Genomic DNA, 57,671 nt, shown 5'->3' with positions numbered 1-57,671 from the left:
TCCAAGTCCAGTTCCGCCGAATCGCCGCGTTGTTGAAGTATCGGCTTGCTCGAATTCATTGAAGATCGTTTCAAGCTTATGCTCGGGAATTCCAATGCCCGTGTCACGTACACCAATCCGTAGCGTTACGTTTCGATCGGTTAGCTTCACCAAGTTCACTTCCACGACGACTTCGCCTTGGTGTGTGAACTTGACTGCGTTGCCGACTAAGTTAATCACGACCTGTCTCAGTCGCCCGATGTCGCCGACGGCAAACCGCGGAACCGCAGGCGCGACGCGGAATGCAAGTTCCAAGCCTTTCGAATGAGCCTTTAGCCCGAGCGTCTTCATCGTATCGCCAAGCGATTCGCGAATGTCGAAGACCCGCCGTTCGATCTCGAGTTTGCCCGATTCAATTTTCGAAAAATCAAGAATGTCGTTGATTACGGCCAGCAGCGATTCCGCCGATTCGCTGACCATCGATAAAAAGTTTCGTTGACTTGGCTTTAGTTCCGTATCGAGCACAAGGTCAGTCATGCCGATGATGGCGTTCATCGGCGTTCGTATTTCGTGAGACATGTTAGCAAGGAAGTCGCTCTTGGCTCGGTTGGCCTTGTCGGCACTTTCCTTTGCACGCAGGATTTCGCGGTCAGCTTTCTTGCGTTCGGTGATGTCATGACCAATGCCGACCACGCCAATCACTTCGTCTTCGGTGTTCAGCAGGGGCACCTTCGTTGTCAGCAGGCAAAGTTCGTCGCCGGACTCGCTGCGATGAGATTCCTCGCGATCGAGCAAAGGTTTTCGACTTCGCATAACGTTCTGATCGTCGGCGACGTAATGGCAAGCATGCTCGGGTGGCGAAAAGTCGTAATCTGTTTTGCCAAGAATGTCGTCTAAACTTTCTAGCCCCAGTAGTTTTAGAAGGGCCACGTTCGCCACGACAAACCGCCCTGCCCTGTCTTTGACGTAGATCAGATCGGGAACGTTGTTAATGATCGTTCGAAGCAGGTCGCGTTCGCGAGCGAGTTCTTTCTCGGCGATGATCTGTTCGGTGACGTCGCGAGAAATACCAAACGTTCCCAGGATGTGCCCTCGCGGATCCTTCAGCGGGACTTTAGTGGTTGCGCAATACGTAACTCGCCCATCGTTGTGAGTTTCGCATTCCACTTCGGCAAGGATGGGCTCGCCGGTTTGCATCACCATTTTTTCATCGGCGAGTGCCTTCCGAGCATGTTCTTTCGAAAAGAAGTCCGCGTCGGATTTGCCAATGGCGAGCGATGGATCATCAACGCCGAACTTTCGTGCGCAGCTTTGGCTAAGTCGAATGAATCGACTGTCAGCATCCTTGAAGTAGATGGATTCCGGTACGGTTTCCAGTAGTGTCGATAGCAGAAACTTCTCGAACTCGATTTGGTGCTCTGCGTCCTTCTGGTTCGTAACATCCCAAAACATGACCTGGATGCCAACGACGTCGCCTCGAGCGCTGTGGACAGGAGCTTTCCACACCTCAACATGGATTTGTTTGCCTTCGCCGGCCTGATGTCGTTCGACGTCGTGATATAGCTTTCCTGAATGGATGACCTCCTGGTCGTCCTCCATATATTTCTTAGCTAGGTCCGCTGGGAATAAATCGAAGTCGGACTTACCGATCAAGTCCTCGACCGGTTTGCCAATTTGTTCGCAAGCTCGGTTGTTGGCGTACTGGATTCGACCCTTGGCATCCTTTCGTAACACACTTAGCGGTAGGCTTTCCACCAGCGATAGATAAACAGCCTCGGAATCTCGCAGTGCCCCTTCGAGGTGATGTCGATCGGTAATGATTCGAATCAGTCCGCAGCAGCTCGCGACATCGCCATCGTTGTCATCTCGCACAATCGTTTCGGCAATCCATTGGGGCGAGGATCCCTTTCCAACGACACGATACTCAAGTTCGATTCGCGGCTTGCGGGCGATCTGTTTCCACATCGCTTGAACGTGATTGCGATCATCGGGATGGATGAACTGTAGCCGTTTGTCTAAGTCACCTAACAGTTCGCTAGCCGGGCATCCCCATAAGGTCTCGGAAGCCGGTTCGAGCCAAGTGAAGCTGCCTTCAAGTGTCCCGGTCCACGTGAACTCGCGAATGAAGCTGCGGAGTAGTTCCGGGCACCCCAGCGATGGCGGTGGGGTATGGGATAAATGATTGTCACCGCGTGCTTCGCCATCCGATGCAATCGGTTTCGGGTCGGCATTGGGATGATTCATCGCGTCACCGTCAAGGGATTTGGGAACGTGAGATAACGAGTGGGTCAGGCATGGTGCTTCCGTAGTCGACTCACTCATCATAAACCGTCGCCGTCAGTCCGTCGCTTGCGGAACCAGCCGAATCGAATCAAAACGGACAATCGTAGGCGAATCAGGCCGTACAAGCTGCAAATCTAAGTAGACCACGCTGCTTAGATCAATTTTGCGACCTGTCGGACCCTGCATCTGGTCGCACTTAATTTCAATGGGAAGGGTTTTGCCCGGTTGCAATTGAAAGATTTGACGATGCACATCGCGAAAGACGCTGCCGTGACGCGCATCGATGATCTGGACCGCCAACTCGGCAAACTCACCCTGAAACGACGGGGCCAACGTGGCATCAATTCTTAAGCTGTCCATTTGTGACCAGTCCCTGACCATCTCGTACATTGTTGCCGTTGGGTGCTCATGAACTTGATATGCCACTTCTAACGCATAGTTGCCGCTGGTGACGTTGCTCCGAACCCGCTTGCCCATGCACTTCGCAAAATGCCAACGTTCAAGTTCGGCCGGTCGCTCAAACGAACTGAGCATGGGGAATTCTCGAGGCATCGCGTAAGCATCTGCAAGAGTCGCTGTGGGACCCCACCAAGCAACCGCGAACGGCAGCATCGAAACTCCAAGAAACAGGCTCGCGCTAGTGCGTGAGATGAGCCTCCATTTGCGAAGTCCCCAGATCACGAGTAAACCCAGCGCTGCGGAGATGCCCATGGAATCAGCCACTGCATCGTGTAGCGATTTCGAACGACCGAAATAGCCCTGCATGTATTCGCTACCGACACCGACCACCACAAACAATGCGGCAATGATGAGGCTGCGGATCACCCAAATCCGGAACGACTTTGCGGGATAAATTTGGTGGACACACGCAAACGCGAATAGAGTCAACGCGGAAAACAACGGTGCGTGGACCATGTCGCCGATCGCTGGCAACATCCGCCCGCCCCGGGGCATTGGGACGAGCAGCGCCATCGTCGTCAGGCCAATCACGACCACAAACATCATGGCGACGACGAATCGCATTCGAGTAGTCGGTGCTGCGATTTCGTTCAAGGCATTGTGTCAGTGGAAGGAGCACGGTTTCAAAGCGATCATAGCTCGGACCTCAAAACTGACAACCCGCACTCATCATGCCTCGAACGAGTGAAACACTTGATTATCCACCAGCCGGTCCATTCGCCGCTGAGTCAACATAGGTGACGTGAGTGACATCAGGTTCAATTCGCCACGGCGATAGTGCAAACGCGCGTGGCCGGACGACAAACCCACCGCATTCCATCGGCCGGTGGATGGGTCTCGGGCTAGCCAAGGGCATCCACTGCAACCGCCCCCAAAGTTCGTGGCCAATACCGGCGAATAATCATCGCTGGGGCCACTGCTGCGTCCAAACAAATATTCTCCTTTGGATGCCCAAAGCGATTTTCCGAAATCGAATTCGGCGCCCGCTGGATACCCCATGATCGTCACCTCATTGTCGTCAAAGAAGTGGTTCGTTTCCGGCGGTACGATCGGGATGGTCGCGCCGATGATATCGCCGATGTTTCGGTCGACATAGCAGAATCCGATGTCGTCGTTGGTAGCCGGGTTGTCAAGATACGATTTGGGAATGTAGCAGGCCGTAACGTTGCATGAGATCGGCTCACCCGACGTGTAATAGTCAAAGCCTGGGTAAAACTCGATCGCCCGCGACCAATGCCGCTTATTAGAATCGAACAAGTTGTGAGCACACGTAGCGACCAAACTGGGGCCGGCGATCCAAGCGGATCCAAACGCTGGTTGATCCCAGCTCGCATGATCGATATGAATCACCATACGACCAATCGCTCGCAGTTGATCGTTCGCAGAATCCGAGGTCTTTGTTTCGCTTGATCGCGGCGACGAGCTTTGATTGTTGCGGACCGACGCGCCGGCAAGGGACCAAGACTTGTAGTAGCGATCAAGCGGCCCATGCATCAGAACATTCGGGTCCGGGAACATTCGCGATGGCAAGACATTAAAAAGCGGTGGCGGTGGAGTCATTCCCTTGAAGTATTGTCCCGGTTTCGCTGCCGCATTTCGACTAGGAACGGCGTATGAATTTTGAGCATCGCTTCCTGGCTTAAGCGGCTGGACATGGTCGCCCTGTTTCAGTCCCGCTAGCGGCATCTGATAGGACTCATCCTTGAGGGGACTTCCCCGCATCAATTCATATCCACGCGGTGTCAAGGTCGGGTGGTCATAGGGACCAAAGTCGTCCACATTGCGGCTTTGGCGACGTCGGCGCGAACGGTCGTTGGGGTCAGACATGTCGCGTTGGCCCTTGTGGGATTGGGTGGCTCAGGCTTGACCGCATCAAGACGGTTAAGGTTGAGATGGGTGGCGGTGGACAGAATCAGGCTACATCACTGACGAATCTTAAAGCTCAATCGTTCCCGGAGAAGTGAAATTGATCGGGACTGTTTGAGTCGTCATGAAGCATTTGGTCTCACGCGGGGGAGGATAAGATTCGTTTGACAGCGGTTTCGCTGCGTTCGGTCGAAGCAACGCAGAACTGCGAGACCTGCGTTTTCAGTGCCGATTCCTTTGCGTATTTGAAAACTGCGGTCAGGACACCTTAACGTAATTGTTTGTCGACATCGTTTGAGTGATCGAGCCAAACAAGTTATTCGCGGCCTGAACTGCTCGCTACAATCGAAGGGAGTCTTAATGTTAACGTGCTCGTCTTGGCACCAACTTCAACCGGGTAAGCAAAATGAACGTGACTGAAATCGCCAACGTATTCGGTTGGTGCACGATCATAAATTCAGGGCTACTGATGTTTTCAACCATTGTCATGGTTGTGAATCGCAAGTGGATCGCTCGAATGCATGCACGCTGGTTTGATCTCACCGAAAGCGAACTTTTTTCGCACTACTTTCGCTACTTGGCGACCTTCAAGTTGATGATTTTGTTCTTCAACCTCGCACCCTATATCGCGCTGCGAATCGTATCGCGATAGTCAATTGATCGACATGTTTTCGTAAAGCTCAGGCTTAAGCTAATTGCACTGTCTTCTCTACCCATTGGAAAGAATCAGATGAACCGAAATTCGAAATGGAAATGGACATCCGCCGTCGTTGCGTTCGGTGTCTTGGGATTTCTGGTCGGCAGTCCGCTAGCACCGTTGCTAGCTGACGAAGATCGACGGAGCCAACCGCTCGAGCAAGAGGAGCAACCGCAACCTCCACCCGAGATGGATCAACGATCGCGTGGTCAACAGTCGCCGTCGCCGTCGTTGTCGCCGCGACGGCCGATGGATGAGAGTAGTTACCAGCGAAGGCAAGAGCGAGCGAGGTCTAGTGATGGTCAGGTTGGTGACAACCGATTCAACAACGAGCTATTTAACGGCGAGCGAATCAACAACGAGCGGTTCAACGGTGACAGGTTTCAAACAGATTCGTTCCGTGATGAAGATGGTGGACGCGATGGGCGTTCTGATAAGGTGAGACGTAATCAAGGGCGACCGAGCTTAGGTCCGCATGCCGAGCACCGTCCCCAAGAACACCGCCCTCAAGAACTTCGTCCTCAAGAACTTCGTCCTCAAGAACTTCGGCCCATTGATCCCAGCCGTCGCGACCAACCTCGCGACCCGCAACGTTGGGGAGAACATACTCATGTCGAGCCCTCGAGAGCTCCGGACTTTGAAACCGACTCTATCGGACGCCAGCATCGAGAACTCGAACTACGCATTGAAACGATCGAGTTGGAAATGAACGCTCGCAAGTTGCAACTCGCCATGATGGAGTTGGAAAACCAACCGGTCGTCGCTTCGCTCGACGCGATGGATTTTGCGGTCGAACATCTCAGTCCAAGTGACGCCATCGAGGTGCTGACAAGCTCACTGCAGGACATCGACGAACCCGCCGTGCGCAACGTTGCCCGGCGGCGATTGATCGAAATGCACCTCAAACTCGACCAACGTGAACCGGCGATGGACTTGTTGCGGACGATCATTACAGCAAAGTGATCGCGTGGCGTCCTTCACTGTCTCACCAAACGCGTTGGATTTCGCATTGTTTTGATTCCTGGTTATGATGCGTCGCTTGAAGTGCCACTCCTTATGAGATTAATAATGCGAACGACGATAGTTTCTTTGTGCTTGCTGTTGGCGAGTTTAGCTGTGCCCCCCCTCTCGTTGGTGAAGGCAGCGGAGTTGCCCGAAGGTGGCGTACCTCTGATCTCGACTGAAAAAACCGGAATTGATCAGCTCAACGTTCGGTTAGGGGACGGGGAATTTGGCACTTACGAACGCGGTGAAGTTCAACACGAAACCTTCAAGCGTTCGCTTCGTATCGAGTTGACCACCCAGCCCGACAATACTTGGGACACAGCCTTTGGGATGCCAGCGACTGCGTCAGTCCAAAAAGGCGATGTGATACTGGTCGGATTCTGGATGCGCGGGAGTGCGGCAAATGGTGTCGGCGGAGCCGTCGCTGAGTTCGTGTTTGAAAAATTCAGCAACCCCTACACCAAGAGCATCCAGTTTCTCGCTGAAACACCCAGCGATGGATCGTGGCAGGAATACTGGGTTCGCTTTCGTAGCCTAGAGGACTACGACGTGGGGCAGGCAGGCTTCAACTTTCAAGTCGGCTACCAACCTGAAGTGCTCGAGATCGCTGGTCTGCAAGCTTGGAACTATGGCAAGGACTTTGATGTTGATTCTTTGCCCAACACCGAACTGACTTACGCGGGGCGTTCGTCTGATGCCGCTTGGCGAACCGATGCTTCCAAGCGAATCGAAAAACATCGCAAACGCGATTTTAGTCTGCAGCTTTCCGACGCTACTGGGAAGCCATATTCCGGTGCGAAGGTCCACGTCAAGCATCACCGTCACGCGTTTGATTTCGGATCCGCCGTTTCGGCTCCGATGCTTGCCGGCGACGGCGAGGACAACGATCGGTTTCGTGATACGTTCGAACAATACTTCAATGCGGGAACTATCGAGAATGGATTGAAGTGGCAAAGTTTGGATCAAGAGTGGATCCCACGCGAATCGGTATTCAAAGCGTTAAGGTGGATGAAGTCGAAGCGAATTCCCGCTCGTGGGCATGTGATGGTTTGGCCCGGTTACCGGAATTTGCCCAACTGGATCCCTTCGATTATCGACAAGCCCGAAGTGCTGTCCAAAGTTCTTGACATGCATATCCGCGAAGTCGGTTATGCCACCCAAGGGCTGGTTCGCGATTGGGACGTGTTGAATGAAGTCTTCGACAATACCGAAGTGACCGCGGCGCTTGGTGACGAAGCGATGATTCATTGGTTCAAGGTCGCTCGCGAAGTGGCTCCCACAGCCGACCTTTATTACAACGATTACGCTGGTCTTGTCCGCGGTGGGTTCCCCACCACTCACAAAGTGCACTTCGAAGACACTGTTCGTTACCTCAAGGAAAATGGCGCACCGATCGATGGTATCGGTATTCAAGGTCATTTCGGTGGTTTGCTTACGCCGCCGGAACGCTTGGTCGCAGAACTAGATCGTTGGCACTCGCTCGGTCTAAAAGTGTTGATTACCGAGTACGATGTCGAAGTTCCCGGTGACACTCTAAAGGCCGACTTTACCCGCGATTTCATGACCGTATGTTTCTCTCACCCGGCCGTTGTTGGTGTGCTGACGTGGGGCTTTTGGGAAGGTGCTCACTGGAAGCCTGAAGCAGCGCTATTTGCCAAGGATTGGACGCCAACGGCAATGGGCAAAGAATGGGTTCGGTTGACGAAGGACGAATGGACAACCCAAGAGAACCTTGTTGCGGATGCCGACGGCCAGATTCGCTTTCGTGGGTTCTTGGGTGAATACATTGTCACCGTCAATGGAAAGCAATTGACCGTCCTCGGAAACGAAGATGGCACGATGGAGATCATCGATATTGAATCCGAAGATTGACTTGTACGATGTCGTTGCCGTCGAACAACTTCGCCGGCAACGACGCCTGGACCCTCAGTTGATCCGTCAACTGCGTAATCGTTTCCTCAAGCGATTTGACTCCGACGAAGCCGCTTTGGAAGGATTTCCGGAGGCCAGTCGCATTTCGTTGCACTCGTTGGAATTGTTCCGGCGATTCGAGTCTGGCATCGATGGAGCGACGAAGTTGCTATTCAGAACGTCGTCTGATTTGTTAATCGAGTCGGTGTTACTTCGGATCGCGACAGGGCGGAACACGTTATGCGTTTCAAGTCAGGTTGGCTGCGCTGCTGCTTGCGGGTTCTGCGCTACCGGGAAGATGGGAATCGCTCGCAACCTAAGCGTCGCTGAAATTCTTGATCAGGTTCAGCAATGTGGGCAAGTTCTGGCGAGCGAAGGTCGGCGGTTGCAGAACATCGTGTTCATGGGAATGGGGGAGCCTTTCCACAATGAGTGCAATCTCTTCGCGGCCGTTGAAAGGCTGGTTGCGACGGATCACTTCAATCGCTCACCGGCTTCCATCCTCGTTTCGACTGTGGGTGTTGCCGATGCGATGTTAAGGTTCGCCGAGCAGTTTCCGAAGGTAAACCTAGCATTAAGTTTGCATAGCGCTAGCCAGGAAAAACGCGAGCAGATCATTCCGCTGGCAAAGAAATATTCGCTGCAGCAATTGCGAGAAACGTTGGTGGAAATCAACCAAGTTCAGCAACGCGAGTTCATGATCGAGTATCTAATGCTTGCGGGAGTGAACGATTCTACGAACGACGCGATAGAGCTGATTCGGTGGCTTGAACCGATGCAAGTGCATGTCAACTTGATTCCGTATAATCCAATCCAAGACGCGCCGCACCTGCACGGATCGTCTTCCGAAGTGATCAACCGATTTGCAACATTGCTTAAGGCAGAGGGTCTCAAAACGACGATTCGCTATTCTCTTGGCAGCGACATTGCAGCTGCCTGCGGTCAGCTAGTGCGGTCCGAGAATCGGCAACGTGTCATGAACCGCATGCCGCAAGATCAAGGTTTGGCTTTCACCAAGGCTTGCGAGTAACGTTGCCTCGTGTTGCTGTTTTCCGTAAGTTTATGATTGTCAAATCAAGGAGCGATACGAGTGGACACGAAAAACAGAGGGCAATCCCGACGTAGGTTTCTCGGTTCCGGGGGAAGCATCGTTGCCGCTGCGCTGGCAATGCGTTTGAGGTGTCCAGCGGTTATCGCATCGCCGCCGCAAGACGGGCGATTCCAGTTGAGCCTGCATCCGTATTCAGTAAAGTCGCTATTTGATTCCGGCGCGATTAGCTTGTTAGAGTACCCCGCGTTTGCGAAGAGCCAATGCGGAATTCACAATGTCGAATTCGCAGCAGAAAACTGTGACGAGCTCTTTGCAGATCCGAGCAAGGCGGACGAAATTCGACGTCGGGCAGAGGATGCGGGGGTCAAGATCCGAGCATTCCTATGCGATTCAAATCATGGATTGGATGTAGCAGAATCAAGTGAGGGTAGGAAATCGCTTCGGCATCACTTGCGATGGGCGGAAGTTGCAGAGACCTTGGGGTGCGATTACATCCGAGTCCGAGCCGGCACAATCGGCAACAAAACGGAGCAGCTTGACATTGCTGCGGATCAGATTGGCCGCTTCTGCGATGCGATTGCGGACCGGAACGTGAAAGTTCTTATCGAGAACATCACCGGGTTCTCACGCGACCCGGATTGGCTCGTGCAATTGGTTGAAAAGATCGGTCGTGACCGTGTCGGCCTCATCGCCGACTTTGGCAACTTTGATGGTGATTTATACGATTCAATGCAGCAATTACTGCCCTATTCGAAATCCCTATGCACCAAGTCTTGGCAATTCGACGCTCAGGGAAATGAGACGAAGATAGACTTCCAGCGGATGATGCAAATCATTTCTACGTCAGAATTTTCCGGATGCATTGCGATCGAATACTTAGGCGGCGAGCCAGTAACTGGTGTTCGCCAAACCGCCGAACTGATCCGACGGTTTGCTGCTGCTTCTTAACGTTTGCAATTTGGATTGCAGATTGGCGAGGCGAGCCACGCGCGGTTACGCCTATTCGTCCGCAACGTTGACGAACACCTTTAACGCGGTTTTGTCCTCGACAAGCAAACGCATCATTTCGGCGTAGTTCTCGAGTCCGTCGACCGGATGGGTCAGAATCTTCTCAAGCACTCCGGGGTACATCATTTCGCCCAACGCCAAATCCTTGATGCCCATTTCGAAGTGGTTTCGATTGCCATTGACGCTACCAAGCAACAACTTGTTGCCGAGTACCCAGTTAAGGTTGATGCTATCCGATGGAACTTGAATAGCCTTGTCGCCGCCAGTGATGCTGGCCCAGACAACGACGCCGTTGTGGCCAAGATGCTTCATGGCTTCGAAAGCAATCGAGCTATTTCCGGTTGCTTCAATGATCAAGTCCGGTTTGCCTGTCTTAGCAACAAGTTGTTCCATGGAAGTGTCGGCGGTGCTGACATACTCGGCTTCGATGCCACGGACGATTTCAGCTTTCAGGTTGGGAGCTTTTCCGCGAGCGAGCGTGTAGACCTGGAGTCCCTTAAGCTTCAGCACAAGAGTCGCCAGCAAACCAATTTGGCCGGCGCCTAATACATAGGCAACCTTCGGGCTCCACACCTTCATGCGTGATTGAGCCTCGTAGGCTTGGTGGACTGCCTTGGCGGCGCAACTCATCGGTTCCATCAGAACGTGCAAGTGCTTCAGGCCTTCGGGGACGCGGACGATGTACTCTTCTTCATCGACAAAGTACTCGGTCAAAAAGCCATGTCGAAGGTTGATGCCACGCTCGTAGTAGGTTTCTTCGCTGGTCATGTCGTTGGTGCCAATCAGGTCGTAGATTGACCCGCCTGGCCGACGAACGGTAGCGGTTACGAAGTCGCCCGGTTTGACTCGCTTAACGTTTTCGCCGACGGCTTCGACGATCCCGAATGATTCGTGACCGATGACAAGGTGCTTGTCGCCGTCCGGGGCCGCTCCGTACAGAGCTTCGTTGATTTCACGGTCGGTTGCATCAACACCCACTTTCAAGACTCGAACCATGACGCCTAAGCCACCTGCTACTTGATCAAGGGTGGGCTTGGCAATTTCTTCCATGTGAACGCTGTTAGGCGTGCCGGGAGTGACGGCGACGGCTTTCATGATTGAACTCGGGATAAGGTTGGGTTGGATGGAATGGATGGGGTGCGGATGTGCAGCGGTTGGTGGTTTTTACCACATGTCCCGCGATTGGGTGAGGATCGTAGCACGGCGATGCATCCTTCACAGAGGGACAACCGGCCTGTAGCTGGCTTAGTGCGACAAAATACACCCCAATAGCGCCGCAAATCGCACGAATGGCGCGTTCGTCCACCGTTCGGACTCATTTTTCGCAAGCACCGTTGTCATAAATGCCGGTTGGTCACACAATAAGGGGCAGGCCAGTGCTCCGATTCAGTGTTCCAAGACGCGGCCTCTCGAGTCCATGTCGCCTCTTGAGTCCATGTCGCCGTTTGAATTCACCATGACTAATAAACCACGAACCGTTGTCCACGAAGAGTTGCGATCCGTCGATCGTGAGCTTCTGCTGGCGATGCGTAGTGGAGATGCCTTTGACATCGGTGATCTAACTGAATCGCTTGGAGTCACCGCCACCGCGGTCAGGCAGCGAGTCGAGCGATTGCTTGAACGCGGTTGTCTTGTCCGCGAAAAGGTTGTCTCGGGACGCGGGCGGCCAACGTATCGATACATCATGACCCTTGAAGGACATCGACGCGCGGGAGCCAATCCAGCGGATTTGGCGGATTCCATGTGGCGGACGATCATTGAAATCGAAGATGAAGAACTTCGCGAGAGTTTGCTCCAAACGGTTGCGACGAAGCTGGGTCAACGATTTGCTAATGTGATGGATGCGCATCGAAGTGAAACGCAATCCGAAGTCACCTCCCTGCAACATCGATTTGATCATCTATCCGAAGTGATGGCGTCGAATCACATCGCCGCCTCGGTTTCGTGCGATGGGAATTTGCCGGTATTAGATATTGAGTCGTGTCCGTATCCGTCACTGACTGAAGCGTCGGACGACCGTGCCATGTGCAAGCTTGAAGAGAAAATGCTTTCCGAGGCGCTGGGACATCCGGTCCATTTAAGCAGTTGTCGACTCGACGGCGATCAATGTTGTCAGTTTTCCGCGGGGCCGATCGCAACTGCCATCGCGGACACTGGTCAGGACAACCAATCCTCGACGGCCACCGTTTGACTTGGTTGTTCGCTTCCTTACCACAATCCTATACGTTCCATTTCATTCCCAACTCAACTCAGTACTTTTAACCTCAATCGCCTTAGGCGAGCTTAAGAAAATGAATCACGTTCTCAAAATTGAAAACCTGCAAGTTTCCGTTGGTGATAAGCCCATTCTTCGTGGGGTCAATCTGACAATTAAACACGGCGAAACACACGCCTTGATGGGGCCCAATGGAAGCGGCAAAAGCACGCTTGGATTGGCAGTCATGGGGCATCCGGGTTACACCGTTACCGGTGGCTCGATTTCGCTTGATGATGAAGATGTGCTTGAAATGGGACCTGATGAACGTGCTCGCAAAGGCATCTTCATGGCGTTCCAGCGTCCGATGGCGATTCCGGGTGTAAAGATGGCAGACTTCCTTCGCCACGCCACCACGAATGTTCGTCGACCCGATCGCAAAGAGGGCGAAGAATTGATTCCAATGCGTGAGTTCCGTAAGGAATTAAAGGAGAAGATGAGTCACTTGAAGATGGATGTCGAGTTCGCTCGGCGTTACGTCAACGACGGGTTCTCGGGCGGGGAAATGAAGCGAGCTGAAATTTTGCAATTGGCGATGTTGCAACCGAAGTTCGCCATCCTCGATGAGACGGATTCGGGGTTGGACGCTGACGCTGTTCGATTGGCCAGTGAATCGATCGCTGATATTGGTCACCAAAAGATGGGTTTGCTGATCATCACGCACCACGACAAGTTACTTGTCCACAATCCGCCGCAATACACCCACGTCATGTTGGGCGGAAGGATCGTTGAAACCGGCGGACGAGAATTAGCGCAAGAGCTTCACGATCAAGGTTACGACCGAATTCGTAAGGCGTACCCGGAAGCCGATGCCGCCAACGAAGAGATGCTTGCCGAAGAAGCCGCAGTTTAATCCTGGGGTTTGGCAACGCACGAGATCAAACACTTTTATAACGCATAGAAAGCATTTTTCATGGCAACCGATATTCAAGAAGCTGGATCTGAAGCCGACAGCATTGGCGAGATCAATAAGTACAATTTCCGAACCGAAACCACGGGTGTGTTCAAGGCCGCAAAAGGTCTTAGCGAAGAAGTGGTTCATCAGATCTCTGATATCAAGAACGAACCTGATTGGATGCGGAAGTTCCGTCTTGAATCATTGCAGAAGTTCAACGAGCGTCCCATGCCTACATGGGGTGGCGATATCGACATCGACTTCCAAGACATCTTCTATTACCTCAAGCCGACTGATCATCAGGGCAAAACTTGGGAAGACGTACCACAGGAAATCAAAGATACGTTTGATAAGCTTGGTATTCCCGAGGCTGAGAAGAAGTTTCTTTCGGGTGTGAAAGCGCAATTCGAGAGCGAAGTGATCTACGGATCACTCGAGGAAGATCTGGCGAAACAGGGAGTGTTGTTTACCGACACCGATACTGCGGTGCGTGAGCATCCAGAGCTGTTGCGTGAATACTTCGGCAAGATCATTCCACCCGACGATAATAAGTTCGCTGCTCTTAACAGCGCGGTTTGGTCCGGCGGTTCGTTCATCTACGTTCCTAAGGGAGTTCATATCGATTTCCCATTGCAGGCGTACTTCCGAATTAATGCCGAGAGCATGGGGCAGTTTGAACGAACACTCATCATCGTTGATGAAGGGGCGAGCGTTCACTACGTCGAAGGCTGTACAGCACCGATGTATTCGACCGAATCATTGCACAGTGCCGTGGTTGAAGTGATCGTCAAACGAAACGCTCGTTGCCGTTACACGACGATCCAAAACTGGGCTAACAACATCTATAACTTGGTCACCAAGCGTGCTTACGCGTACGGCGATGCCACCATGGAATGGGTCGACGGCAACCTAGGTAGCAAGTTGACGATGAAGTACCCAGCGGTACACATGATGGAACCTGGCGCTCGAGGTGAAATCTTGTCGATCGCGTTCAGCAGTGCCGGTCAGCACCAAGACGCGGGAGCGAAGCTTGTTCATGCGGCTCCAAACACTACCGGCCAAATCATCAGCAAGTCGATCAGCAAGAATGGCGGTCGAAGCAGCTATCGTGGTCTTGTGAAGGTCGAACCGGGCGCTCACAACAGCAAGAACAGTGTTGTCTGCGACGCGTTGATTCTTGATGACGAAAGCCGCAGCGATACGTATCCGTACATCGAAGTCGCCGAACAAGATGTTCAGATTGGTCATGAAGCCAGCGTTTCACGTATTGGCGAAGAGCAAATGTTCTACTTGCTTTCGAGAGGTTTAACCGAACAGGAAGCCAGTACGATGATCGTTAATGGTTTCATTGAGCCACTCGTCAAAGAACTGCCGATGGAGTACGCGATTGAAATGAATCGTTTGATCCAACTGCAGATGGAAGGTAGCGTCGGTTAAGCCTTCGCACTGTTTCCGTTTCACTGGTTGCCACGACTTCGATTTGGCCTACGGACCGACTCGAAGCATGGTAGCTACCCCGCATTCTAAAATTTACTTCGACTCATTTTTGTCATGACGCAAACCGCACAACTTTCTTTTGACGCCGCTGGTTTCGATGCGTTCATCGAATCTCGCAACGAACCAGACTGGCTGACTGATCTACGCCGAGAGGCGTGGCAGCACGCTGATGCAATGGATTGGCCCGCTCGACGCCACGAAGAGTGGATTCGTACGGACATCCGAACTTTTCAAATTGGTAAGTACGCTGCCCCATCGAATGGTGCAGTCGTTGACGTCGCAACGGACGATGTCCATCAATTGACTCACGGAGTCGAACTGGGTGGACGGCTGGAAACCGTTGACAGTCAAATCGTTAACGAAACACTCGACCCGGAACTTGCCGCCAAAGGTGTGATCTTCGGTTCGTTGGAACGAATTTGCCAAGAACATCCTGAAGTTGTTCGTCCTCACTTGTTCACGGCGTTTGATCCCGACTACGACAAGTTCGCGGCGGTTCATGCAGCGTTCTTCGCAGGTGGTCAATTTCTATATGTGCCTCGCAATGTTGTCATTGAAAAGCCTATTCACATCGGTTCGGTGATGACGGATGGCGGTTGCGATACGACTCACACCTTGGTCGTACTAGACGAAGGTGCTGAAGCCACTGTTTTGCACGAATCCAACAGCGTCACGGAAAACGCTGGCGGATTACACATGGGTGCGATTGAGCTGATCCAGAAACCAGGTTCGCACCTTCGTTACGTCAACCTCCAGGAATGGGGCCATAAGACATTCCACTTCGCTCATCAAAAGGCGCTGGTCGACAAGGACGCGACGCTTCAGTGGACGATTGCTGCGATGGGATCAGGTTTGAGCAAGGTGAATCAATCGGTTGATTTGATCGGTCCTGGTGCCGACAGCCAAGTCAACGGAGTGATGTTTACCGAAGGCCGACAGCACTTGGCCTACCACACCCAGCAGTATCACCGCGCGCCCCATTGCCATAGCGACTTCCTTTACAAGGCAGCCCAGCAAGACAAGAGTCGCACGGTTTGGCGGGGGATGATCAAGGTCGACAAAGACGCCCAGAAAACGGATGGTTATCAACGCAACGACAACTTAGTGTTGTCTCACCATTCGCGTGCCGATTCCATTCCTGGTTTGGAAATTGAGGCCGATGACGTACGCTGCACTCACGGCAGCACGACGGCGAAAGTCGACGAAGAACAAATTTTCTACGCTCGATGCCGTGGGTTCACTCGCAAGGAAGCCACACGCATGATCGTAACGGGATTCTTCCAGCAAATTTTCGATCGGATTACCATCGAGAGTGTGCGTGATGCGTTAGGCGCCGCCATCGTTCGGCAGGTTCGCGAGTACGATTGATTCGTTTGATGATCGCATCAGCGAAAGTGAATGGTCTGGTTCGCTTTTGCGTTGCTAGTATCCACCCTAAAATATTTCCAACGCGTAAGATATTACAGCGTTCAAAGACTAACCGACGACTATTCGACTACGGGAGTTTCCCCAGCATGGCATTAGCAGAAGACAAAGTGCGTGAAGCGCTCAAACAAGTGATCGACCCTGAGCTCTACGTCAACATCGTGGATCTTGGATTGATTTACTTAGTGGACGTGAAGGACGAGAAGGAAGACGGTCGTCACGACGTTTACATCGAGATGACGATGACGAGCCCAATGTGTCCGGCTGGACCACAATTGGTTGCCGGTACCAAGGGAGCCGCCGAAGGACTTGAAGAAGTCGATACCTGCGAAGTGAAGGTGGTGATGGAACCGGCCTGGACTCCCGAAAAAATGACTGACGATGCACGTGATCACTTGGGCATCTTCTAGGGATGGGGTAGCTGCTGGGGCATGCCAAGTTTGACGCATCAGCGTCACTATGCCACATTCGTTGGACTGGCACTTGTTTTGTTGTTCTCGGGGAGTGTTTCAATGCGGATTTTTGTGGGTGAGTACGTTTGCGGTGGCGGACTCGCGGAACTTCCCTTGGAAAAAATACCCAGAAGCCTTCGGCAAGAGGGCTCGGCGATGTTGCACGCTGTGGTCAGCGATTTGTCTGAAATCGCCGAAGCCGTGATTCCTGTCGATCCTCGCTTTGATGCTGATGAATTGGTTCCCGGGCAACAAATTGTTACAATCGACCCTAGCAAGCCACATTGGTCTCAATGGGTCGAAGCCGCCCAGTCTTGCGACGCCGCCTTGATTGTCGCACCCGAAAGCGATGGGATTCTCGCGAAGTCCGTCGCTATGCTACGCGCTGGCGGAGTAGACGTGATCGCAGGGAGTGGCGACTTTCTTCGGACCGCTAGCGATAAATTGCTCACGGCGAGAGCATTGATTGGTGCCGGTGTGGCGCACCCTATTTATATGGCGACCTCGGACCGTCGGTATGCCGAAGAGTGCAAAGGTTTCAGCAAGTACATAGTGAAGCCGCGCGACGGATGCGGGACCCAAGAGCTGCGAACATTTGATTCGCTCGAAGAAGCCAACGCGGAACTTCATGAAAGTTCGCTGTTGCAGGCTTGGATGCCAGGTCGCGCCGTGTCGATTGCTATGGTGGCATCGCCTACGCAACAAACGTTTTTGCCCGCGGTCTCGCAGAATCTTTGTGATGTTACATGCGAGTACAACGGGGGCCAGGGGCCTTTAGACGACGACGCACAACGCCGCGCTGCAGCGCTTGCGATGCGGGCGATTGAAGCCATGCCGCCTACCGTTCGTGGTTTCGTTGGAGTTGACCTGTTACTCGGTGATGATCCATCGGCCGATTACGTGATTGAAATCAATCCGCGTCTAACGACGTCTTACGTTGGGCTGCGCCGTATGATTCACGGCAATATTACCGCTAGGTTGTTTGACCTAGAGTCCGGGCCGATCACGTGTTCAACCAGTGTTGATACCGTTCGTTGGACTCCCGAGGGTACGGTTTGGGTCAACGATATGGTCACGGAATCAACCTAGACCTCGGCGGTGCTTTTTATGGTGCGCTTCCTTCGACCTCTTGCGATTTGAAACGGTAAGTGAAAACGTTGGAAGACACTGGGCATTGCGATACCGCTCGTGTTGTCGGCATTGACATCGGTGGTGCAAACTTGAAGGTCTCTGATTTGCTTGGCAATGCGGCAAGTCAGTTTTTTCCTATGTGGTCTGATTCCGATCGGCTATGCGATGCTTTGGCCGACATGTTGGTTCCGTTTGAGTTTTCGTCGCTTGCAGTAACGATGACAGGCGAGCTTGCCGATTGTTTCTTTGATCGCCGCGAAGGTGTCTCCAAGATTGTTGACTCGGCGGTTGCTGCATCCAAACGATTTAACGCCGATGTTTGTTTCTATACCGTCGAAGGCGAATTCGTGGGTGGTTCGGCGGCAAAGCAGAATCCCGATGCGGTTGCCGCATCGAATTGGCATGCTTCCGCAAAATGTATTGCTGAAGAGTATTTCGGAAACGACATCGCCTTACGCCATGCCGCTTCGAGCGGCGCCGTTGATGACGCAATGGTCGTGGACGTTGGATCGACGACCACGGATATCGTTCCTATCAAGGCGGGTAAGGTCGCTACGGCCTCGTGCACTGATTTTGATCGCTTGGTCGAAGGTTCGCTTGTCTATCTCGGTTGCGGCCGAACTCCGGTTTGCTCATTGGTTTCAAGTTTGCGTTTCCGAGGACGAAACGTGCGCGTGATGAATGAAGTGTTTGCGACGATGGACGATGTAATGCTGATTCTTGGTAAAAACAGCGAAGACGCCCAAGATTGTCAATCGGCGGACCAGCGACCAAGAACAATAGAGATGGCCGCGAATCGAATGGCTCGCATGATTGGGCTAGATCACCGTAGGGTCGACATTTCTCTGGCACGTGATTTGTCAGCCCAGGTGATGACTGCAGCTCAACACGAAGTTCAACTCGCTTTTGACGGTATCGATAATGGTGGCACGATTGTGATGATTGGACACGGCGGGGAACTGCTGCGCGTGCCAGCGGATCGCGACGTGTTGAGACTTGGCCAGATTTTTAACGCGGAAGTCTCGCGGTGCTTTCCTGCGTACGCGGTCGGTGTTTTATTGGCTAAGACAATTCGGAGTCGTGCGTGATTCGGGTGGTTAAGGTCGGCGGTAGTTTATTGCTTAATCCAATGTTGGTTGATACGCTCCAAGATTGGATTGGATGTCAGGAACCAGCGACGAATGTGTTGATCTTTGGTGGCGGCAAAGTCATCGATGCGATCCGCGAGCTCGACACGGTTCATTCATTGGACCCGGTTGCTACTCACTGGCACTGCATCGATTTGCTTGATGCAATGTTTCAGGTTGTTAGTGACTGGTTTCCCGCGTGGGAGGCAATCAGGTCACCCGAAATGTTGCAGGATCTGAGTGAGCAGAACTCGGCTGCAGCAACACGTTTGGTTCGGGTGGGAGCGTTCTATCGCCCAGGCGATGATTCACGTTTGCCTCAGGATTGGCGAACGACGACGGACTCGATCGCCGCTCACTTGGCCATCAGGCTCAATGCAGACGAGCTAGTGCTATTGAAGTCGTGCGATATTCCCAACGAGTTCACTGCGGCATCGCTTGCCGCTACTGGAATTGTCGATGCCGCCTTTCCCTTGATCGCCCAACACGTCGCGAGAATACGACTTGAGCGACTTCAAGGATAGAGTTCCGACACGACAGATCACTGAGGAATCGCTTTTGCGATTAGTCGTCGGTGCTTTCGGATGTCCTACCGAGCAGGCGCGCTCGGATTCTGCTTCCATGGGGTCGGGCGTTCTTTTCGGACTTGTACAGTTCCATCGCCTCGTCGATTTCACCGGTTCGCTCGGCTGCACGCGCTGCGTTGTAGACCGCCGAGTTTTCCCACTGAGAACGCTGTTCATCATCGAGAACTCGTTTGACGAGCCAGGACTTTGAAGTGTCGTAACGACCATCGTCATATTGAACCAAGCTGATCCAATAAGTGGCGGTGCGCTTGCTCATTCGCATCATCACCTGAGCCTGTTGGACTTGACGTTCGTAGATGTCGGATGCGGTTCCTAATTGGCGGCGAATGCCATAGGCCTTCTGCAGTTCAACATCGATAGCCAAGTCTTCGAGCTCAAATTCAGGCGCACGTTGAGTCAGGTAAAGCGGCCGAGCACCCTGGATGTTCTCTTCTTCGATCGAGTCGAATTGACCGTGTAGATGTTGCCAACGTGCCTTGGCGAGTTGCTTGGAAGACGGGATTTCGCCTTCCAAGATTGCCCAGCGAGACCGGTACCAAAACTGGAACATCAAATCACGTTCGGCAGCTTTTGCGATGTCTTCGGCATAGACCTCGGCCTGCAACGGCACTTTCCACAAACGCACACCAGCGATGCCCCGTACATCGTCGATTTCTTTCGCTAACCGGTCAGCATCCACATAGGTGATCATGCGACGTTCGCCGGTCAGACCATTTTGAAGTTGTTTCATACGTGGACTGATGGCTTCAGGTACCACGTTCAGCAGCGCGATCGACTGGCTTATGTCGGACTTGGAATAGGGGTAATCGAAAAAGCCTGGTACATTCAAACGTCGAAGCACCGCTGCATCACTGCGAGCTTGACCGAGTGTCGCAATTCCGGCCTCGGTGGGCAGGGGAATCGGAATTCCAAGCTCGGGTTCGTACAGGTAAATCTCTTTGCCAATCAATACGCCTACTGACCAAGGTTTTAGCGATCCGTCTTCGTCATTGGCCAAAGCCAAGATGAACGCTGGGATATCAGCTTGCCGGCAAAGCTGAGTGAATACGCCTGCTAATTGCCATGCATCCCCGGTGCCTCGCCATAATGTTTGATATTGGGTTTGACGGTAGCCTGGGGCACGGAAGGTTAGCCCCTTCGTCAATGTCGGGGCTGGCGGTGCGGGTGTGGTCGGGACTTCAGGTTCGTACGCAATATTGCGTACACACCAATCGAAAAGGCGGTGGGTCGTTTTCAGCTTAAGGATTTGCCTCTCGTCTAACTTTCCCTCTAGCGATTTGAACCAATCGGCAAATAGGGGATCGTCGTGAGAATCAACATCGACCCAGGAAACAATTTGTCGGGCGAGATAGCTGTCTCGAAGGTGGGGAAGATCAGTTCCGACAAAGGTCGTACGCTCGACTCGTTGTGCCCGAGTTTCGTCACTTAGCCATGGCTCGTAAGTCGAAACTAATGGGGTGATGTCGGCTTGCTCTGAATCTTTCCCGCGAGTGGATTCCTCTTGCCAGCGGTTAAGGTGATAAGTGATTTGTCGCCGAGCCTCGCGGTCATTCAGTTCGAACAAACGTCGTAACAAATTATGCGTTGCACCCAAGTGGTCTTGGACGCTGCGAGATTGCATTCGGTTTTGCCGCTGGGCCTGAATTTCGCGAACCGCGTCGCTGTCGTCCGAGCAGCCACCCGCCAATAGAATTGCGACCGCGAATAACGACATCGCAGCGAGCACCGCAGCTCTTGACTGATTGAGCAACCCCAAGGGGGCGCGGCGAGTTGCTGGAGTCAAAAACAGTGCTGCCATCAATTACACAGGAGGGGTCAAAGTACTGAAGCAGGAGTCACAAGCTGGAAACGGTTTGGCGCAGTTTGAGCAGCCGGTCGATGGTCGCTTCAAAGCGATCGAGCGGGATCATATTGGCACCGTCGCTGGGCGAGGTGTCGGGGTCAGGATGAGTTTCGAAAAAGAGGGCATCCGTACTCATTGCTACGGCGGCTCGGGCAAGTGGTTCGACCATTTCTCGGTTTCCACCCGTCGCACCTCCTAATCCGCCGGGCTGCTGCACGCTGTGCGTGGCATCGAACACGACCGGGACTCCCAAAGCTCGCATCAGTGGTAGCGACTGCATGTCGTTGACCAGTCGTCCGTAGCCAAAAAATGTCCCGCGTTCGCACAACATCACGCCCCCCTTTCGACCCGCGGCTTCCGGGTTCGGAGCCGAACTGGCCGGATTCGCATGAGGACTCTCGGCGAAGGATCCTCGGGCTTTTTCGACCACATATTTCATATCGCCCGGCGACATGAATTGACCTTTCTTGACGTTGAGCGGACGACCTGTCTGAGCTGCGGCAACGATCAAATCAGTTTGCCTAGCCAGAAAAGCCGGGATTTGAAGCAGGTCGCAAACCTGAGCTACCGCGTCGGCCTGATCCGGCAAATGGAGGTCCGTGGTTTTGGGCAGACCGCTTTTTTCGCCAATGCGATCAAGCATCTTCAAACCTTCGTCGATGCCTGGGCCTCGGCGAGCCGTCAGGCTGGTGCGATTGGCCTTGTCGAACGATGCCTTGAACACAACGTTCACATCGTCACGATCATTGATTCGACAGAGCACATCAGCAATCTGCATCGACAATTCATAGGTCTGCAGCACGCAGGGGCCTGCGATCAGGAGCAGCGGTTCGGCGTCACCGCAGCGATAGGGACCAATCGAAACAGGATCAACGGTTGAGGGGGTGGTTTGGCTCATTCCCGATTCTGGTCGAATTGCTGGGTCGAGCGAAAGGGGGAACCTGATAAAAGCTCGGCGGGACTTAAACGAGCAACTCAATCGCCGACGGTTCCACTCTGATCTCTATTGGAAGCTTTCCGCCATAATCGCCATCGAGTTGGAACGGTACGCGATGTGACGAGTGAACGCGTAGCGTCGTCGCTCGGAAACGAACGACATCGGGGAACTCGAGGTGTCGTCCCAAGCGGATTCCGGCGACGTAGCGTAAGCCGCTTAGGATGCTTCGGCCTTGAAACGCGATCACGTCGAGAAGCCCATCGTTCGGCTTCGCATGAGGTTCGATTGTCATGCCGCCAGCGTAAACAGGCAAATTGAATGCCATCGCCCAACCGCATTGGATCGTTCGCGTGGAATCATTCCCACCAACGTCGTCTTCTTGGCTATCGTCGCTTGGGGGAACTCCTTCGGCTTCGATCATGATAGGGGGAAAACGATAGTGCCGAATCGCTCTAAGAATAGGACGCCAGTAATCGAACCGGCGGATGTGACCTCGCCTTGTCAGATGCATCGCACGAATGACTTCACCGTCAAAACCACATGTGACCATGCTCAGGAAAGGTTTTTGACCAACGAAACCAAGGTCGATCGGCGTGGAATGACCGTGATAAATTTTGTCGAAAACATAATCAGCGTCGGCGCGAAACCCAAATTGTCGGGCTAGTAGATTCTCGGTGCCCATCGGCATGGGAATCAACCGAGCCGGGGCAACGTTATCTAGGGTTTGTAAGACAGCCAATCGCGATGCAACCAACCCAATCGTTCCATCGCCTCCAGCGGCAACCACAATGGGCTTCACCGTTTGACGCAGCAAGGCATCCAGTTCGGCGACGTTGGCGGTAACGCTGGCGGAGTTGTTGGCTTGGCGAAGCCGAGAGATCAGCCGATCAATTTGGTCGCGATTCTTACCGCTACCCGCTTTAGGGCTGGTGAATAGGACGACGGAGGGCAGAGGCATGGGCATGCAGGATCGGAAGAGATCGGAAGAGAGGGCTCGTGAAGCCATAGGCAGCCCGAGCAGAACGCTTCAATGGGGAAGTTTCCAACAGGAACGGGGAAGCTCCCAACAGGAACAATGAGCAGTGATGCAAAATATTAGAGCCTTTTATCCGCACTGTGCTTCGCTATGACCTACCGTTTAGCGGTCGAATTCCGGTTTGGCTGGGCCGTTCAGTGGCAAAAACTCTGAGTTAAATCGTCGCAATTATTGCAATCGCTACGACCGACCACTGATCGATGCTCCTTAGGTTTCTTGTTTTCCATGTCGAGACAAACTCGTGCAATTCATTCGTCGCTACTGGGGTGCCAGTCTAATTTTGTTGATGGTCGCGGTTCACGCTGGCGTGATTGGGTACGTGCGCAGTCGCGTCGCCAGGCTTAGCGATGTCGAATCAACGGCTTTTGAGATTGGCGAATTTCGATTCCAGAGCACAAGCGATATCGCGACTGTTTATCACTTTCGTCTTCACGCGGTCGTTGATCCATCCAAGATTCATCGAGGACGTGAGCGTCTGACCCAGGTGCGCATGGAAATTTGTGAAACTTCCGAGCAACTCCTGCGGCAAGCGGACCCGTCTTGGCTAGACGATCCTTCGCAGACACAGATCCGCGAGCGTTTGATGGAAATCGTCCGTTCGCATTTGGAAGAGCCTCTGGTTCAGCGCGTGATGATCACCGATTGGTTGGAATTGCCTGTCGGAAACGTTGATCTAAACCTTCATTCGGCGGATGCCACCTAGCAGGCAAATTGGGGTGGCTGAATGGCCGCAGCTAGCTTCGGTTCTGGTTGCAGAACGAAGTTTTAGCCAAATTGCGGCTGAATCTGGCTTGTGGCCGCTTGGCGAGCATTGGTAGTTAGCAGATGGAGAACAGTCCCGGCATCGATTGTCGGAGGGTTCTCGTCGTGAAACTCCCCTTCCATGCTCCCGGTTTCGTCCACGCATGCAGATTTTAAAAGCAACTGTCAAACGTTCCCAATGTGCTCGCTGGCCGATCGTCTCAAGCGATTCTGTGTCGATCGTCGCGTTGTTTGCGTGCGTTTTGATCGCGGGGGCAACCTTAGCGACACCCGTCGGAGCACAGTTCGGTGGTGGCGGAATGGGCGCCGGCGGCGGAGGCGGGGCTCAAGCTCCTGCACCCGACACCAAGCCAAAGTTCCGCGAACATATTCATAGCCTCGATGGCTTGGCTGTGCGACGCGAAAAAGGTGACGCAATCGTGGCCGAGGTGCGCATCGTCGGCAACCGTCGCGTAAGCATCAACCGCATCATGCAAGAACTGCAAACGCGGGCGAGTCGCTTCTACGATGACGACACTGTCCTGGGTGACGTTCGTCGGCTCAACGACATGGGGTCCTTTGACCATGTCACCTACAAAACCGAAGAAATCGCCAAAGGCGAAATGCGTGTGACTTTCACGGTTCACGAACGCGAAATCATCACTCAAGTAATCTTCCACGGAAATCGTGGCTGCAACGATCGTGAGCTGAATGGACGTGCTGGACTTGCACCCAACGATCCTCTCAACGAATTTTCGATCGAATCCGCTCGTCGTCGCTTGATCGACTATTACCAAGGCGAAGGCTTCAACCAAGTCTCGGTGCTCAGTTCGGTGGGTCTGCAAAACGACCCGAACGCTGTTGTGTTCCGAATCAATGAAGGTCCTAAAGAACGAATTCGTGAGATTCGAATTGAAGGATCCACCATCGTCACCGAAGCACGGCTGAAAAAGATCATCAACTCAAGAGGTCCGATGGCCGGTGTGATCCGATGGATCAACAACACCGCCGACCTGCAAAAGATCAACGAAGACGTTGACGTTCTAGCGGCTTATTACCACAACTTGGGATTCCTAACGGCGACCGTGGGACGTCATCTGGAGTACGACGAGTCTGGTAAGTGGATCACGGTAACGTATGTGGTCAACGAAGGACCGCGTTTCCGAGTCAACGAAATTCAAATCATTGGCAATGAATTCATCACCGAACAATCATTGCGAGATCGCCTGTCGCTAAAGCCGGGTGACATGTACGACGGTTCAATCCTTCGCCGCGATGTTGGTGAGGTGATCTACGGTTACGGCGAACTTGGGTTCATTTACGCCGAAGTTGATCCGCAAACCGTGATGCGAGATGAGGACAACGTTGTCGACCTGATCTACAAGATCTCGGAAGGCGACCGTTGGAAAGTGGGCGAAATTCGAGTCAACATTGACGGCGAACCCCATCTCATGCGAGAGACAACGATGTTGAACTTGGTCGACTTACGTGAAGGTGATTGGATCAATCGCCGCACGCTTGAAACGAACCGAAGTCGACTCGAACGAAGTCAGTTACTGGAAGTCAACCCGCAGATCGCGGATCCTCCCGACATCAAGGTGGTCCCAAGCGATGATCTCCCCGCGGATTACTAGTCGCCCTGCGGCGAAGTATGTTCGCCGCGACGACTCCATTGTTCGGACTTTTAACGCACTACTGAAACCTGTTCCCTGCGATACGACGAAGCGAATGCCCCAGTTCCTTAGCTCGACGACACAACGCTTACGATACCAGCGATCGGCTACAGCTCGATCCGCAGGTTGGATCGTGTTGTTTGCATCGTCCATGATCGCGGGATGTGCGCAGTTCGCCGCACCGTTAACACCGTCGACGTTTGGCACATCAACACCGGGTTACACCACACCGGGCTACACCACACCGGGGCACACAGCTTCGAGCCATTGGGCACCTGAAGCATCAGCTCTCGGACAGCTAGAAACCACTGCGTCGGATGACGAAACCACTGCCAGCGGGCAAGCATCCGATCGCTACGTGGCTCGTCAGTTTCCGGTGACCCAACAACCTTCGGCCTATCAGTTTTCTGCACCGGAAGGACCACCTGTTCCCGCCGACAAGTTTGTTCTGCCGCCGACAACCCCTCCGTCTCGCGAGTCGGCCTACGGCACAGCACCGTCGTTGAATCCGCCGTCGGTTCCAAACAGCTACCAAGCTGGCAAGCCTCAACAATATGAGCCACCAGCAATCACGCCCCAGGGTTCCAACTACCAAGTTCTGCCTCAACAACAATACCAGGCTCAACCCCAATACCAGGCTCAACCCCAATACCAGGCTCAACCTCAGTATCAGACTCAACCCCAATACCAAGGGCAACCTCAGTACGGCAGCCAGCCTTACACGCCACCCCAATCCAACTACCCCTATTCTTCGGCACCTGTCACACAGGCTCCGTCGCAACCGGGCGTCACCTACGATCCATTTGCGGGGACCGGGAACACGGGATTGCCCGACCCCTATGAAACCGTTGCGCCTTACAGCGCCTATCAGGGGCCACGTGTTCGCAACGCTGATTTGATCATCAACGGTTTTCCGGCTCGAACCGGACGGATCATGTTCGGGGGTGCGGTCAACAGTGACGCTGGCGTAACCGGACAGATCACCGTGGACGAACGCAACTTCGACATCATGCGTTTCCCTCGCTCGTTTCAAGATTTGTTTAGTGGCACAGCCTTCCGCGGTGCAGGGCAAACCTTTCGAATCGAAGCGGCGCCGGGCACGGACTTCAAGCGATACACGATGCAGTTTGTCGACCCCAACTTGTTTGGGTATCAGCCCATCAGCATGTCGCTCAGCGGATTCTTGTACGATCGACGTTTCAATGACTGGGATGAAGAGCGGCTCGGTGGACGAGTTGCGTTTGGCTATCGCATCACGCCTGACTTGTCGATCAGTGCCGGCATCAGCGGTCAAAATGTTGACCTCGATTCACCTCGCACCGGGCCTGTGGCTCTGACAAGTGTCCTGGCGGACGACAACCAGCTCTACGCGGGCGAAGTTTCGCTGACGCACGATACTCGCAATAGCCCGATCCAGGCCAGCCAGGGCCACTACTTTCAATTCAAATTCGAAGAGACCTTCGGAGACTTCGATTACGCTCGATTTGAGACCGAATTTCGACAGTACTGGTTGGTTTCTGAGCGAGCCGACAAGTCAGGTAAACAAACCATTTCCTACTCGACCCGACTCGGATTCAGTGGTGAAGAAACGCCGATTTTCGAGAACTTCTTCGCTGGCGGCTACGCAACACTTCGTGGATTCGATTTTCGAGGTGCAAGTCCGGTTGCCGCCAACGGAGTTGAGGTCGGTGGTCGGTTTCAGTGGCTCAATACAGTCGAATACATGTTCCCAATCACAGCCGACGACGCCTTCCGCGGCGTCGCGTTTGTTGACTTTGGAACCGTGGAAGAGGACGTCAAGATCGACAGCGACACGTTTCGCGTCGCACCGGGTCTAGGATTGCGAGTCGCAATCCCAATGCTCGGTCCCGCACCGCTGGCATTCGACTTTGCCTATCCGGTTACCAAAGCCGATACCGACCAACGACGAGTCTTCAGCTTCTACATGAGCCTGATTCGCTAAGCGGAAAAGCCTAGACCAAGCCGGTCAACGCACCGTCGCCGCAGAAGTCTGGGTTGCCGAATGTCTTTTCCGGATAGCCCATCGCTTCGGTGATGCTAAGCAGCAAGCGATTGTGCGGCACGCTCGGGTAACTGAGCGCGCGGCCCATCTTGAATCCAAGACCACCACCAACCATTACAAATGGAATGTCGTCTCGGGTGTGCGAGTTTCCTTTGCCGAGCTCGTTCGTCCAAACAATGGTTGTGTTGTCGAGCAAGCTTCCGTCGCCACCGGGTTCCGGTGTTTCGGAAAGTCGCTTCGCAAGATGAGCGATTTGTTCGCAGTACCAAGTGTTGATGCGAATCAAGTTCTCGTACGCTTTTTCGTTGTTGTCAGGTTCGTGCGAGATCGCATGGTGCCCTTCGTCGATGTCCAGCCAACGCATTCGCGCGTTACCGACACTGTTGGTGATCTGGACGGTTGCGACGCGGGTGAAGTCTGCTGCCAAGCTGTTGACCAGCAATTCGGTTTGCATGCGGCTGATTTGCGGCATGTTGTCGTTATCTTCGCGAACGTTCGGCGGCAAATCGGGAACCGCATGCCCTACGTTGGATTCGTTCTCGGCGTGAGACAGTTCGCTTTTGAGTTCACGTTCGACGTTGCGAACCATCTCGACATGTTGCTGCAACATGTGTCGATCTTCGGCACTTGCCATCGATTCAAGTTTGCGGAAATCGTCACTCAGATCATCCAGGACACTGGCCAGCAACTTGCGGTTCTTGGTTTGTCCATAAAGTTTGTTGAACATCTGGTACGGGTCACTAATGGGTGTGACGGGTTGGTTGGGCCCGGCGTACGACCAGCGAGTCCATGTGTCCGCACGCTCGGGGACCATCACACCGAACTCCAACGATCCAAAACGGGTCTGGGTGGTGGGGTCGGCCTGCAACTTGTTCTTGAGGTGTTGGTCAAGCGAAATTCCCATCGACCAACCGGCGGGAGTGTCGCTGCCGCCTTGAATGTCTCCGGGGAAAAGTTCGACACCGGTCAACAAGCAACCGATCCCCCGCATGTGTCCATCTCCATCCCCTTTGATCTTGTTGTCGATACCGTTGACGGTCATCAACTGATTGCGGAATGGTTCCAGGGGCTTAAGAATTCGTTTCAGTTCACCAAGTTCTTCGGTCTTCTTTCCGTCTTTTTCTTCGTCAGGCCAAAAGTGCTTAGGAATCACACCATTGGGGCTGAACACGAAAACCAAACGTTGCTTCCGATTAGCATTGCTAGCCGCCCAGCCGAGGCTAGGAAGCGCAAACGCGAAATTAGCAGCAGCAGCGCTGATACCGAACTGGACCATGAAATCGCGGCGGGATGTTTGCTCTGACACGACAGGAAACCTTGCGAAGGGTGGGAAAGGAAGGAAGTGGTGTTCTTGAAGCGACTAACTAGGTGTCGGCTCGGGTGCAACAGATTGATTGGCGACTATTTCAGCAATTGAGACGATCAATTGGCGAATGTTGAACCCGCTGTTTTGAAACGACTGAGTAAGTTCGTCGGACAAATTGGGGCCAAAGGCTGCAATCGGTTGCTTAACGAAGTGCTCGAAAGCAGCTTCGACAAATGAACGATGACAATCGGGGCTACCGGCTAAGTAGTCACCCAGTTCCCGAACACCATCGAACGTTGCTGTTTCTCCGGTGCGGGTAATGTAACTGCCGCTCGCATCGATTGGCTTGTCGTTTTCCATTTCACGGTATCGACCTGCCGCATCAAAATTTTCGAACGCAAAGCCAACTGCGTTGATTTTCGAATGGCATACTTGGCAACTGACTTCACCCGTTTGCAAAGCAACGCGCTCACGCGTTGTCAGGCCAGGATGCAGGTCAGGATTGAGCGGTGAAAACGCTGCGTTGGGTGGTCTCAGGACACGACCCAAAACATGTCGCGTCATGAACACGCCGCGGTGAACGGGGGACGACGTTCGGTGATAGGCAAGTTCGCTCATCAACAACGGATGCGAAAGTACACCGACGTGGCGAATCGGATCATGGACGCTTCGCATCAAACGGCCCGATTGGCCATCGGCAGGCTTCCACGCATCGCCATAGAAACTCGCTAGTCGTTCGGTGGTAAATGACCAGTCGGACTGCAGCAGTAATCGGAAGTCGCTTGATTCGCTGTAGACGACTTCTTCGAGCATCGCGTCAAATGACTCACGCAAATCGGCCACCAAAGCGGCGTCGAAGTTGGGGTATGTCTCTTTGTCTTTCGTGATCTCATCGATTTGTGCTAGGTCGAACCACTCATAAAGGAATTGACGAGTCTTTGATCGGCAACGTGTGTCATCGACCATTCGCCACGCTACCTCAGTCACCTTCTTAGGATTCTTAAGCTGATCTTTTTCCATTTCCTTTCGCAACAACGGGTCCGCTGGCAATGAATCGAACAGGGTCAAAGCCAAGCGTGAACCGATGCGATAGGAATCAGGTCGATCTTTGTCGAGCAAGGGATACAAGAATCGCGGTGACTTGATCGTGTAAAGACAGACAATGCGAATCGCTTCGGCATCATCTTTGATTTCATCGACAAAGCGATCCACGAAGTGCTTTTCCATTTCGCTATCCAACGGTCGTCGAAACGCTGTGGAGACAATTTCTTTCAAGAACTTTCTCAGCACCTGGCGATTTTCGTTGGGGTCTTTCTTGTGTCGTCGTTTGTACTGTGGGTACAGTTCCGCGATCGCAACATCAGCAAACTCAACGGCCGCGGCGGTTGTGGATTCGTCCCAAGAACGATTGATCGCGGTCCCACGTTCGTAACCGTAGCTGCGGTCGTCCGGTGGTAGTTTTGCCTGCAGCGGAAAGACAGGTGGTTGGTTGCTGGGAGCGAGGTACTTCGCGGGCACGATTTCTTCGACGCCACCGGGACGTACCCATGAGAACGAAATGTAAGCAGGTGGTTGCTCTGTCTTTCGTTTTCGTTGGCGTAGTTGTAATTCGATGGGATAGTCCCGTCCGCCCGTCAGGAACAAAGAGCGACGAAACTCTTCCTTGCCCGCCGACTGAACGTGGTTGTCGATGAGTTCACGATCGCGACTTCCGAAATCCAAGGTGAACGAGCAACTGCTTTTCACGATCAGTTCGTAACGACCCGATTCAGGAACACGCAGCGATCCGCTCCAGTAGATAAAGTACTCTTCCGGATCGATCTTCTTTGCACCTTCGCTGTCTTCGGGGCTGGGGCCTTTGAGTCCGAAATCAAAATCGATGGTGGGATCAACTCGCTCGATCGAAAGTTTCTTGTCATCCCAATGGCTGTTGTTGTAGTAGCGGCCTGACAGGCCTTGCTTGTCATCACGCCAACCGGCGTCCCCGAAGCGTGCATACAAGTCAGCTAGGCTTTGGCGAAGCTGGTTGCCGGTTAGCCGAGCCAGTACTGCGCGGGGCGGACGGCGGCGAATTTGCGCCGCTTCGCTGTAAAACTCGTGGTGAATGTAGGACGCGACGGCGACAGCATCCTCAGCAACGCATTCGTCGGGATCCTCTTCAGGCATGGTTTCGGAGATCAATTCCGCCAGTTCGCCGACGGTGTTGTCGCCCGTCAATGGATCGGGATAGTAGTCCTGATTGCCCTGCCCTTCACCGCCGTGACACATCACGCACTTTTCTTGATAGATCTTCGCACCGATTGCCATCGTTTCATCGTCATCGGCTAAAGCTATCGTCTGGCACAACGCAAAGGATGTTACCGCTGCGATGATGCACAGCATCCTCTGACACCGCGGCTTCCAAGCGAAGTCGACGGGAAGGACCTTTGATTGCGGTCTCGGATTAAAATGAAAAAACGTCATGGAGTGCTCTGGCGAATTTTGGCTGGCCCAATTCATCGGTTGCGGTCTATTGCGATTCGGTTTTGGATTGCAAAGCAGTCGACACCTGAAAACGCTTCGTCTGTCTTAAGTTTGTACTTGACAGTCGAGTTCAGGAGGATGATTGGTGAGGCGTCAAGCCTACGAAGGATTGGGGACTTACAGGTGGGGCACCGCACTGATTCTAGGGCTCGGCCGATTCGTTTTTGCCGGACGGGCTGTTGAATGAAGTGGGTGTAAAAAGTCGCGAAGTTACCCTTAGTATATCGTCAGTTGGCGAGAACAGTAGCAACTGGTTCCCCCGCTTTGGCCGAGAATTTTTCTCCGTGATCGTTTGGGCTTGCGTTCGGGGGACTCTTCGCCATACTTACCCGCTTCGTTCTCGCGAAAATCCAACCCTTGGACAGATCAGGTAGGGCCCAGAAACGGGTGTTAATTCGTTTTTTCCCGAAATTGACATTCCTGGGCGAATCGCGAGCGTGGAAGCTTCCTTCTGATAATCGGCGTTAGTTAACGCCATGCATCCTCTTGCACCCCCCCGCCAATCGGCCGGGCCGGTGGCCGAGCGGATGCCGTAAAACTGAATAGATATAAGGCTAGGACCGATGGCAGATGTTCTGCAGGTAGAAAAACGAGAAAAAGTGGGATCGGCTGCAACTCGACGACTGCGTCGTGGCGGTTTGGTGCCTGCTGTACTTTACGGGCACGGCGAAGCGAACGAGCATTTGTCGGTTCCGGTCAAGCAGGTTCAAACCATGCTTCGGCACCACAGCAAGACGGTCACGCTCGAAGGAGCAGTCAAGGAAACCGCATTGGTTAACCACGTGCACTACGATCCTTTGGGTATCGAAGTTTTGCACTTGGATTTGATTCGCGTGAACTTGAAAGAAGAAGTTGAGGTCGCTGTGCCTCTTCACACGAAGGGTCAGTCTCGCGGCGTTCTTAGTGGCGGCGTTTTGCTTGAAAACTTGCATGAAGTTGAAATCAAGTGCTCCGCTGGGAACATTCCTGAGTCGTTGGTTATCGACGTCGAAGAGCTTGATTTGGGTCAGTCAATGACTGCCTCGCAAATCGACTTGCCAGCCGGTGTGAGCTTGGTGACCGACGCCGATGCAGTGGTTGTTCACGTCGAGAAGCCTCGCGGTGCGGCAGCAGAGACTGACGAAACTGCAGCCTCCGAGCCTGAAGTAATCGCCAAGGGCGGTGCTGACGACGACGAAGCCTAAGCTTAGGCGGTTGATGTGAAGCTCATCGTTGGACTGGGTAATCCGGGTCGCAAGTACGATCAAACTCGGCACAACGTCGGCTTTGTAACACTCGCTAAGGTTGCTTCACTGACCTGTGCTTCGCCTTCGAAAGTTCGTTTTGAAGGTGATTTCGCCGAGGCGATGTGGGCGAATCAAAAGATTGCATTGCTGTGGCCGCAAACGTTCATGAACTTGAGCGGCCAGAGCGTTCGGAAGGCAGTCGACTTTTTTAAGTTGGTTCCGACCGATGACTTGTTGGTGATTTGTGACGACCTTGACCTGGACGTGGGCCGGATTCGCATTAAGCGAAATGGCTCCGCAGGCGGTCAACGCGGTGTTGCCGACATCATTCGTCATTTAGCCAGCGAAGATTTCGCGAGGCTGAAAGTCGGGATTGGCCGTCCTCCGAAAGGTTGGGACACGGCGGACTATGTGCTCGGGAAGTTTGGCTCTGCAGAAGCAGACGCCATTGAGACCGTTACCACGACCGCAGCCAGGGCCGCCATGGACTGGGTAACCGATGGTTGCTCCGACGTGATGGCAAAGTACAACCATGTGGGCAAACCGCCCAAAAAAGACAAATCAAAGCCCCGTCCGCAATCAGATTCCAGCGAGCCGTCCGGCCAAGCTGGTCTTTGAAGTCCGTCGAACTGGGCCGATGACCCGAAATCATCGTAAATTACGGAAACAATGGGCTCATTTGATCGAATGGGCCTGACGAAATTGGACTCGCTCGTTAAGATTTCCGCTGACGAACGGCGTCCATCCCTTACATCATCCCTCTAGCGATCCAGTTTTACTGAAAGACAGGCGAATCGTGGCGAAGAATACTTACGAAACCCTGCTGATCCTCGACAGCAATCAATACGCCCGTGACCCGGGTGGTGTCAGCAAACAGGTTGGCGACATCATCACTGAAGCCGGTGGCGAAGTACTCGTCAGCCGTTTGTGGATGGAGCAAAAGCTAGCTTACCCCATCGATAAGCACCAAAAGGGCCACTACTGGCTGGTGTACTTTGAAATGGAAGGCGTCGATTTGCCAAAGATCGACCGAGCGTTCCACCTTAGCGAACCTGTCCTGCGTCAGTTGACTTTGAAGCTCGAGCCAAGATTGATTGAGCCTATTTTGGCCAACGCTCGCGGCGAATCCATTCGTGTCTCGGCGAACACCGAAAGTCTCGGTGCGGACGACGAAGACGATAGCGACGACGACACCGACGCGTAGTCCGATTGGACGCGAGTTGGTGAAGCAACCCAAGCGTGTTTACTTTTCCGTCGTTGGAGCATTCCTATGGCCAGCTATAACCGAGTTGTCCTGGTTGGTAACCTGACCAAAGACATCGAGTTGCGGTACACCCCAGGTGGAACCGCCGTGGCTGATGTTGGGCTCGCCGTAAACGACAGGCGAAAATCCGCCAGTGGTGAATGGGTCGAGGAAACCACGTTTGTGGACATCACAATGTGGGGCCGTACCGCTGAAGTTGCTAGCGAATACCTGGGTAAGGGCTCGCCGATCCTCGTCGAAGGAAGGCTTAAGCAGGAATCTTGGGAAACCGACGGGCAAAAGCGAAGCAAACTTAAAGTGATCTGCGAGCGAATGCAGATGCTAAGTAGTCCGGGATCAAGTTCGTCCGGAGGCCGGCAGTCGGGCGAATCAGGCGGTTCGCAACGAGCGTCAGGATCTTCCGGGAATGACGGTTCAGACCGCGATAACGCTGGTGCTGCAGGTCGCTCCGCTGGCTCAAACGCAACATCGACCGCAGGGCAGCGTGAAGCCCAACCGACCGGAGATGGACCTGGATACGATGATCCTGACATCCCCTTTTAACGTTCAATTTTAGTTCAAAACGTACACTTAACCTCCATAACATTTGACTGAGTTTTCCATGCCAGCGACTACGAAGCGATCGCAGCTTTTCAAGCGACTTCCCAAAGGCCCCAATGGTGGCATTCAGCTTTTGCTCATTCACAATGTCGAGCACCTCGGCAAGCAGGGTGACATCGTCGAAGTGAAGCCCGGTTATGGGTTGAACTACCTGTTGCCTCAAGGTTTGGCCACCGTCGCGACCGATCACCACAAGCGAATGATCGAGAAGCACCGCGAGAAACTGCGTGCGATCGAGCTCGAGAAGCTTAGCAGCTACCGCAAGTTGGCTGATGAATTGGGCAAGCAGTCGATCACGATCGAAGCCAACGCCAACGATGAAGGTCACCTGTACGGTAGCGTCGGTCCTCACGAGATCGTCGATTCCCTGAAGGCTGCTGGCTTCACCCTGGCTCAAGATCAAATCCGTTTGGAAGGTCCTCTGAAGGAATTGGGGCTTTATACCGTCAAGGTACACTTGCACAGTGAAGTTGATTCAAGCGTGAAGGTTTGGGTTGTTCCAACTGTCACCGGTGATGGTACGACTGAGTAGTCGATCACGAATTTTGAAACCTGGGCGTAACGGCTGTGGTGCCTTTGTCACGCACCGCAGGTCTACGTTTCCGGCGACGTTGAGTTTCACGACCTTAGCTATTCAACCTACTTTGCGGCTTTCCGCAAAAGATATCGGGGGGTATATCCGATACTTTGGTTGTCAAGTTGTTGACCTTACCTGGTCAAGTTAGAAACAACACCAGCCGGATACTGCTGCCCCATCGTCCGGTTTGGTGTGACAGGGGCCTCAACTGCCCCTGAGGCCCCTGTCATTTTTTTGCTTGGCCTGATTGCTTGGCTTGGACAACATTTCCACCAAGCTTTGACGATCCACATAACGGATAACGTGCCGAATTTGCTGGTCACCTTGAACGAAGTTGACCAGTCGTTATCCTTGCAGCGACTAAGATTCACCGCTGATGTTGATCGAATTACAATTCGTTCTCATACTCATCTTGCAACCATGGGGCTGTGGCGGAACTGGCAGACGCGCTGGATTTAGGATCCAGTTCCTTTACTGGAGTGCAGGTTCGATTCCTGTCAGCCCTACTTTGCAACACGCGAAAGACTCACGGCGAAAGCGGTGAGTCTTTTTTTGTGGACTGATTTTCTTCATAGGATCCTTCGCTTACATGGAAGGTCTTGTCAGCGATCACCTTGCCGTCGTGTTCCAACGTCATCCGCCAGTCACCAAGCTTATCGGCAATCGGTTCCCAAATCGTATCACCGAGATAGAACTGCCAATCGTTTGATTTGACGTAGACGATGCCTTCAAAGGGGGCGCGTACTTTTCCATCGCTATCGCGAATTCCAGGGTGGTCGATGCAGTATTGAAGCGATTCGTTTTTCGCATTCTTGATGGAAACGATAAAGCCAAATTCAATGTCGACGCGGGCTGGGATTTGCGTTGTCTGTTCCTGAAACGATGGCAGGTCCTTTGATTCGGAAATCCACTTGGTGTAGATGCCGTGGGTGATCATACGGAATTCAGGTTTTCGTCTCGCCATGTTTCCTAATGTGACGCGATCACGCTCAAATTTGAACCCGGTGATCGTTTCAATCGCCTCAACAAATCAGTGGCATTTCCGTGATCGGTTGCCTCTACCCCTAACCTGCTTCGTTGATAAGTAGCTTTTCCCGATCAGTGCGATTTTCATTCGGTGCACTGGCTTTTTCGTTGCCGTTTAAGGATGCGTGCTGCAACGTATGTTTGATCTTCACTGGTCTGTCGATCCAGACGAACCATCTGTTCACGATGACACATTTCTAAACATCGGAGAAAGCGAGTTTGCATTGGGCCTGGTCAGTGCAATGGTTGAAGAGGACATCTCTGCAACGATTCGCCAAGAGTCGCAAAAGACACCCGGTTTTCACTGCACTAGAAAGTGAATTCATCGCAGTACCATCGCGCGCTCGCAATCTGCCGAGCGACTATCCTGTAACACAACCAACGTTCGCGGCATGGTATACCTAAGAAGAGTCTCCGTTGCCGCAACAGCGTGAATTTGTCGATGGGGTTCTTGATACTCCAAGACGCTCACGTGTGTTCACCGGCATGCTGGGATCCCATGAGTAGACGTGCGACGAAACGAGAGCTTGGGTCATGAACTACCTCCGAACAACGAGATATTCACTCACGCTACTTCTCACGTTGACTTATTCAACTTTGGGAATCGGTGGCGAGAACGCACCAAGCACCGGAGAACCGACGGCCGAGCAGATACGTTTCTTTGAAACAAGCATTCGTCCGTTGCTTTCCGATCATTGCTACGAATGTCACAACGACGAGACGTCCGAGGGCGATCTACGATTGGACTCGCTCTCGGGCATGTTGACCGGTGGCAAGGCCGGACCAGCGGTGGTTGCGGGCAAACCGCAAAGTAGCTTGATTGTGACAGCGATCAGTTATCGTGACAGCGAATTACGGATGCCACCGGAAGGCAAGCTGTCCGATCAACAAGTCGCCGACCTGACTCGATGGGTAGAGATGGGCGCTCCGCATCCCGATCGTGGTAAGGTGAAAGTTGCTCTTCCCAGAGGAACTGTTGATCTCGCAGCCGGACGCAAGCATTGGGCGTTTCAACCGCTCAACGATTCAACGATGCCACGTTCGGATGAGTCCGCTAATACGTTAGCCAACCCGATCGACGCTTTCATCGGTGACCAGTTGGATCGCAACGAATTGATTCCGCTTGGTCGCGCTGACAAGCGAACTTTGATACGGCGTGCGACCTTCGATCTGATCGGACTGCCTCCGACGCCCGAAGAGATCGAGGCCTTTGTCGCTGATGAATCGGAAACTGCGTTTGATGTTGTCGTCGACCGACTGCTCAATTCGCCTCACTACGGCGAACGGTGGGGACGCCACTGGTTGGATGTCGCTCGCTATGCAGATAGCAATGGGTTGGACGAAAATGCCGCACACGGGAACGCATGGAGGTATCGCGACTATGTCGTGCAGTCTTTCAACGAAGACAAGCCGTACGACCAATTTGTCGTCGAGCAGCTTGCTGGTGATCTGCTCGATTCCGGTGACAATTCGGAATTGAGACATCAACGTTTGATAGCGACCGGTTACCTGTTGTTAGGTCCGAAAGTGCTCGCCGAAGCCGACGAACGCAAAATGGAAATGGACATCGTTGACGAGCAGATCGACACGATCGGTCGAGGGTTGATGGGAATGACATTGGGTTGTGCTCGTTGTCACACGCACAAGTTCGATCCTATTGAGCATGCGGATTACTACGCGTTAGCGGGAATTTTCAAAAGTACTAAGACGATGGAATCGTTCAAAACCGTCGCTCGTTGGAACGAGGTCTTGATCGCTGATTCCGATGAGATGGCTCGCAAGAATGAGCACGAGCGGATCGTCACCGAGGCGAAGCAGAAGATCGATACTCGAATCGCAGCAGCGAAACGCGAACTCACGCCGACCAAGGGCGAGACAGTCCCCGAAGATATTGAGAAACGATTTCCTGAGGCCACGCGATCGGAGTTAAAGGAGCTGCGTGATCAACTCGAGCAACTTGAGGCATCGGCACCAGAGATGCCGACGGCCATGGCGGTTGTAGACGGCGTCGTGGCTGATGTTGCCATTCATATTCGTGGCAGCCATCTCACACTAGGTGAGACCGTCCCTCGCCGATTTCCGCGGGTGTTTGCGAAAGATGCTCAGCCATTGCTTCCTAGCGACAGCAGCGGCAGGCTTGAGTTTGCTCGTTGGCTGATTGACGAGGATCACCCACTTACCGCCCGCGTGATGGTCAATCGCATTTGGCGTTGGCACTTTGGCAAGGGTTTGGTTCCCACCGTGGATAACTTCGGACTGCGCGGTGAACCGCCGACTCATCCAGAATTGCTCGATTGGTTGGCCGTGCAGTTCATCCAAAACGATTGGTCGATCAAATCGATGCACCGTTTGATCATGTTGTCTGAAACGTATCGGCGTAGCAGCAGCTTTGACGCCAACAATGCAAAGGTCGATAGTGACAACCGATACTACTGGCGATGCGATGTCCGGCGACTTGAAGCGGAGGCGATTCGGGATTCTCTTCTCGCTGTCAGCGGCACGCTCGACCGAACAATGGGTGGGCGACTGCTCGCAACACCAAACCGAGAACTCGTTTTCAATCATACTTCCACGGACACGTCGAATTACGACACTCGGCGACGGTCCATCTACGTGCCCGTGATTCGAAATCATCTGTACGACATGTTTCAGTTGTTTGACTACGCGGATGCCAGCGTGTTGAGCGGAAATCGCAACACGAGCACGATCTCACCGCAAGCATTATTCCTGATGAATTCCGAGTTCATGACCAGCGTGTCGAACTCGATGGCCGAGCGTCTTTCCGGTGCTGATGTGGATCGTGATCAACGCATCGCTCGACTGTTTAACGAAGCGTTCGGGCGTTCGCCAACCGAAACGGAAGTTCAACAGGCCAATGACTTCTTGGCGCAGTTTCAAACTGAGGGAAACGAAGTCACCCCGAAACATGCGTGGCAGGCTTTGTGCCAGGCGATCGTTTCGTCCAGCGAGTTCGTGTATGTCAAATAATCGCCCGGAGGAATCATGATGAACTTGACAAGACGACAACTGCTGTCGCAATGCTCCGCCGGGTTTGGCTCGTTGGCACTCGGATCGTTGCTGGCCGATGAAGGTTCCGCTGCGAACTCATCATTCGCCACTCACTTTCCCGCCAGAGCTAAACGCATCATCTTTCTGTTCATGAAAGGTGGCCCCTCCCAAATCGACACGTTTGATTACAAACCGCAGTTACAGAAAGACGATCAAAAGCCGTTGCCGTTTGATAAGCCGCGTGTCCAATTCGCGCCGACCGGTGACTTGCTCGCTTCGCCCTGGAAATTCCGCCGGTACGGCGAAAGTGGCATTGCCGTTAGCGAATTGTTTCCGCACGTTGCTAAATGTGTGGATGATTTGTGCATTATCAATTCCATGCACGGTTCCAATCCGGCTCATGGTGGTGCTTGTTTGAAAATTCACACCGGCACTGACACGTTTGTTCGGCCCAGCATGGGTGCTTGGGTGTCGTATGGGCTGGGTACTGAGAACGAAAACTTACCGGGTTTCATCACCATCTGTCCCACGCTCGCCCATGGAGGCACGAAGAACTGGAGTTCTGCGTTTTTGCCAGCCAGTCATTCAGGAACACCGCTGGGGAACGCGAGCCAGTCGTCGGAACAGGCCCGCGTTAAGTACATGCACAACGCTCAGATGTCGAGGAAGTCGCAGCGGATGCAGCTTGATATGACTCAGACGTTGAACCAGAGTTTCCTCGACTCATCAGGCCCAGACGCAGAGCTTGAAGCTCGGATCGCATCATTTGAATTGGCGTTTCGCATGCAGACTGAGATGCCGGCGGCGCTAGACCTCGCCGCAGAGACCAAGTCGATGCATTCTCTTTATGGAATCGACGATCCGATTACGGCCGACTTTGGTCGCCAATGCTTGATGGCTCGCCGATTTGCCGAACGTGGCGTTCGTTTCGTTCAGGTCACGCATAGTAATACGGACGTCCAATGGGATCAGCACGGCAACCTTCGCAAAGGTCACCAGCAAAATGCATTGGAAGTCGACAAACCAATTTCTGGCCTGTTGCAGGATCTCAAATCACGCGGGCTGTTGGACGACACGTTGGTGTTATGGGGCGGTGAGTTTGGTCGGACTCCGACTTGTCAGGGCACTGGTCATGACGGCCGTGACCACAACCCCGAAGGATTCACAATGTGGATGGCTGGTGGCGGTGTTCGTGGCGGAATTCAATACGGCGCGACCGATCAGTACGGTTACTATGCGGTCGAAAACAAAGTCCATGTGCACGACCTGCACGCGACTCTGCTGCACTTGATGGGACTCGATCATGAGCGTTTGACATTCCGTTATGCTGGTCGTGACTTTAGGTTAACGGACGTTGCAGGCCATGTTGTCGATGGGATCTTGTCTTGACGACTAACGACCACGTTAAGGACCAGAACGCGATCGAACGTCATGCGCGATTGGCATTGTTAGCACTCTTGGTTGTATCCATCTTGGTCAACTACATCGATCGCGGTGCGTTGTCAGTTGCGGTGCCAGACATTGAAGTCGAATTTTCGATGACACCGTCACAGAAAGGATTGCTGCTTTCGGTCTTCTTTTGGACCTACGCTTTGATGCAGCTTCCGGCGGGTTGGTTGGTAGATCGGTTGGATGTGAAGTATGTTTACGCGGGCGGTTATCTGATCTGGACCATTGCAACCGCGATGACGGGGTTCGTAAACGGATTCGCGGCGTTGTTGGCCGCAAGGTTGTTGTTGGGAGTTGGCGAGAGTGCCGCTTATCCTGCTATTTCGCGATTGATAGTCGAGAGCTTTCCTGAGCAACAGCGTGGACTAGTCAATTCGTTGATTGACGCGGGAACAAAGATTGGCCCAGCACTTAGCATTCTGGCAGGCGGTTTGTTGGTCGACCAATTCGGATGGCGAGCATTGTTCATTGGCCTGGGTGTTGGCGGCTTTCTATGGCTACTGCCCTGGATGCACTATGTGCCGTCACGACCGAGGCAAAGCCACACCACCAAGAACGAGCAAACAAAGAATAGCCCGACGATCAGACGAGTTGCCATGAACCGATCGGTATGGGGCACCTCGCTGGGCATGTTTGCACTTGGATACGTTTGGTACTTTCTTCTCACCTGGCTGCCATCCTATTTGATGGATGCTCATGGATTGAATTTGAAGGAAACAGCCGTTCTGGCGGCGCTGCCTTTTCTCGCGATGGCAGCGTCCACGGTGTTTTGGGGATGGGCAGCGGATCGCTTAATCAAACATGGTCGTTCGCCAACGTTCGCTCGCAAGCTAATTGCTTTGGGTGGCTTCGCGATTGCCGCTGTTCTATTGGTGGCAGCGTCGCGGGTTGCGTCCTCGACTTCGTGCATCCTGCTGCTGATTGGTGCGTGCTGTGCACTCGGTATGTTTACGGCCAACGTGTGGGCGATGACTCAAACGATGGCTGGCCCCGCAGCGGGAAGCTGGACAGGAATCCAAAACTGCATTGGCAACATGGGCGGTGTCGTTTCACCGTTGGTTGCAGGATGGTCGGTTGAGCAAACGGGATCGTACAACACCGCGTTCTACGCGGCTGCTTGCGTGATGACTCTCGGAATCATCGCGTATTTGGTGTTGGTCGGACCAATCAAGGAAATCGATTGGCAGAGCGAAATATGAGCAATAACAAATCGTCAAATCACCCGGTGATCGAGTTATTAGCCGATCTGGTTCGAATCAACAGCGTCAATCCCAACTATGAAGGTGGCGTTCCCGAACTCGCCATGGCGGACTTTGTCGAACAGTACTTCCACGATTTGGGAGTGGAAACATGGCGACAACTCGTCTACCCCGATCGGCCCAATGTTATCGCTCGTATTCCGGGAAGAGATTCCAGCCGGCGAGTTGTGCTGGAAGCTCATTTAGATACGGTTTCGACGGTTGGGATGAGCATTGATCCTTGGATGCCAGAGATCCGCGACGGAAAACTATACGGTCGCGGTTCGTGTGACACCAAGGGAGGAATGGCAGCGATGATGCACGCGATTGCAACACTTGCGAAGGAAGGCGTCACTCCGCCGTGTGATGTTTTGATGGCTACGACGATCGACGAAGAATTCTCGTATCGAGGTGTAGTTGCATTATGTGATTCGCTTGATGCTGGGCCGGTCGATCCCGAGGTTCTGGAAAACGAAAGGACGCCTCGAAATCCACTCAGAGCCGACGCAGCCATTATCGCGGAACCTACGTTGTTGCAGCCGGTTATCGCCAGCAAAGGATTGGTGCGTTGGAAGATTGAGACACGAGGCAAGTCAGCACACTCCGCAAAACCACACTTGGGCGTCAACGCGATCGAGCATATGGCTCACATCATCGCAGCAATCGAGCGAGACACTCGCCGTCTTGCCGCAAGCCCGCATCCACTACTTGGTCCAGCCACATGCAACATCGGCGTCGTCCGAGGCGGCGTGCAAGTAAACTTTGTTCCCGACCGATGCGAGATCGAATTGGATCGGCGTCTGCTGCCGGGGGAATCTCGTGATCAGGTCTTGCAGCACTATCAACAAATCATCGATGTGGTTGCGACGAAGCATCCCGGTATGGATGTAGTCATGCATCCGCCAATGCTGAGCGATCGACCGCTGGAAACTGAGGCCACGTCGCCGGCTGTGCAAACGATGGTAACCGTGCTTAATGAACTGGGTCACGACGCAACGTTGATCGGCGTTCCGTTTTGTAGTGACGCCAGCAAATTCGGAGCGTTGGGAATTCCAAGTATGATTCTAGGTCCCGGCAGCATCGACCAGGCTCACGCTGCGGTGGAGTGGATCGAGTGTGAGCAAGTGATTCAGGCGAGCGAAATCTATCGGCAATTCCTGATTCAATTCTCGTGAACGTATGCAAGGCAAACAAATGATCAAACTTAATCGGCGGCAATTTCTAGGTGCTTCCGCGGCAGCGGCCGCATCGGCGGCGATTCCAAAACGACATTCGCTCGTTGCGGACGAAGTGGGCCTGTCGGATCCGGATACTCCCGCATGGATCGACGCGCACGTGCATGTGTGGACACCGGATACGTCGAAGTATCCGCTGAGCCCTCGCTTCGGAAGATCGGACATGCAGCCCGCCAGCTTCACGCCGGATGAGTTGTTCTCGCATTGCCGACCGGCTGGTGTGGCCCGAGTGGTTCTGATTCAAATGAGCTTCTACGAGTACGACAACACTTACATGATTGACGTCATGAGAAAGCACCCTGGTGTGTTTTCGGGAGTCGGCATTGTCGATCACAACGCCAGCGACTTGGCTGAACGTGTCACAAGTCTCGCCAGCCAGGGTGTGCGAGGATTTCGATTGCATTCACGTAGTGGTGCGAAAGGTTGGAGCAATAACTCGGGAATGACGACGTTGTGGCGATTGGCAGCCGAGCAAGGACTGGCGATTTGTCCGCTGATCAATCCAACTGACATTCCGTATGTAGATGAGTTGTGTAGTCAGTTCCCCGATACGACTGTGGTCGTGGACCACTTTGCTCGCATCGGCGTGAGTGGCACGATTGAACAAGAATCGCTCGATCAACTTTGTCGCCTATCACGATTCCCCAAAACGCACGTGAAGACGTCGGCGTTCTATGCCCTTGGTCGAAAACAGCCACCCTACACCGACTTGGTGCCAATGATTCGCAGGGTTGTCGACCAATTTGGCCCCGAGCGTTTGATGTGGGCGAGCGATTGTCCCTATCAAGTTCAAGGGGACCACACCTACGACGCATCCATTGGTTTGATTCGTGACGAGATAAGCTTCCTATCCGAAAGCGATAAGCAGTGGATGCTTCGCGATACCGCAGCCAAGGTGTTCTTTTGAATTCGCCCCTTCAATTGGCAACCATCGAAGACGTGGTCGCCGCCGAGTCTGTGATTCGGCGCCACATCTCCCCCGCACCATTGATTCGCTCGTATCCGCTCGAAAAGGAACTCGGATTGTCGAGCGATCGAAGAGTGTGGGTGAAGGATTACGGATGGACACCGGTGGGGTCATTTAAGTTGCTTGGCGCAATCAATTGGCTGGCCAACCATTTCAAGGAAATAGGTGACCGTCCCGTTGCGGCGCATTCGTCTGGTAACTTTGCATCCGGACTTGCGTTTGCAGGACATCAATATGGCAAACGTGTCATTATTGTGATGCCCAGTGACGCACCGAAGGTCAAGTTCGAACGCACTTATAGTTTTGGCGCGGACGTGCGGACGTACGACAAGTCAACCGATCACATCACAGGTGCGCGAGATCGTTTGACTCATGAAATTGCGGTTACCGAGAACGCCGTTGCGGCATCGCCGTATGACGACAGGCATGTAATTGCGGGAAACGGAGTAGGTGGGCTTGAGATCGCGCGCGAACTGAACCAGCAAGGTCGAAGCGTCTCTCATTTTTTGTGCGCGGTCAGCGGCGGGGGCTTGATGGCGGGACATGCACTTGCGATTCGCCACCACTATCCAAAGTCATCCATCATCGCCGTTGAACCAGTCGGAGCAAACGATTTTGGATTGTCTTTGGCAAAGGGTGAACGAGTTCGAGTGGATCATCCCGATAGTATCTGCGACGGCTTACTGTCATACGACGTTGGTCAGCATAATTGGCCCATCCTGCGCGAATGTGTGACGAGTGCCATTACGGTATCGGACGAAGAAACATGTTGCGCGATGAAGTGGATGGACGATCAACATGGGTTGCGCACCGAACCATCCGGCGCGATCACGATCGCTTCGCTGTTAGAAAAGAAGGTGAACCTAGACGGTGATGGTGACGTTGTCATCGTCTTGAGTGGACGTAACGTCGACGCCGTTGACTTTCAAAGGTGGACTGGCACCACTTCATAGATCACTGCATGCACCTAGCGATGCTTGTCGTGGAAAGTTTCAGGCCACCGAATTGGTTAGCTCATCGACAAGCAATGCGATTGCGGCGCTCGACATCGCGGTACTCATGCTGGGTAATCGAGATTCGATCGCCTTAGCGGATTGCGATGGAGCCAATGGGAGGTGAACGAATGCCGCACGCGTTTTCATTCCGAACGACTTTGCATAGTGCTGGCTCAAATACAACGCCGCGTTGCACAAGTAGGTGCCCGCGTGATGAGAAAGTTCGCACGGGATGCCCGCATTGACCAACGTGCTGACTTGAGCGGCTAGTGGTAGAGGTGAACGGTAGGCATCAGGAGCCCCGTTTATCAGGGGACTACCATCGCTGCGAACGTTCAAGCCGACCGCTTCGACTTTGATGATTGGCGAACCAGGGGATTGGCCGACATGAATGGCGAAATCAAAATCGCTTTGCAGATCTTTGCGAAGCGCGTCGCTCATTCTCGATAGGTCGACCGGATATCGTCGCGTGACAATCTCGGTAGCGCCCTCGTACCAATTGGTCAGGTCCATAAGCGCCAACCAACTTGAGTTCTCTGACCAGCGGTCGTAGGGTTCAAAAGCGGTCAGAAGTACTCGAGACACGGGGCAGTCCGGGGCGAAGGAACAGGAAATCCAGAGCCGATATAATAATCGGTAACTCGCCGCGGGTTGGAAATTCCAGGCTGAATTCAGGGCCTATTCGAGTGTCTCCAAGAGTTTCGTGACGATGATCGCCGTTTTTCGTACCGGCGCCTTGCTAGTCTTTTGCAGGGTCTTTATCAGTCGGTTCGCTAGTGTTGTCGCTCTTCGATTCCGGCTGCACTATTTTCGCCGGCAGTTCTTTTCCTTCGGGAATGAACTTCATCGAAATTGAGTTCACGCAGTGGCGGACGTTTTTGGGCGTCAATTGCTCGCCTTCGAACACGTGCCCAAGGTGACCGTCACAGTTCGCGCACACAATTTCTACTCGACGTCCATCAGCGTCTGGGTGACGAGCGACAGCGCCCTTAATCTCGTCATCAAAACTAGGCCAACCGCAGTGACTAACGAACTTGTGCTTGGCGTGGTACAGCGGCGCGTTGCATCGGCGGCAAATGTAGGTGCCGGGATCTTTGGTCAATGTCAAACCATGGTCCCCGGGACGCTCGGTTCCCTTCTCAAGAATCACATAGGCTTCCTCTGGGGTGAGCGGATTGAATGGTCCGACAATCGTTTTCACAACCTGCGGTTCGACTGAATCAGATTTGCTCATGGCATTGGTCTCGGCATTGACTTTGGAAGCGGGGGTCACTGCGGTTTCACTGGAATCAACCTCGTCGCCGGCATGGCAGCCCAATGACGCAGTCGCAACGCACAGAGTGATGACTAATAAGCGTGCGATGCTACGCGGTGATCGAGTTTGTGAGGGCCGGTGCAGCAATCGAGACAACATAACGAATCTTCCAAGATGAGTGCATGACGTGACGCTTCGAAGTTTAACGACTCGTGCAAAATGCGTCACGTGAGAAACAATGGTGGTTTCATGGGTAGGCAGCGTTTCCCTTGATGTTCCCAGTCTTAGGTGGATTTAGTCACGGCGGCACACGTCTCGCGACATGTCTTGAACCCACATGCAGCAAACCACCCTGCAGTAAACCACCATGCAGCAAACCAGGATGCAACGCAGCGACCCAAACAAGCAACCCCAAGGCATTGACGACAACGAGTGGCCGGGGCGCATCCTATGCAAAAAAAATCCCGCCTGCCGAGACCAAGGTAATCTCAGCAGACGGGGCTGTGCTCGCGTTTGATCAAGCAATCACAAGGAAAGTTGACGAAGCGAGTGGGGGTGACCGCCGCAATTGCAGAGGCCCGCCGACATGCTAACGGTGTTCACCCCGTTGGCTAATACAGCATAAATCCACTTGCTCACCTCCTTTAAAAACATGGTTAACGATCCTCCGTTCCAGGTGCCAACCAGAAGGGAATGAGGACCGCATGAAAGGGGTCAATCGCAGCGCGTTACCGCGATCCGACAGTCACATTATCGTTGCAGATCCAGAACCCGGCAAGAGAAATAATTCTCACTCGCGAAGTTCTGAATTTGGCTCTGCAACGGTAAAGTCACCGATAAGACCCAAGATTGTTAACAGGGTTCGCCAAATTTTCAAAAAAAGATTGTTTCAGCGGACAATCCGAACTCACGACTATTTCGGCTGTGGAGGATCTATTTCGTAGTGCAAGATGACCATGATGTCGCTGCCGGCAAACGAGTTTAGCGGGCCTTGGCCGCTGCTAGATTGAGAGGCCAAGTTTCCATTGACCGACAAAATCCTGGCTCCACTCTTTCTCATCCAGCGGTTGATCTGGTGTTCCATTTCTGGAATTTCGGTGTCCACGAATTTGAATATCTTGATTTGCTGCATGGTGGCCGCTTGAGGTTCTTAATGTAGATAGTTTTGAGAAGTCGTCATCATACCTCAGCGAGGCAGCCCGGACATTCGTGGCTCCGTTGTCGATTCTGCTTTGCTAATTTCGATGGTCTCAGAATCAATCGGCCGTAGCAGAATGCCAGTGTCAGTAGTCGGCTCCCAGCGTCGTAGGGTCACCTCGTCAATCATGACTTCCCCAGCGCCGATCAATTCAAACATAACGCTGACCTCGCTTTCGCCTATGGTTTGGCGATAGAGGCGTACCGGTGTCCAGTCTGCACGGCCGCGCACTAGAACTCCCATGGGTTGCCCACCGATCGTGTCGTAAACCAGCAGTCCTTGATGAGCTCCGCCAAATCCAATGGTTCGCACCATAGCATCAATGCGAATGGCGGTGCCCGCGGGAACTCGGACCGAAGGGCTGCGTATTTGGACGATTGTTCCTTCGTAACCACCTAGCATTTCATCTTCGGCAATCGGCGTTACGCTAGCCCGTAGAGCGCCAGGACCATCGTAGCTGCCGCGAGTTGCATGGGTTACTTCGCTGAGCGCCCGGTGTGCCATTCGACGCCCGAACATCCACCGCCCTGCGCCGATAAAGTCAGCAGAATCTAACGAGCCTGCGGAGAGTAGGTTGTCGCCCCAACCTTCATCATCCATCAATGGACGCCACAAGGATTGAACACTCGCTGCCCCCATGTCCATTGGCGGACTACTGGTCAAAATCGGCCAGTCAGGCATCAATGCTTCGGCGAGTTGCCAGCCGCTGCGAAGAGCCCAAGCATCGGCTCTTCGAGCCATACGCAAGCTCGTTGCCGAATCACCCGACCGGTACATCGGTTCCGCGTTTTCAAGGGTTTGCCTAGCGATTTGAATCAGGTTGGTAGGTCGAGGTGAAGAGTTCGCTCGCATTGCAATGGATTGATCCCAGTCGTTTTGTGTCTGTTGAACCGACTGCATTGCCAATTGCCAACGATCCAAACTTGCTTGCCTAGCGAATCGACTGCACTGTTGAGCCAGCCGCGCGCCGGTCGCCGGATCATCGCTCAACACCACCACCTCAACCACATCGGGTGACACGATCTCAAGGCTTGCGCCGGTGGGCGTAGAAACAGGTGAGACCCGTTCGGCAGAAAAGTTGGTTACCCGCCAAGCTGTTTTGGCAGCATCGGACGGGCTAAGTTGAATTTGAATGCTGTTGCCATCACCGGCTAATACCTCATTGCCACGCGTTGCACTGGAGGTCAGGATTAGCAAGTCCGTTCCGCGAGTGGTAAGGCGACCGCATTGAAAGGCTGCTCCGGTTACCAACGGCGCCGTTGTGGGGGTGGCCGTTGTTATCCAAGGTCCCAACATCGCAACCATTCGATTAACGTAGCTAAGCGAAGTTGCTCGTGTTTGGTCGATCGAAGATCCCGAGGCAAGTGATCGAGACGAGCGATAGATGATCGCGGTTGGCGTATTTTGCAGTGCACGCATCGTTTGCATCCACATCGAGTGCCAGCGAAATCCTTCAGGCATGGGAGCACCAATCGCAGAGGCTATCGATTCGACTTGGTGGACCATTGAATCAGGAGACATGCTGTTCACGCCGGCGGCAACCTGGATCCGGTCACCCACCCACCGCTGGCGACCATGCAGTTCCGCCACTTCTTCGCTTCCACGAATACCGCGTACTCTTGGCGGTAGGTCATGGATCATGGCGTCAAACATCGGCGCATAGCGTTGCCACGATTCGCTAGGGGCCGCAATGAGGGGGCGTTGCCAGCGTGAAGGAAAAACACGTAGTTGTTCCGACACTAACTTTGTTTCGTCGATTTCGCGCGAGTCCAAGGCTCGATTACTTCCGACGTACCAGCCGACCACCGGTTCTAACATCGCCTCAATCGACGGATCGGGAGTCGTGGGCGCAGGAGCATAAATCTTCATCCGCGTGCGGATCGCCTCTGCCAGAATCGCGGCATCGGGTGGGTGACGTAGAAGGACGGCATCAAAGCCAAGGGTGCGAACCCAACCTAGTGGTTCACCGTTGTGCTGAAGAACCTTCGTGATCTGTCCAAGCGGGAATGCAATCGGTGATGGAGTGAAAGCCTCGTCACCGCCTTGCAATGACCGACGGGATGCAATGAATTCCGAATCCGAACTGCGTAGATTGCCCATCACGATGCCAGCGTTGACGGGAACCAATCCGTCAACGCGAAGTTCATCGAGACGAATGGAAGTCTTGCCCGGCCCAGCGTACGCATTGACGATAACACCATCAACGTAAGCGTCACTTAAGTCTGCGATCGGCCCATACTGGCTTCGCAGCGCAACGTTCTTCAGTCGTAGTTGCTTTTCGATCATGCCGATTCCAAGCGATGCGTATTCGCCAGGTGTCGTGTAGCTGGCTCCGTAAACGATGGTTGACACCGGCCGCCGTGTTTCGGGGTCTTTCAAAAACGGATAGCGAATGCGTAAACCAACCGCCGCACCACTTCGAGCACTCATGATGGAGAGTGTTGCGTTTAAGTCGTCGAGTGGGCGCACCGGTTCGATTGGGTAAACCAGGATGGCCTCGCTGCCGCTCTTGGCAGTGAATGTGATCTGTTCACATGCGCCACCATCCACGCCGTCGGTAGGTAAGTTCTCGTGTTCGAGCACCCGCGCTTTGCAGTCGGAAGTGTCCAAGAAAAAACGCGGCGGAAATGCGTCTAGCGAATCGTAGATCTGTGCTTGGGCAACACCTGTAAACGAAAGAACGAGAAGCAATGCGAAGCTGGCGATGGGAAACCATGTGACCAGCGCTCGCGCAGTTTGCCAGGTCGTCACAGCCGACGCGTTCTCGGTTCGGTTCGTTAAGGTTTTGAACATTCAATCATTGACCAATAGAGGCCGACTCGGAACAATCCCACACATGCGACGCCCCGACGTGGTCGCGAGTGAATCGAAGCTTTGCTTTATTCAATTCGTGTCCGCCTCGATGCAAATCGGTCGTCCTGTCGGATTTCAGTTTTTGGAACCGGGGGGGTGATTCGGGCCGATCGCGATTCAAGAGTGTTTGGTGCATGCGACGTGGTGTTGATGAAAAGCCACATGAGGTCGCTAGCCAACATCACCGACGCAAAGTCTTTCCATAACAAGATTTACGTATCTAAGCCAAGAGAAATCTGGCTGTGATGCTCAAAAGCTACGTTGCATTAAAACCACCTTTGGTTTGGCATGCGTGAGCCGGAGAATTAGCGTAAGTCGTTGATGGCAAACGATTTCAGTGCGTTGGTAGGGTGCCGATAAGCGGATGCGGCACCACGAATGCAATGGATGGCAAGTTACCAAACACAATTCATCTTCTGACTGAGGGACGATCGCTTATGCAAAACGCCATGGGAACTACCGCCAAGATCAATGACGAAACCCCGATCGAATTGCAAGAAATGGCGAAAGCCATCGACGCATTGCCCGCTCGATACCGCGACGCCGTCGCCCCCGCATTGCAACGGGTGGTCGAATGCAGCACTCGCCGTCGTCGAATCTTGAACCTTGTTCAAGAGGCTCTTTCGCAACTACGACTCGATATGAAGTACCTGATTTTCGACCTCGAAGCGACTCGTCGCGAACGCGACCAATACAAGGAAATGCTTGAGCAAGGCGATAAGTAGAATCGCGGAAAAGCGAAGTCAGGATGCTAGCGACGCCAGCATCGTCACCGCCGAGCGTTGTGTGGGCCGTTTCAAACTTCGTGCTTTGATGATCGGAAATGATCATTAAGCACCCGCGACGAAAGCACTAGCAACATAAGCACTGGCAACATAAGCACTGGCAACGCAAGAACCGGTAACGCGACCACTAGTGTCCAAATGAGTCCTCGTTGAGTCCTCACCGAGTCCTCACGGCGATTTCTTGTCCCGAGAACCAAGGTGAGGCGTTCCCCTGCGGCCATGGATTCGACGAAAACGACTGACTTGGCGGAACCGCCTCCTATGAAAAAACGGTCGATCACACGCCGAGGGTGCTTGATCGTTTTGGCAATCATCGCGACGCTAGGGAGCATGTTGCTAATGCTTCCGTTTGGTGGCCTGAAGGGCCTCACCACGAATGTCGCCACACTGGATCCCAGTGCCAGCGATCCACGCTTGCACCCCATCGACGTTTCCACGCCGCCCAGCGAAACTGCCCAAGCGATCGCAAAATGGGTAGAGTCTGAGTCGTTATGGAAATTGGAGTCGTCTGATCAGGGAGGCGACCGTGTCACCATGCATCTTACTCGGACAACACGAGTCCTTAGGTTCGTGGACGACATGCACCTTGAACTGACGCCGACCGCAACCGGAACTCGAATCAGCGGCAAGAGTAAGTCGCGTGTGGGCAAAGGCGATCTCGGGCAAAATGCGCGTAACTTGATTGAGTTGCGCCGCGGCTTAGAAAATTTGGGAATTGAAGGCCAGTGAATCAAAAATCCGCAAAGTCAGCGATCATGTTTTCGAAGTCCACCGACGTTCGCATCGTAAACGCCAAACAACATCACTTGCCCGTGCAGATGCGAGTTCCGCTGAAGTTCGGTGCCGAGTCGGTCGACTCGGTCACTTGCTTGCGAGTCGAAGTCACGGTTGAAGATAAGGACGGTCGTCGTGCCACCGGTTGGGGTGAGACGCCGATGTTGGTCACCTGGACTTGGCCATCCAACACAATGACCTTTGCTGAACGCTATGAAGTGGTAAAGGACTTCTGCGATCAACTTGCCGAGGCTTGGTCAAAACTGGAAGTCACCGGGCATGCAATCGAAATTGGTCATCACTTCATCGAAAACGTGATGCCAGAATTGCTTGACGCTTTCAATCAGCAAAGATCCGTCAGTGATGAATCGCAGTTGCTGCCTCATTTGGCGGCTCTTGTATCTACCAGCGCTTTCGATATTGCTGCCCACGATGCTTTTGGCAAGCTGCATGATGTCGACATCTACAAGACATACAACGCTCAATACATGTCGCATGACTTAGCGCACTTCTTTGCTGAAGAACCAGATGCGAAGGAACGCTTCGGCGGAAAGTATCCGCAAGACTTCTTGGTCAAGTCGGCGCCGGATACTCTTCCCGTTTGGCACCTTGTTGGTGGACTCGACCCACTGGAAGATTCCGAGCTATCAGGTGACGAACCCGATGACGGTTATCCCGTGACGCTTCGCCAATGGATCAAGCGAGATGGGTTGAAGTGTTTGAAGGTCAAGCTTCGTGGCACGGACGCAGAATGGGATTACGATCGCATGGTCAAAGTGGGGCGTATGGCCCTGGAATTTGGTGTCGAAGCGTTATCCGCTGACTTCAATTGCACCGTTCATGACCCCGAGTACGTCAACGCAATCTTAGATCGCTTGAAGGCCGAACATTCCGAGATTGACTCGCTCATTTTGTATGTCGAACAACCCTTTCCGTACGACTTAGAAGCGTTCCGTATCGACGTTTCGAGCGTGTCGAAACGGAAGCCGTTGTTCCTGGACGAAAGTGCTCACGACTGGCGATTCGTCAGACTTGGTCAACAATTGGGTTGGACCGGCGTCGCTCTGAAGACCTGCAAGACTCAGACGGGCGCGCTGCTGAGTCTGTGTTGGGCGAAGTCTCATGGCATGCCGTTGATGGTCCAAGACTTGACCAACCCTATGCTGGCTCAGATTCCTCACGTTCGCTTGGCCGCTCATGCGGGCACCATCATGGGTGTGGAAAGCAATGGAATGCAGTTCTATCCCGATGCATCCTTGCCCGAAGCAGAGGTTCATCCGACGATTTATCGTCGAGAGCATGGCATCTTGGATCTATCGACGCTTAGCGGCCCCGGGTTTGGCTACCGAGTCGAAGAGATTGCTCGAGAACTCCCCAGTACGTAAAACGTTCTCTTGCCGCTTCGCTAGCGAGCTAGCGAGTTGGCTGCGTCGCTAGCCGTTTTGGCGATTCCCTAGCGACGTTGATCGTTGTAGCTGGGAGCTTGGCCTTGGTAGTATCCGCCTTGTTGAGGCGGAAGTGGCTGGGGGCCGTAGTTCTGCGTGTATGGTTGCGACGGAGGCGACTGAGGTTGGGCAGGCCGAGCGTAGTTCTGATTCCAAGGTTGATTCGGCACTGGTTGATTCGTCACCGGTTGGTTCGTCACCGGTTGGTTGGGATACGCCGGTGGATTGCCATAGGGTTGAGGCCCGTAAGATTGTTCGTCAAAGTTCGATTGAGGCTGTTCCTGGTTCGCGAACTGCTCATCGCGGCGATCGAGAATTTCACGGCCCTTCTCAATGGCTCGACGCGTGTCGTCGCGAATTTCAGCGCGATTGAATTCAATGGTCGTGCTGTCGCCATCACGATTGATCTTGAACCAGCCAGCGGCGAAGGCGGCCACGGCAAGCATGCCAATGATGAAGAGATTACGCATCCGAGCTTTCCTCAATAAATTCCAAGCATCCTGATAAATGGACTGTCAATGCAGGTCCTGTCCCTGCAGTATCGGCAAAATCCGCCTTCCAGTGCGAGAACAGTCTCAGAAAAAACTGCTTAGCTTTGCTGTATTTATTCGCAATGAAATCCGGGCAGGCTAACTTGGTTCAATGCAGTCAAATGGTTGTTTTGGCAGTGGTTGCTATGATACCGCTGTGGAAAACTCCCGAACTTAACCTTTAACCCATCGAATGATCTCGTGGAAGACCTCGACGTCGCTCAACTAGCCGCCTTCCTACATCTCACTCCTGACCAAGTGACAAAGATGGCGGTGCGTGAAACATTGCCTGGACGACGGGTTAGTGGACAGTGGCGTTTCAGTGAAGCGGAAATTCATCATTGGCTGGAGGAACGGATCGGAGCGAGTAACGCCGAGGAGCTAACCAAAGTTCAGCGGGTTCTAGACCGTGCCAAAGGGGATGGACCCAGAGATCGCCCTATTCATGAGTTGTGCACCCCCGATACGATCGAAGTTCCGCTAAACGCTCGCACGAAAGGTTCGGTGATTCGGTCGGTTTGCAAGCTGGCCGGCAAATCGGGAATGATGTGGGACGCGGCTACTATGGCCGAAGCCGTGGCGGCCCGCGAGCAGATGCATCCTACGGCGTTGGATTGCGGGGTTGCGTTGCTTCACCCTCGTCGTCCGCAAACTTCGATTTTGGCCGACTCGGTGATCGCATTGGCGGTATGCCCTTCCCCGATTCCGTTTTCTGATCGAGGACAGCTCACGGACGTGTTTTTCTTGATCTGCTCTTACGATGACACGGTCCATCTTCGTATTCTCGCAAAACTGAGCCGCATGATCACGCATGAAACAATGCTCGACGATTTGCGGGCTAGCGTGTCTGCTCATCAAGCTTGGGGTGTCCTCAAGGATGCGGAAGATGCGATCGATGAAGCGATGGAATAGACGTCGCTAGATGAATTCACTTTGGGAAGGATTCCATGAAGATCTCTGACAGTCGCCTTGCCGACAATCTTCCCCCAGGCCAATCCCATGGTCGAACCATTGCTGATCGCGGAAGCATCACGTTCGGTGATCCTGTTTTCAAAGAATCTGATCTGGGAAACATCGACGACGAGCAAACCTTGCTTTGGATAGGTGATCGAAAGCTCGCGGAGTTTGAAAACGCTTTTCGTGTTTGCGAAGCTCACGTATCGCAAATAGCGTTTCGAGGTTCTTTGCAAGAAGCGGTGGAACGCCGCGCTTCGGGGGTTGGGACGATCGTCGTCGCATCGAGTGACCGTTCACCGCTGGCCTTGGATTCGTTGGCGGTGCTCGGTCAGCGCCATCCCGACGCAACACGATTCCATCTGCGTGGACCTCTTTGCGAGGGGATGACGCGAGGGTATCAGAGCTTTTTTGGGCACAACCGGTTTGATTGGTTGGATGGCGAGGAAGAGTTAATCTCGCAGTTTTCGCCAGATAGTCTTGAAACGCCCTCACGGACTATCGCTGTCGTCGCGGCGAATTATTCCGCTGCCGAACCGTTGCTCGATATCGCCGAACAGCTTTCCGTTGCGGCCGTTTGGTGTCGCGAACCCAACGCAAAAGAATTGCGGGGCGTAGATACCGTGTGGTGGGATGATTCGTTTGCTTTCGCAGCCAGTACCGAGACATGGAAACGACGAATCAAATTGATGGGGAAAAGAGCTGAAAAGCATGTTTGGATAACGAACCGAAATCACGCCGGACACGTTCATCAAGCCCATCAAGCGGGGGTGGGTTGGGTGGTGTTCAAGCCCTATCGTATCGAACGACTAGAGGCTTCTTTGGGACAAGACACTGTCCCGGTAAGCTCGCAAGGATTCTGTAAGGCGGCATAGGCTTCATTCAAGCGGATCTGGGTTATGATGGGGAGGTCCGTCGATCGCACACGATCGGCAAGATTCCTTTCCTGATCTACCCACCCCAGAGTCTTCGCGATGACTTCACCGCAGAATCCCTCTCTTCCCACCCCAGAACGTGACGGCGAACTCACTCACTCGTCTTGCAATGATCCGTCTCGCCGCAAGTTCATTCAAACTGGTACTGCGGTCTCCGCTGCTCTTGCATCGGGCTTGGCTACCACACGCGTCGCCCGCGGTGATGAGCCGGTCGATAACTCGGATTCCCAATTGGTTCGCATTGCTTTGGTTGGCGCCGGTGGGCGTGGTACCGGGGCAGCGGATGATTCGCTTTCGATCAATGAGAACATCAAGCTCGTTGCGATCGCTGACCTTGATGAAAAAGTTCCTGGGATGACTCGCGGTCGGATGGCAAAGCGACACGGTGAAAAGGTTGATGTGCCAGATGAAAAACTTTACAGCGGCATCGATAGCTACAAGGCGATTTTAGAAGATCCAGACGTTGATGTCGTGATGTTTGCAACGCCACCGGGTTTCCGTCCTCGATACGTTGCCGAAGCGGTCGATGCAGGTAAGCATGTCTTTGCCGAGAAGCCAACTTGCGTGGACCCAGCGGGCTATCGAATTTGTTGGGAAGCTCATAAGCAAGCCGAAGCCAACGGAACATGCATCGTCACCGGAACCCAGTACCGTCGGCAAACCAATTATATCGAAGCGGTGAAACGCATTCACGAAGGTGCGATCGGTGACATCATTGCGGCTAGCGCACGTTACTGCGGCAATTCGATTTGGCACAAAACTCGTCGTGAAGGAATGAGCGACACGGAGTACCAGATCTACAACTGGATGCACTATATCTGGCTATCGGGCGACCAGATCGCTGAGCAGTCCGTCCATAATATCGATGCGATTAATTGGATCATGGGTGGGCCACCCGAGTCGGCCTTTGCCAGCGGTGGACGCTTCACCCGGCCCGAAGGCAGCGAGATGTGGGACAGCATGTCCGTTGACTACAAGTATCCCGGTAATCGTTTGGTGTCGTTCAAGAACCGCCAAGTTCCCGGTGCCCAGTCCGACAATAGCAACACGATCTACGGTAGTAACGGACACGCGGTTATCTACGGTATCAATCGCGGTGCGTTCTTATACGACAAATCTGGAAAAGAAATTTGGTCGATGGAAGGTGACCTTAGTGCCGCGTACAAACAAGAGCACAAAGATCTTGTCGACGCAGTTCGCAGTGGAAAGCCGATTGTCGAATTGGGCGAAACCACCGACTCGTCGATGACTGCAGTGCTCGGACGTATGTCGGCTTACACCGGCCAAGATGTGACCTGGGACTTCGTCACCAAGGAATCGAAGTTGGACCTCTGGCCTGAAAACTTTGATATTCAGGGTGAATTGCCCGAACCCAAGTACGCCGTTCCAGGAAAAACGAAGCTAATTTAGTAGCCCTGGGGCTAACGTAGGGCGGTTCTCGATGGCCGGTGACGTTGGCGTCAGTGATGGCCGTTGGGAACTGGCTGAGGAAATTTAAATTTTCCACCTAAGAAACTCGTACGCGGGTTCGTTGTCATCAACGAACCCGCGTTTTTGCTTTTCTGACTCTTCTTTTCCTATTGGGCTCACTGTCGATGACGGATTCGCAAGCGTCCTGGCCGACCGACGAACTATCGACTTTGGTCG

Annotated in this window: 49 protein-coding genes and 1 tRNA gene (2 of these 50 running past the window's edge); 35 read left to right on the top strand and 15 right to left on the bottom strand. The window is 53.4% G+C overall.

The window, feature by feature from the left end:
* The 3 genes from Pla22_RS22165 to Pla22_RS22155 all read right to left on the bottom strand — a co-directional run.
* Window positions 1-2,223, bottom strand: the 5' portion of a protein-coding gene (locus tag Pla22_RS22165) for a PAS domain-containing protein (protein WP_165440789.1). Its footprint begins 1,515 nt before the window's first position; 2,223 of the gene's 3,738 nt are visible here — the first part of the coding sequence; it begins with the start codon at window positions 2,221-2,223; the stop codon falls past the left edge of the window.
* 93 nt (window positions 2,224-2,316) lie between these two features.
* Window positions 2,317-3,315, bottom strand: coding sequence for a VanZ family protein (locus Pla22_RS22160; RefSeq protein ID WP_146516964.1), 999 nt, complete (start codon window positions 3,313-3,315; stop codon window positions 2,317-2,319).
* 75 nt (window positions 3,316-3,390) lie between these two features.
* Window positions 3,391-4,548 carry a trypsin-like serine peptidase gene (locus Pla22_RS22155; protein WP_146516963.1) on the bottom strand — a complete coding sequence of 386 codons (1,158 nt, stop codon included), beginning with the start codon at window positions 4,546-4,548 and terminating at the stop codon, window positions 3,391-3,393.
* A gap of 445 nt (window positions 4,549-4,993) precedes the next feature.
* Here Pla22_RS22155 and Pla22_RS22150 point away from each other — a divergent pair, with 445 nt between their 5' ends.
* The 5 genes from Pla22_RS22150 to Pla22_RS22130 all read left to right on the top strand — a co-directional run bounded on the left by Pla22_RS22150 (window position 4,994) and on the right by Pla22_RS22130 (window position 10,199).
* The gene (locus tag Pla22_RS22150; RefSeq protein WP_146516962.1) at window positions 4,994-5,239 is read left to right on the top strand and encodes a DUF6868 family protein; all 246 of its coding nucleotides are present in this window, start codon (window positions 4,994-4,996) and stop codon (window positions 5,237-5,239) included.
* 78 nt (window positions 5,240-5,317) lie between these two features.
* Window positions 5,318-6,247: a hypothetical protein gene (locus tag Pla22_RS22145; RefSeq protein WP_146516961.1), complete on the top strand. Its 930-nt coding sequence runs from the start codon at window positions 5,318-5,320 to the stop codon at window positions 6,245-6,247.
* A gap of 105 nt (window positions 6,248-6,352) precedes the next feature.
* Window positions 6,353-8,161, top strand: coding sequence for an endo-1,4-beta-xylanase (locus Pla22_RS22140; protein ID WP_165440788.1), 1,809 nt, complete (start codon window positions 6,353-6,355; stop codon window positions 8,159-8,161).
* Window positions 8,145-9,230 carry a 23S rRNA (adenine(2503)-C(2))-methyltransferase RlmN gene (gene rlmN / locus Pla22_RS22135; RefSeq protein WP_242632260.1) on the top strand — a complete coding sequence of 362 codons (1,086 nt, stop codon included), beginning with the start codon at window positions 8,145-8,147 and terminating at the stop codon, window positions 9,228-9,230. The genes Pla22_RS22140 and rlmN overlap by 17 nt, the downstream gene beginning before the upstream one ends.
* A 60-nt stretch (window positions 9,231-9,290) precedes the next feature.
* Window positions 9,291-10,199 (top strand): sugar phosphate isomerase/epimerase family protein, encoded by a 909-nt coding sequence (locus Pla22_RS22130; protein ID WP_146516958.1) that lies wholly within the window; start codon window positions 9,291-9,293, stop codon window positions 10,197-10,199.
* A 51-nt stretch (window positions 10,200-10,250) separates the two neighbouring features.
* On the opposite strand, the gene Pla22_RS22125 is transcribed toward Pla22_RS22130, so the two are convergent.
* The gene (locus Pla22_RS22125; protein WP_146516957.1) at window positions 10,251-11,354 is read right to left on the bottom strand and encodes a glucose 1-dehydrogenase; all 1,104 of its coding nucleotides are present in this window, start codon (window positions 11,352-11,354) and stop codon (window positions 10,251-10,253) included.
* A gap of 361 nt (window positions 11,355-11,715) precedes the next feature.
* Between Pla22_RS22125 and Pla22_RS22120 the strand changes: the two genes are divergently transcribed.
* The 8 genes from Pla22_RS22120 (at window position 11,716) to Pla22_RS22085 (ending at window position 19,564) form a co-directional block, all read left to right on the top strand.
* Window positions 11,716-12,450: a helix-turn-helix transcriptional regulator gene (locus tag Pla22_RS22120; protein ID WP_207310456.1), complete on the top strand. Its 735-nt coding sequence runs from the start codon at window positions 11,716-11,718 to the stop codon at window positions 12,448-12,450.
* 100 nt (window positions 12,451-12,550) lie between these two features.
* Complete coding sequence (sufC, locus tag Pla22_RS22115) at window positions 12,551-13,366, top strand: Fe-S cluster assembly ATPase SufC (protein WP_146516956.1); 816 nt, start codon at window positions 12,551-12,553, stop codon at window positions 13,364-13,366.
* A gap of 60 nt (window positions 13,367-13,426) precedes the next feature.
* Window positions 13,427-14,845: a Fe-S cluster assembly protein SufB gene (sufB, locus tag Pla22_RS22110; protein WP_146516955.1), complete on the top strand. Its 1,419-nt coding sequence runs from the start codon at window positions 13,427-13,429 to the stop codon at window positions 14,843-14,845.
* 114 nt (window positions 14,846-14,959) lie between these two features.
* Window positions 14,960-16,273 (top strand): Fe-S cluster assembly protein SufD, encoded by a 1,314-nt coding sequence (gene sufD / locus Pla22_RS22105; RefSeq protein WP_146516954.1) that lies wholly within the window; start codon window positions 14,960-14,962, stop codon window positions 16,271-16,273.
* A 146-nt stretch (window positions 16,274-16,419) separates the two neighbouring features.
* Window positions 16,420-16,740 carry a metal-sulfur cluster assembly factor gene (locus tag Pla22_RS22100; RefSeq protein WP_146516953.1) on the top strand — a complete coding sequence of 107 codons (321 nt, stop codon included), beginning with the start codon at window positions 16,420-16,422 and terminating at the stop codon, window positions 16,738-16,740.
* Between the two features lie 21 nt (window positions 16,741-16,761).
* Window positions 16,762-17,871 carry an ATP-grasp domain-containing protein gene (locus Pla22_RS22095; RefSeq protein WP_146516952.1) on the top strand — a complete coding sequence of 370 codons (1,110 nt, stop codon included), beginning with the start codon at window positions 16,762-16,764 and terminating at the stop codon, window positions 17,869-17,871.
* A gap of 59 nt (window positions 17,872-17,930) precedes the next feature.
* Complete coding sequence (locus tag Pla22_RS22090; RefSeq protein WP_146516951.1) at window positions 17,931-19,001, top strand: hydantoinase/oxoprolinase family protein; 1,071 nt, start codon at window positions 17,931-17,933, stop codon at window positions 18,999-19,001.
* Window positions 18,998-19,564, top strand: a complete 567-nt coding sequence (locus Pla22_RS22085; protein WP_146516950.1) for an amino acid kinase family protein — start codon at window positions 18,998-19,000, stop codon at window positions 19,562-19,564. The genes Pla22_RS22090 and Pla22_RS22085 overlap by 4 nt, the downstream gene beginning before the upstream one ends.
* Window positions 19,565-19,604: 40 nt before the next feature.
* Here Pla22_RS22085 and Pla22_RS22080 read toward each other — a convergent pair whose 3' ends face one another.
* The 3 genes from Pla22_RS22080 to Pla22_RS22070 form a co-directional block, all read right to left on the bottom strand.
* Window positions 19,605-21,425, bottom strand: coding sequence for a hypothetical protein (locus tag Pla22_RS22080; RefSeq protein WP_146516949.1), 1,821 nt, complete (start codon window positions 21,423-21,425; stop codon window positions 19,605-19,607).
* A 37-nt stretch (window positions 21,426-21,462) separates the two neighbouring features.
* The gene (kdsA, locus tag Pla22_RS22075; protein WP_146516948.1) at window positions 21,463-22,368 is read right to left on the bottom strand and encodes a 3-deoxy-8-phosphooctulonate synthase; all 906 of its coding nucleotides are present in this window, start codon (window positions 22,366-22,368) and stop codon (window positions 21,463-21,465) included.
* Window positions 22,369-22,432: 64 nt separating this feature from the next.
* Window positions 22,433-23,365 (bottom strand): diacylglycerol/lipid kinase family protein, encoded by a 933-nt coding sequence (locus Pla22_RS22070; protein ID WP_165440787.1) that lies wholly within the window; start codon window positions 23,363-23,365, stop codon window positions 22,433-22,435.
* Between the two features lie 319 nt (window positions 23,366-23,684).
* On the opposite strand from Pla22_RS22070, the gene Pla22_RS22065 reads away from it, so the two are divergent.
* The 3 genes from Pla22_RS22065 (at window position 23,685) to Pla22_RS22055 (ending at window position 27,820) form a co-directional block, all read left to right on the top strand.
* The gene (locus tag Pla22_RS22065) at window positions 23,685-24,146 is read left to right on the top strand and encodes a hypothetical protein (protein ID WP_242632259.1); all 462 of its coding nucleotides are present in this window, start codon (window positions 23,685-23,687) and stop codon (window positions 24,144-24,146) included.
* A gap of 202 nt (window positions 24,147-24,348) precedes the next feature.
* Window positions 24,349-25,818: a BamA/OMP85 family outer membrane protein gene (locus Pla22_RS22060; protein ID WP_146516946.1), complete on the top strand. Its 1,470-nt coding sequence runs from the start codon at window positions 24,349-24,351 to the stop codon at window positions 25,816-25,818.
* Window positions 25,796-27,820, top strand: coding sequence for a BamA/OMP85 family outer membrane protein (locus tag Pla22_RS22055; RefSeq protein ID WP_242632258.1), 2,025 nt, complete (start codon window positions 25,796-25,798; stop codon window positions 27,818-27,820). Before Pla22_RS22060 ends, Pla22_RS22055 begins: the two co-directional genes overlap by 23 nt.
* A 10-nt stretch (window positions 27,821-27,830) precedes the next feature.
* Here Pla22_RS22055 and Pla22_RS22050 read toward each other — a convergent pair whose 3' ends face one another.
* Both Pla22_RS22050 and Pla22_RS22045 read right to left on the bottom strand, forming a co-directional pair.
* On the bottom strand, window positions 27,831-29,156 hold the full coding sequence (locus tag Pla22_RS22050) for a DUF1552 domain-containing protein (RefSeq protein WP_146517378.1): 1,326 nt from the start codon (window positions 29,154-29,156) through the stop codon (window positions 27,831-27,833).
* An 84-nt stretch (window positions 29,157-29,240) separates the two neighbouring features.
* Window positions 29,241-31,568: a DUF1592 domain-containing protein gene (locus Pla22_RS22045; protein ID WP_165440786.1), complete on the bottom strand. Its 2,328-nt coding sequence runs from the start codon at window positions 31,566-31,568 to the stop codon at window positions 29,241-29,243.
* Window positions 31,569-32,272: 704 nt separating this feature from the next.
* Here Pla22_RS22045 and Pla22_RS22040 point away from each other — a divergent pair.
* From Pla22_RS22040 to Pla22_RS22015, 6 genes are all read left to right on the top strand, one after another.
* Window positions 32,273-32,893 (top strand): 50S ribosomal protein L25, encoded by a 621-nt coding sequence (locus tag Pla22_RS22040; protein WP_146516944.1) that lies wholly within the window; start codon window positions 32,273-32,275, stop codon window positions 32,891-32,893.
* Window positions 32,894-32,908: 15 nt separating this feature from the next.
* The gene (pth, locus tag Pla22_RS22035) at window positions 32,909-33,553 is read left to right on the top strand and encodes an aminoacyl-tRNA hydrolase (protein ID WP_146516943.1); all 645 of its coding nucleotides are present in this window, start codon (window positions 32,909-32,911) and stop codon (window positions 33,551-33,553) included.
* Between the two features lie 178 nt (window positions 33,554-33,731).
* Window positions 33,732-34,139, top strand: coding sequence for a 30S ribosomal protein S6 (rpsF, locus tag Pla22_RS22030; RefSeq protein ID WP_146516942.1), 408 nt, complete (start codon window positions 33,732-33,734; stop codon window positions 34,137-34,139).
* Window positions 34,140-34,205: 66 nt separating this feature from the next.
* Window positions 34,206-34,742: a single-stranded DNA-binding protein gene (gene ssb, locus Pla22_RS22025; protein ID WP_146516941.1), complete on the top strand. Its 537-nt coding sequence runs from the start codon at window positions 34,206-34,208 to the stop codon at window positions 34,740-34,742.
* Window positions 34,743-34,800: 58 nt separating this feature from the next.
* Complete coding sequence (gene rplI / locus Pla22_RS22020) at window positions 34,801-35,331, top strand: 50S ribosomal protein L9 (RefSeq protein ID WP_146516940.1); 531 nt, start codon at window positions 34,801-34,803, stop codon at window positions 35,329-35,331.
* Between the two features lie 467 nt (window positions 35,332-35,798).
* Window positions 35,799-35,882: transfer RNA gene (locus Pla22_RS22015), tRNA-Leu, on the top strand.
* A gap of 20 nt (window positions 35,883-35,902) precedes the next feature.
* Here Pla22_RS22015 and Pla22_RS22010 read toward each other — a convergent pair.
* The gene (locus tag Pla22_RS22010) at window positions 35,903-36,340 is read right to left on the bottom strand and encodes a DUF3859 domain-containing protein (protein ID WP_146516939.1); all 438 of its coding nucleotides are present in this window, start codon (window positions 36,338-36,340) and stop codon (window positions 35,903-35,905) included.
* A gap of 644 nt (window positions 36,341-36,984) precedes the next feature.
* Between Pla22_RS22010 and Pla22_RS22005 the strand changes: the two genes are divergently transcribed.
* The 6 genes from Pla22_RS22005 to Pla22_RS21980 are packed head-to-tail and all read left to right on the top strand — an operon-like array spanning window position 36,985 to window position 45,253.
* Window positions 36,985-39,390, top strand: coding sequence for a PSD1 and planctomycete cytochrome C domain-containing protein (locus Pla22_RS22005; RefSeq protein WP_242632256.1), 2,406 nt, complete (start codon window positions 36,985-36,987; stop codon window positions 39,388-39,390).
* An 18-nt stretch (window positions 39,391-39,408) separates the two neighbouring features.
* Window positions 39,409-40,800 (top strand): DUF1501 domain-containing protein, encoded by a 1,392-nt coding sequence (locus tag Pla22_RS22000; protein ID WP_146516937.1) that lies wholly within the window; start codon window positions 39,409-39,411, stop codon window positions 40,798-40,800.
* Window positions 40,797-42,059: an MFS transporter gene (locus tag Pla22_RS21995; RefSeq protein ID WP_242632255.1), complete on the top strand. Its 1,263-nt coding sequence runs from the start codon at window positions 40,797-40,799 to the stop codon at window positions 42,057-42,059. The genes Pla22_RS22000 and Pla22_RS21995 overlap by 4 nt, the downstream gene beginning before the upstream one ends.
* A complete protein-coding gene (locus tag Pla22_RS21990; RefSeq protein ID WP_242632254.1) occupies window positions 42,056-43,273 on the top strand; it encodes a M20 family metallopeptidase in 1,218 nt (405 codons plus the stop codon). Before Pla22_RS21995 ends, Pla22_RS21990 begins: the two co-directional genes overlap by 4 nt.
* A 19-nt stretch (window positions 43,274-43,292) precedes the next feature.
* Window positions 43,293-44,240, top strand: coding sequence for an amidohydrolase family protein (locus tag Pla22_RS21985; RefSeq protein ID WP_146516936.1), 948 nt, complete (start codon window positions 43,293-43,295; stop codon window positions 44,238-44,240).
* Window positions 44,237-45,253, top strand: coding sequence for a threonine ammonia-lyase (locus tag Pla22_RS21980; protein ID WP_146516935.1), 1,017 nt, complete (start codon window positions 44,237-44,239; stop codon window positions 45,251-45,253). Before Pla22_RS21985 ends, Pla22_RS21980 begins: the two co-directional genes overlap by 4 nt.
* Before the next feature lie 39 nt (window positions 45,254-45,292).
* Here the strand turns inward: Pla22_RS21980 and Pla22_RS21975 are convergent, their stop codons facing one another.
* From Pla22_RS21975 to Pla22_RS21960, 4 genes are all read right to left on the bottom strand, one after another.
* Window positions 45,293-45,880 carry a pyroglutamyl-peptidase I gene (locus tag Pla22_RS21975; RefSeq protein ID WP_146516934.1) on the bottom strand — a complete coding sequence of 196 codons (588 nt, stop codon included), beginning with the start codon at window positions 45,878-45,880 and terminating at the stop codon, window positions 45,293-45,295.
* A 154-nt stretch (window positions 45,881-46,034) separates the two neighbouring features.
* Window positions 46,035-46,709: a methionine-R-sulfoxide reductase gene (locus Pla22_RS21970; protein WP_242632253.1), complete on the bottom strand. Its 675-nt coding sequence runs from the start codon at window positions 46,707-46,709 to the stop codon at window positions 46,035-46,037.
* A gap of 754 nt (window positions 46,710-47,463) precedes the next feature.
* Window positions 47,464-47,655, bottom strand: a complete 192-nt coding sequence (locus Pla22_RS21965; protein WP_242632252.1) for a hypothetical protein — start codon at window positions 47,653-47,655, stop codon at window positions 47,464-47,466.
* An 81-nt stretch (window positions 47,656-47,736) separates the two neighbouring features.
* Window positions 47,737-50,541 (bottom strand): hypothetical protein, encoded by a 2,805-nt coding sequence (locus tag Pla22_RS21960; RefSeq protein ID WP_146516932.1) that lies wholly within the window; start codon window positions 50,539-50,541, stop codon window positions 47,737-47,739.
* A gap of 509 nt (window positions 50,542-51,050) precedes the next feature.
* Here Pla22_RS21960 and Pla22_RS21955 point away from each other — a divergent pair.
* The 3 genes from Pla22_RS21955 to Pla22_RS21945 all read left to right on the top strand — a co-directional run bounded on the left by Pla22_RS21955 (window position 51,051) and on the right by Pla22_RS21945 (window position 53,545).
* Window positions 51,051-51,326, top strand: coding sequence for a transcriptional regulator (locus tag Pla22_RS21955; protein WP_242632251.1), 276 nt, complete (start codon window positions 51,051-51,053; stop codon window positions 51,324-51,326).
* A gap of 321 nt (window positions 51,327-51,647) precedes the next feature.
* The gene (locus tag Pla22_RS21950; protein ID WP_242632250.1) at window positions 51,648-52,115 is read left to right on the top strand and encodes a DUF1499 domain-containing protein; all 468 of its coding nucleotides are present in this window, start codon (window positions 51,648-51,650) and stop codon (window positions 52,113-52,115) included.
* On the top strand, window positions 52,112-53,545 hold the full coding sequence (locus Pla22_RS21945) for a mandelate racemase/muconate lactonizing enzyme family protein (RefSeq protein ID WP_207310454.1): 1,434 nt from the start codon (window positions 52,112-52,114) through the stop codon (window positions 53,543-53,545). The genes Pla22_RS21950 and Pla22_RS21945 overlap by 4 nt, the downstream gene beginning before the upstream one ends.
* Before the next feature lie 68 nt (window positions 53,546-53,613).
* Here Pla22_RS21945 and Pla22_RS21940 read toward each other — a convergent pair whose 3' ends face one another.
* Window positions 53,614-54,075 carry a hypothetical protein gene (locus Pla22_RS21940; protein ID WP_146516930.1) on the bottom strand — a complete coding sequence of 154 codons (462 nt, stop codon included), beginning with the start codon at window positions 54,073-54,075 and terminating at the stop codon, window positions 53,614-53,616.
* Window positions 54,076-54,336: 261 nt separating this feature from the next.
* Between Pla22_RS21940 and Pla22_RS21935 the strand changes: the two genes are divergently transcribed.
* From Pla22_RS21935 to Pla22_RS21920, 4 genes are all read left to right on the top strand, one after another.
* On the top strand, window positions 54,337-55,047 hold the full coding sequence (locus tag Pla22_RS21935) for a PTS sugar transporter subunit IIA (RefSeq protein ID WP_146516929.1): 711 nt from the start codon (window positions 54,337-54,339) through the stop codon (window positions 55,045-55,047).
* Window positions 55,048-55,082: 35 nt separating this feature from the next.
* The gene (locus Pla22_RS21930) at window positions 55,083-55,964 is read left to right on the top strand and encodes a hypothetical protein (protein WP_146516928.1); all 882 of its coding nucleotides are present in this window, start codon (window positions 55,083-55,085) and stop codon (window positions 55,962-55,964) included.
* Between the two features lie 99 nt (window positions 55,965-56,063).
* The gene (locus tag Pla22_RS21925) at window positions 56,064-57,434 is read left to right on the top strand and encodes a Gfo/Idh/MocA family protein (protein WP_146516927.1); all 1,371 of its coding nucleotides are present in this window, start codon (window positions 56,064-56,066) and stop codon (window positions 57,432-57,434) included.
* A 185-nt stretch (window positions 57,435-57,619) separates the two neighbouring features.
* A protein-coding gene (locus Pla22_RS21920) for an RNA polymerase sigma factor (protein ID WP_146516926.1) crosses the window boundary here: on the top strand, window positions 57,620-57,671 show its start. The gene runs 461 nt beyond the window's last position; the window shows 52 of its 513 coding nt (coding positions 1-52); its start codon is at window positions 57,620-57,622; the stop codon falls past the right edge of the window.

Origin of the sequence: Rubripirellula amarantea, from assembly GCF_007859865.1 — a bacterium.
Taxonomy (GTDB): domain Bacteria; phylum Planctomycetota; class Planctomycetia; order Pirellulales; family Pirellulaceae; genus Rubripirellula; species Rubripirellula amarantea.
Note: the sequence above shows the minus strand (reverse complement) of the source record. Positions and strands in the feature narration are given on the sequence as shown.

Bases quoted from the DNA above. Each gene is read 5' to 3' on its own strand.
- kdsA (WP_146516948.1), bottom strand. From the start codon at position 22,368: ATGAGCCAAACCACCCCCTCAACCGTTGATCCTGTTTCGATTGGTCCC.
- Pla22_RS21985 (WP_146516936.1), top strand. From the start codon at position 43,293: ATGATCAAACTTAATCGGCGGCAATTTCTAGGTGCTTCCGCGGCAGCG.
- Pla22_RS22095 (WP_146516952.1), top strand. From the start codon at position 16,762: ATGCCAAGTTTGACGCATCAGCGTCACTATGCCACATTCGTTGGACTG.
- sufD (WP_146516954.1), top strand. From the start codon at position 14,960: ATGACGCAAACCGCACAACTTTCTTTTGACGCCGCTGGTTTCGATGCG.
- Pla22_RS21970 (WP_242632253.1), bottom strand. From the start codon at position 46,709: ATGTTGTCTCGATTGCTGCACCGGCCCTCACAAACTCGATCACCGCGT.
- Pla22_RS22045 (WP_165440786.1), bottom strand. From the start codon at position 31,568: ATGCTGTGCATCATCGCAGCGGTAACATCCTTTGCGTTGTGCCAGACG.
- Pla22_RS21960 (WP_146516932.1), bottom strand. From the start codon at position 50,541: ATGTTCAAAACCTTAACGAACCGAACCGAGAACGCGTCGGCTGTGACG.
- ssb (WP_146516941.1), top strand. From the start codon at position 34,206: ATGGCCAGCTATAACCGAGTTGTCCTGGTTGGTAACCTGACCAAAGAC.
- Pla22_RS22055 (WP_242632258.1), top strand. From the start codon at position 25,796: ATGATCTCCCCGCGGATTACTAGTCGCCCTGCGGCGAAGTATGTTCGC.
- Pla22_RS22150 (WP_146516962.1), top strand. From the start codon at position 4,994: ATGAACGTGACTGAAATCGCCAACGTATTCGGTTGGTGCACGATCATA.
- Pla22_RS21955 (WP_242632251.1), top strand. From the start codon at position 51,051: ATGGGAACTACCGCCAAGATCAATGACGAAACCCCGATCGAATTGCAA.
- Pla22_RS21940 (WP_146516930.1), bottom strand. From the start codon at position 54,075: ATGCGTAATCTCTTCATCATTGGCATGCTTGCCGTGGCCGCCTTCGCC.
- Pla22_RS22145 (WP_146516961.1), top strand. From the start codon at position 5,318: ATGAACCGAAATTCGAAATGGAAATGGACATCCGCCGTCGTTGCGTTC.
- Pla22_RS22050 (WP_146517378.1), bottom strand. From the start codon at position 29,156: ATGGTCCAGTTCGGTATCAGCGCTGCTGCTGCTAATTTCGCGTTTGCG.
- Pla22_RS21950 (WP_242632250.1), top strand. From the start codon at position 51,648: ATGAAAAAACGGTCGATCACACGCCGAGGGTGCTTGATCGTTTTGGCA.
- sufB (WP_146516955.1), top strand. From the start codon at position 13,427: ATGGCAACCGATATTCAAGAAGCTGGATCTGAAGCCGACAGCATTGGC.
- Pla22_RS21925 (WP_146516927.1), top strand. From the start codon at position 56,064: ATGACTTCACCGCAGAATCCCTCTCTTCCCACCCCAGAACGTGACGGC.
- Pla22_RS22040 (WP_146516944.1), top strand. From the start codon at position 32,273: ATGGCAGATGTTCTGCAGGTAGAAAAACGAGAAAAAGTGGGATCGGCT.
- Pla22_RS22010 (WP_146516939.1), bottom strand. From the start codon at position 36,340: ATGGCGAGACGAAAACCTGAATTCCGTATGATCACCCACGGCATCTAC.
- Pla22_RS22060 (WP_146516946.1), top strand. From the start codon at position 24,349: ATGCAGATTTTAAAAGCAACTGTCAAACGTTCCCAATGTGCTCGCTGG.
- Pla22_RS22120 (WP_207310456.1), top strand. From the start codon at position 11,716: ATGACTAATAAACCACGAACCGTTGTCCACGAAGAGTTGCGATCCGTC.
- rplI (WP_146516940.1), top strand. From the start codon at position 34,801: ATGCCAGCGACTACGAAGCGATCGCAGCTTTTCAAGCGACTTCCCAAA.
- Pla22_RS22070 (WP_165440787.1), bottom strand. From the start codon at position 23,365: ATGCCTCTGCCCTCCGTCGTCCTATTCACCAGCCCTAAAGCGGGTAGC.
- Pla22_RS22000 (WP_146516937.1), top strand. From the start codon at position 39,409: ATGAACTTGACAAGACGACAACTGCTGTCGCAATGCTCCGCCGGGTTT.
- Pla22_RS22140 (WP_165440788.1), top strand. From the start codon at position 6,353: ATGCGAACGACGATAGTTTCTTTGTGCTTGCTGTTGGCGAGTTTAGCT.
- sufC (WP_146516956.1), top strand. From the start codon at position 12,551: ATGAATCACGTTCTCAAAATTGAAAACCTGCAAGTTTCCGTTGGTGAT.
- Pla22_RS21990 (WP_242632254.1), top strand. From the start codon at position 42,056: ATGAGCAATAACAAATCGTCAAATCACCCGGTGATCGAGTTATTAGCC.
- Pla22_RS22080 (WP_146516949.1), bottom strand. From the start codon at position 21,425: ATGGCAGCACTGTTTTTGACTCCAGCAACTCGCCGCGCCCCCTTGGGG.
- Pla22_RS22100 (WP_146516953.1), top strand. From the start codon at position 16,420: ATGGCATTAGCAGAAGACAAAGTGCGTGAAGCGCTCAAACAAGTGATC.
- Pla22_RS22125 (WP_146516957.1), bottom strand. From the start codon at position 11,354: ATGAAAGCCGTCGCCGTCACTCCCGGCACGCCTAACAGCGTTCACATG.
- Pla22_RS21930 (WP_146516928.1), top strand. From the start codon at position 55,083: ATGAAGATCTCTGACAGTCGCCTTGCCGACAATCTTCCCCCAGGCCAA.
- Pla22_RS22155 (WP_146516963.1), bottom strand. From the start codon at position 4,548: ATGTCTGACCCCAACGACCGTTCGCGCCGACGTCGCCAAAGCCGCAAT.